Annotated in this window: 67 protein-coding genes and 1 pseudogene (2 of these 68 running past the window's edge); 12 read left to right on the forward strand and 56 right to left on the reverse strand. The window is 64.0% G+C overall.

Annotated features, from left to right (window positions below; genetic code table 11):
* A protein-coding gene (locus HHL26_RS04405; protein ID WP_082748455.1) for a CAP domain-containing protein crosses the window boundary here: on the forward strand, positions 1-519 show its 3' portion. Its footprint begins 15 nt before the window's first position; only the last 519 of its 534 coding nucleotides appear in the window; the start codon falls outside the window, past its left edge; the stop codon is at positions 517-519.
* Positions 520-573: 54 nt separating this feature from the next.
* Here the strand turns inward: HHL26_RS04405 and rdgB are convergent, their stop codons facing one another.
* Both rdgB and rph read right to left on the reverse strand, forming a co-directional pair.
* The gene (rdgB, locus tag HHL26_RS04410) at positions 574-1,203 is read right to left on the reverse strand and encodes an RdgB/HAM1 family non-canonical purine NTP pyrophosphatase (protein WP_066555186.1); all 630 of its coding nucleotides are present in this window, start codon (positions 1,201-1,203) and stop codon (positions 574-576) included.
* Position 1,204: 1 nt separating this feature from the next.
* Complete coding sequence (gene rph / locus HHL26_RS04415) at positions 1,205-1,921, reverse strand: ribonuclease PH (RefSeq protein WP_066555187.1); 717 nt, start codon at positions 1,919-1,921, stop codon at positions 1,205-1,207.
* Between the two features lie 97 nt (positions 1,922-2,018).
* Between rph and HHL26_RS04420 the strand changes: the two genes are divergently transcribed.
* From HHL26_RS04420 to HHL26_RS04440, 5 genes and pseudogenes are all read left to right on the forward strand, one after another.
* On the forward strand, positions 2,019-2,534 hold the full coding sequence (locus tag HHL26_RS04420; RefSeq protein WP_066555188.1) for a DUF6438 domain-containing protein: 516 nt from the start codon (positions 2,019-2,021) through the stop codon (positions 2,532-2,534).
* 43 nt (positions 2,535-2,577) lie between these two features.
* Complete coding sequence (gene hrcA, locus HHL26_RS04425; RefSeq protein WP_066555190.1) at positions 2,578-3,621, forward strand: heat-inducible transcriptional repressor HrcA; 1,044 nt, start codon at positions 2,578-2,580, stop codon at positions 3,619-3,621.
* Entirely contained in the window at positions 3,618-4,172 is a 555-nt protein-coding gene (gene grpE, locus HHL26_RS04430) for a nucleotide exchange factor GrpE (RefSeq protein ID WP_066555193.1), read from the forward strand. Before hrcA ends, grpE begins: the two co-directional genes overlap by 4 nt.
* Positions 4,173-4,391: 219 nt before the next feature.
* Positions 4,392-5,015: a PadR family transcriptional regulator gene (locus tag HHL26_RS04435; RefSeq protein WP_066555195.1), complete on the forward strand. Its 624-nt coding sequence runs from the start codon at positions 4,392-4,394 to the stop codon at positions 5,013-5,015.
* 3 nt (positions 5,016-5,018) lie between these two features.
* Positions 5,019-5,297: pseudogene (locus HHL26_RS04440) on the forward strand (DUF2218 domain-containing protein).
* 191 nt (positions 5,298-5,488) lie between these two features.
* Here the strand turns inward: HHL26_RS04440 and ruvC are convergent.
* From ruvC to HHL26_RS04465, 5 genes are all read right to left on the reverse strand, one after another.
* Positions 5,489-5,980 carry a crossover junction endodeoxyribonuclease RuvC gene (gene ruvC, locus HHL26_RS04445; protein WP_066555197.1) on the reverse strand — a complete coding sequence of 164 codons (492 nt, stop codon included), beginning with the start codon at positions 5,978-5,980 and terminating at the stop codon, positions 5,489-5,491.
* Between the two features lie 184 nt (positions 5,981-6,164).
* A complete protein-coding gene (locus HHL26_RS04450) occupies positions 6,165-6,908 on the reverse strand; it encodes a YebC/PmpR family DNA-binding transcriptional regulator (RefSeq protein ID WP_066555199.1) in 744 nt (247 codons plus the stop codon).
* Positions 6,909-6,975: 67 nt separating this feature from the next.
* The gene (locus tag HHL26_RS04455) at positions 6,976-7,311 is read right to left on the reverse strand and encodes a heavy metal-binding domain-containing protein (protein ID WP_197672766.1); all 336 of its coding nucleotides are present in this window, start codon (positions 7,309-7,311) and stop codon (positions 6,976-6,978) included.
* Positions 7,312-7,337: 26 nt separating this feature from the next.
* A complete protein-coding gene (locus HHL26_RS04460) occupies positions 7,338-7,580 on the reverse strand; it encodes a DUF2312 domain-containing protein (RefSeq protein WP_066555202.1) in 243 nt (80 codons plus the stop codon).
* Positions 7,581-7,619: 39 nt separating this feature from the next.
* A complete protein-coding gene (locus tag HHL26_RS04465) occupies positions 7,620-7,919 on the reverse strand; it encodes a DUF1244 domain-containing protein (RefSeq protein WP_066555205.1) in 300 nt (99 codons plus the stop codon).
* Positions 7,920-8,023: 104 nt separating this feature from the next.
* Here HHL26_RS04465 and pyk point away from each other — a divergent pair, with 104 nt between their 5' ends.
* Entirely contained in the window at positions 8,024-9,481 is a 1,458-nt protein-coding gene (gene pyk, locus HHL26_RS04470; protein ID WP_082748457.1) for a pyruvate kinase, read from the forward strand.
* Between the two features lie 78 nt (positions 9,482-9,559).
* Here the strand turns inward: pyk and HHL26_RS04475 are convergent, their stop codons facing one another.
* A complete protein-coding gene (locus tag HHL26_RS04475; protein WP_066555210.1) occupies positions 9,560-10,192 on the reverse strand; it encodes an HAD family phosphatase in 633 nt (210 codons plus the stop codon).
* A gap of 8 nt (positions 10,193-10,200) precedes the next feature.
* Positions 10,201-10,326: a type B 50S ribosomal protein L36 gene (ykgO, locus tag HHL26_RS04480; RefSeq protein WP_004210176.1), complete on the reverse strand. Its 126-nt coding sequence runs from the start codon at positions 10,324-10,326 to the stop codon at positions 10,201-10,203.
* A 198-nt stretch (positions 10,327-10,524) separates the two neighbouring features.
* Here ykgO and HHL26_RS04485 point away from each other — a divergent pair, with 198 nt between their 5' ends.
* Both HHL26_RS04485 and HHL26_RS04490 read left to right on the forward strand, forming a co-directional pair.
* A complete protein-coding gene (locus HHL26_RS04485; RefSeq protein WP_066561445.1) occupies positions 10,525-11,124 on the forward strand; it encodes a DUF4136 domain-containing protein in 600 nt (199 codons plus the stop codon).
* Positions 11,121-12,251, forward strand: coding sequence for a M14-type cytosolic carboxypeptidase (locus HHL26_RS04490; RefSeq protein ID WP_066555213.1), 1,131 nt, complete (start codon positions 11,121-11,123; stop codon positions 12,249-12,251). The genes HHL26_RS04485 and HHL26_RS04490 overlap by 4 nt, the downstream gene beginning before the upstream one ends.
* A 41-nt stretch (positions 12,252-12,292) precedes the next feature.
* Here HHL26_RS04490 and HHL26_RS04495 read toward each other — a convergent pair whose 3' ends face one another.
* From HHL26_RS04495 to HHL26_RS04540, 10 genes are all read right to left on the reverse strand, one after another.
* Entirely contained in the window at positions 12,293-12,910 is a 618-nt protein-coding gene (locus tag HHL26_RS04495; RefSeq protein WP_066555217.1) for a MarC family protein, read from the reverse strand.
* Positions 12,907-13,581: a hypothetical protein gene (locus HHL26_RS04500; RefSeq protein ID WP_066555219.1), complete on the reverse strand. Its 675-nt coding sequence runs from the start codon at positions 13,579-13,581 to the stop codon at positions 12,907-12,909. Before HHL26_RS04500 ends, HHL26_RS04495 begins: the two co-directional genes overlap by 4 nt.
* Positions 13,578-14,471, reverse strand: a complete 894-nt coding sequence (folD, locus tag HHL26_RS04505; protein WP_066555220.1) for a bifunctional methylenetetrahydrofolate dehydrogenase/methenyltetrahydrofolate cyclohydrolase FolD — start codon at positions 14,469-14,471, stop codon at positions 13,578-13,580. Before folD ends, HHL26_RS04500 begins: the two co-directional genes overlap by 4 nt.
* Entirely contained in the window at positions 14,468-14,797 is a 330-nt protein-coding gene (locus tag HHL26_RS04510; protein ID WP_066555221.1) for a DUF167 family protein, read from the reverse strand. Before HHL26_RS04510 ends, folD begins: the two co-directional genes overlap by 4 nt.
* Complete coding sequence (locus HHL26_RS04515; protein ID WP_007688568.1) at positions 14,794-15,084, reverse strand: YggT family protein; 291 nt, start codon at positions 15,082-15,084, stop codon at positions 14,794-14,796. The genes HHL26_RS04510 and HHL26_RS04515 overlap by 4 nt, the downstream gene beginning before the upstream one ends.
* A 279-nt stretch (positions 15,085-15,363) precedes the next feature.
* Positions 15,364-16,281 (reverse strand): acetylglutamate kinase, encoded by a 918-nt coding sequence (gene argB, locus HHL26_RS04520; RefSeq protein WP_066555223.1) that lies wholly within the window; start codon positions 16,279-16,281, stop codon positions 15,364-15,366.
* Between the two features lie 25 nt (positions 16,282-16,306).
* A complete protein-coding gene (locus HHL26_RS04525; protein ID WP_066555230.1) occupies positions 16,307-16,978 on the reverse strand; it encodes a queuosine precursor transporter in 672 nt (223 codons plus the stop codon).
* 90 nt (positions 16,979-17,068) lie between these two features.
* Entirely contained in the window at positions 17,069-17,788 is a 720-nt protein-coding gene (locus HHL26_RS04530; RefSeq protein WP_066555232.1) for a dienelactone hydrolase family protein, read from the reverse strand.
* A 137-nt stretch (positions 17,789-17,925) separates the two neighbouring features.
* Positions 17,926-18,942: a 50S ribosomal protein L11 methyltransferase gene (locus HHL26_RS04535; RefSeq protein ID WP_066555235.1), complete on the reverse strand. Its 1,017-nt coding sequence runs from the start codon at positions 18,940-18,942 to the stop codon at positions 17,926-17,928.
* A 126-nt stretch (positions 18,943-19,068) separates the two neighbouring features.
* The gene (locus tag HHL26_RS04540) at positions 19,069-20,400 is read right to left on the reverse strand and encodes a methyl-accepting chemotaxis protein (RefSeq protein ID WP_176392446.1); all 1,332 of its coding nucleotides are present in this window, start codon (positions 20,398-20,400) and stop codon (positions 19,069-19,071) included.
* 285 nt (positions 20,401-20,685) lie between these two features.
* On the opposite strand from HHL26_RS04540, the gene sdhC reads away from it, so the two are divergent.
* Genes sdhC through sdhA form a run of 3 tightly spaced genes read left to right on the forward strand, consistent with a single transcriptional unit; the run spans position 20,686 to position 23,272 of the window.
* Positions 20,686-21,081, forward strand: coding sequence for a succinate dehydrogenase, cytochrome b556 subunit (gene sdhC, locus HHL26_RS04545; RefSeq protein ID WP_066555236.1), 396 nt, complete (start codon positions 20,686-20,688; stop codon positions 21,079-21,081).
* Positions 21,081-21,470: a succinate dehydrogenase, hydrophobic membrane anchor protein gene (sdhD, locus tag HHL26_RS04550; protein ID WP_066555238.1), complete on the forward strand. Its 390-nt coding sequence runs from the start codon at positions 21,081-21,083 to the stop codon at positions 21,468-21,470. The genes sdhC and sdhD overlap by 1 nt, the downstream gene beginning before the upstream one ends.
* Positions 21,470-23,272, forward strand: a complete 1,803-nt coding sequence (gene sdhA / locus HHL26_RS04555) for a succinate dehydrogenase flavoprotein subunit (RefSeq protein WP_066555241.1) — start codon at positions 21,470-21,472, stop codon at positions 23,270-23,272. The genes sdhD and sdhA overlap by 1 nt, the downstream gene beginning before the upstream one ends.
* A gap of 284 nt (positions 23,273-23,556) precedes the next feature.
* Here sdhA and HHL26_RS04560 read toward each other — a convergent pair whose 3' ends face one another.
* From HHL26_RS04560 to HHL26_RS04740, 37 genes are all read right to left on the reverse strand, one after another.
* Positions 23,557-23,766: a hypothetical protein gene (locus HHL26_RS04560; RefSeq protein WP_169575894.1), complete on the reverse strand. Its 210-nt coding sequence runs from the start codon at positions 23,764-23,766 to the stop codon at positions 23,557-23,559.
* On the reverse strand, positions 23,763-24,581 hold the full coding sequence (locus HHL26_RS04565; RefSeq protein ID WP_169575895.1) for a DNA adenine methylase: 819 nt from the start codon (positions 24,579-24,581) through the stop codon (positions 23,763-23,765). Before HHL26_RS04565 ends, HHL26_RS04560 begins: the two co-directional genes overlap by 4 nt.
* A gap of 146 nt (positions 24,582-24,727) precedes the next feature.
* Positions 24,728-25,480 (reverse strand): hypothetical protein, encoded by a 753-nt coding sequence (locus HHL26_RS04570; RefSeq protein WP_169575896.1) that lies wholly within the window; start codon positions 25,478-25,480, stop codon positions 24,728-24,730.
* Positions 25,477-25,839, reverse strand: coding sequence for a hypothetical protein (locus HHL26_RS04575; RefSeq protein ID WP_169575897.1), 363 nt, complete (start codon positions 25,837-25,839; stop codon positions 25,477-25,479). The genes HHL26_RS04570 and HHL26_RS04575 overlap by 4 nt, the downstream gene beginning before the upstream one ends.
* Positions 25,836-26,126, reverse strand: coding sequence for a hypothetical protein (locus HHL26_RS04580; RefSeq protein ID WP_169575898.1), 291 nt, complete (start codon positions 26,124-26,126; stop codon positions 25,836-25,838). Before HHL26_RS04580 ends, HHL26_RS04575 begins: the two co-directional genes overlap by 4 nt.
* A 41-nt stretch (positions 26,127-26,167) precedes the next feature.
* Entirely contained in the window at positions 26,168-26,701 is a 534-nt protein-coding gene (locus tag HHL26_RS04585; RefSeq protein ID WP_169575899.1) for a DUF4376 domain-containing protein, read from the reverse strand.
* Positions 26,702-26,704: 3 nt separating this feature from the next.
* Complete coding sequence (locus tag HHL26_RS04590) at positions 26,705-30,733, reverse strand: hypothetical protein (protein ID WP_169575900.1); 4,029 nt, start codon at positions 30,731-30,733, stop codon at positions 26,705-26,707.
* Positions 30,730-34,176 carry a hypothetical protein gene (locus HHL26_RS04595; protein WP_169575901.1) on the reverse strand — a complete coding sequence of 1,149 codons (3,447 nt, stop codon included), beginning with the start codon at positions 34,174-34,176 and terminating at the stop codon, positions 30,730-30,732. The genes HHL26_RS04590 and HHL26_RS04595 overlap by 4 nt, the downstream gene beginning before the upstream one ends.
* 7 nt (positions 34,177-34,183) lie before the next feature.
* Positions 34,184-34,495, reverse strand: a complete 312-nt coding sequence (locus HHL26_RS04600) for a DUF1799 domain-containing protein (RefSeq protein ID WP_169575902.1) — start codon at positions 34,493-34,495, stop codon at positions 34,184-34,186.
* A 41-nt stretch (positions 34,496-34,536) separates the two neighbouring features.
* The gene (locus tag HHL26_RS04605; protein WP_169575903.1) at positions 34,537-34,866 is read right to left on the reverse strand and encodes a hypothetical protein; all 330 of its coding nucleotides are present in this window, start codon (positions 34,864-34,866) and stop codon (positions 34,537-34,539) included.
* Positions 34,867-35,000: 134 nt separating this feature from the next.
* Positions 35,001-35,945, reverse strand: a complete 945-nt coding sequence (locus HHL26_RS04610) for a hypothetical protein (protein ID WP_169575904.1) — start codon at positions 35,943-35,945, stop codon at positions 35,001-35,003.
* Complete coding sequence (locus HHL26_RS04615; protein WP_169575905.1) at positions 35,946-36,170, reverse strand: hypothetical protein; 225 nt, start codon at positions 36,168-36,170, stop codon at positions 35,946-35,948.
* Positions 36,171-36,172: 2 nt separating this feature from the next.
* A complete protein-coding gene (locus HHL26_RS04620) occupies positions 36,173-36,616 on the reverse strand; it encodes a hypothetical protein (RefSeq protein WP_169575906.1) in 444 nt (147 codons plus the stop codon).
* Positions 36,616-37,044 carry a DUF1320 domain-containing protein gene (locus tag HHL26_RS04625; protein WP_169575907.1) on the reverse strand — a complete coding sequence of 143 codons (429 nt, stop codon included), beginning with the start codon at positions 37,042-37,044 and terminating at the stop codon, positions 36,616-36,618. The genes HHL26_RS04620 and HHL26_RS04625 overlap by 1 nt, the downstream gene beginning before the upstream one ends.
* Positions 37,044-37,463: a hypothetical protein gene (locus tag HHL26_RS04630; protein ID WP_169575908.1), complete on the reverse strand. Its 420-nt coding sequence runs from the start codon at positions 37,461-37,463 to the stop codon at positions 37,044-37,046. The genes HHL26_RS04625 and HHL26_RS04630 overlap by 1 nt, the downstream gene beginning before the upstream one ends.
* Positions 37,451-38,344 (reverse strand): Mu-like prophage major head subunit gpT family protein, encoded by an 894-nt coding sequence (locus HHL26_RS04635; protein ID WP_169575909.1) that lies wholly within the window; start codon positions 38,342-38,344, stop codon positions 37,451-37,453. The genes HHL26_RS04630 and HHL26_RS04635 overlap by 13 nt, the downstream gene beginning before the upstream one ends.
* 13 nt (positions 38,345-38,357) lie before the next feature.
* Positions 38,358-38,765, reverse strand: a complete 408-nt coding sequence (locus tag HHL26_RS04640; RefSeq protein WP_169575910.1) for a hypothetical protein — start codon at positions 38,763-38,765, stop codon at positions 38,358-38,360.
* A complete protein-coding gene (locus HHL26_RS04645; RefSeq protein WP_206377338.1) occupies positions 38,765-39,832 on the reverse strand; it encodes a phage protease in 1,068 nt (355 codons plus the stop codon). Before HHL26_RS04645 ends, HHL26_RS04640 begins: the two co-directional genes overlap by 1 nt.
* Positions 39,833-39,968: 136 nt before the next feature.
* Positions 39,969-40,481 (reverse strand): phage virion morphogenesis protein, encoded by a 513-nt coding sequence (locus tag HHL26_RS04650; RefSeq protein ID WP_169575911.1) that lies wholly within the window; start codon positions 40,479-40,481, stop codon positions 39,969-39,971.
* A 65-nt stretch (positions 40,482-40,546) separates the two neighbouring features.
* Entirely contained in the window at positions 40,547-41,827 is a 1,281-nt protein-coding gene (locus HHL26_RS04655; protein WP_169575912.1) for a phage minor head protein, read from the reverse strand.
* Complete coding sequence (locus tag HHL26_RS04660; RefSeq protein WP_169575913.1) at positions 41,820-43,391, reverse strand: DUF935 domain-containing protein; 1,572 nt, start codon at positions 43,389-43,391, stop codon at positions 41,820-41,822. The genes HHL26_RS04655 and HHL26_RS04660 overlap by 8 nt, the downstream gene beginning before the upstream one ends.
* Before the next feature lie 133 nt (positions 43,392-43,524).
* The gene (locus tag HHL26_RS04665; RefSeq protein ID WP_240962337.1) at positions 43,525-45,213 is read right to left on the reverse strand and encodes a hypothetical protein; all 1,689 of its coding nucleotides are present in this window, start codon (positions 45,211-45,213) and stop codon (positions 43,525-43,527) included.
* Positions 45,203-45,346: a hypothetical protein gene (locus HHL26_RS04670; RefSeq protein ID WP_169575915.1), complete on the reverse strand. Its 144-nt coding sequence runs from the start codon at positions 45,344-45,346 to the stop codon at positions 45,203-45,205. The genes HHL26_RS04665 and HHL26_RS04670 overlap by 11 nt, the downstream gene beginning before the upstream one ends.
* Positions 45,343-45,927 carry a DUF3486 family protein gene (locus tag HHL26_RS04675; protein WP_169575916.1) on the reverse strand — a complete coding sequence of 195 codons (585 nt, stop codon included), beginning with the start codon at positions 45,925-45,927 and terminating at the stop codon, positions 45,343-45,345. The genes HHL26_RS04670 and HHL26_RS04675 overlap by 4 nt, the downstream gene beginning before the upstream one ends.
* Positions 45,924-46,196: a hypothetical protein gene (locus HHL26_RS04680; RefSeq protein WP_169575917.1), complete on the reverse strand. Its 273-nt coding sequence runs from the start codon at positions 46,194-46,196 to the stop codon at positions 45,924-45,926. The genes HHL26_RS04675 and HHL26_RS04680 overlap by 4 nt, the downstream gene beginning before the upstream one ends.
* Positions 46,189-46,485: a hypothetical protein gene (locus HHL26_RS04685; RefSeq protein WP_169575918.1), complete on the reverse strand. Its 297-nt coding sequence runs from the start codon at positions 46,483-46,485 to the stop codon at positions 46,189-46,191. Before HHL26_RS04685 ends, HHL26_RS04680 begins: the two co-directional genes overlap by 8 nt.
* The gene (locus tag HHL26_RS04690; protein WP_169575919.1) at positions 46,482-46,799 is read right to left on the reverse strand and encodes a DUF2730 family protein; all 318 of its coding nucleotides are present in this window, start codon (positions 46,797-46,799) and stop codon (positions 46,482-46,484) included. Before HHL26_RS04690 ends, HHL26_RS04685 begins: the two co-directional genes overlap by 4 nt.
* A gap of 47 nt (positions 46,800-46,846) precedes the next feature.
* Positions 46,847-47,467, reverse strand: coding sequence for a hypothetical protein (locus tag HHL26_RS04695; protein WP_169575920.1), 621 nt, complete (start codon positions 47,465-47,467; stop codon positions 46,847-46,849).
* The gene (locus tag HHL26_RS04700) at positions 47,464-48,012 is read right to left on the reverse strand and encodes a lysozyme (RefSeq protein ID WP_169575921.1); all 549 of its coding nucleotides are present in this window, start codon (positions 48,010-48,012) and stop codon (positions 47,464-47,466) included. Before HHL26_RS04700 ends, HHL26_RS04695 begins: the two co-directional genes overlap by 4 nt.
* Positions 48,013-48,127: 115 nt before the next feature.
* A complete protein-coding gene (locus HHL26_RS04705; protein ID WP_206377339.1) occupies positions 48,128-48,514 on the reverse strand; it encodes a hypothetical protein in 387 nt (128 codons plus the stop codon).
* Positions 48,515-48,533: 19 nt separating this feature from the next.
* Positions 48,534-48,677: a hypothetical protein gene (locus tag HHL26_RS04710; protein ID WP_169575922.1), complete on the reverse strand. Its 144-nt coding sequence runs from the start codon at positions 48,675-48,677 to the stop codon at positions 48,534-48,536.
* On the reverse strand, positions 48,674-49,402 hold the full coding sequence (locus HHL26_RS04715; protein WP_169575923.1) for a regulatory protein GemA: 729 nt from the start codon (positions 49,400-49,402) through the stop codon (positions 48,674-48,676). Before HHL26_RS04715 ends, HHL26_RS04710 begins: the two co-directional genes overlap by 4 nt.
* A 2-nt stretch (positions 49,403-49,404) precedes the next feature.
* Positions 49,405-49,719, reverse strand: coding sequence for a helix-turn-helix domain-containing protein (locus HHL26_RS04720; protein ID WP_169575924.1), 315 nt, complete (start codon positions 49,717-49,719; stop codon positions 49,405-49,407).
* A complete protein-coding gene (locus tag HHL26_RS04725; protein WP_169575925.1) occupies positions 49,716-49,877 on the reverse strand; it encodes a hypothetical protein in 162 nt (53 codons plus the stop codon). The genes HHL26_RS04720 and HHL26_RS04725 overlap by 4 nt, the downstream gene beginning before the upstream one ends.
* Positions 49,874-50,230 (reverse strand): helix-turn-helix domain-containing protein, encoded by a 357-nt coding sequence (locus tag HHL26_RS04730; protein WP_169575926.1) that lies wholly within the window; start codon positions 50,228-50,230, stop codon positions 49,874-49,876. Before HHL26_RS04730 ends, HHL26_RS04725 begins: the two co-directional genes overlap by 4 nt.
* Positions 50,194-51,174, reverse strand: coding sequence for an AAA family ATPase (locus HHL26_RS04735; protein WP_169575927.1), 981 nt, complete (start codon positions 51,172-51,174; stop codon positions 50,194-50,196). Before HHL26_RS04735 ends, HHL26_RS04730 begins: the two co-directional genes overlap by 37 nt.
* A 95-nt stretch (positions 51,175-51,269) precedes the next feature.
* On the reverse strand, positions 51,270-52,397 hold the 3' portion of the coding sequence (locus HHL26_RS04740) for a transposase domain-containing protein (protein ID WP_169575928.1). Its footprint extends 846 nt past the window's final position; 1,128 of the gene's 1,974 nt are visible here — the last part of the coding sequence; its start codon lies beyond the right edge, outside the window — the gene reads right to left on this strand; its stop codon occupies positions 51,270-51,272.

Here is a 52,397-nt window from a genome sequence, read left to right on the forward strand (position 1 = left end):
TACGGCATGGAGGAAGCGGATCGCGATGACGGCCTGATGCGCGAAGTGATCCTGGGCATGCATAATGAGGAACGCGAATCGCTAGGGCTTTCGCCATTGGCGTGGGACAGCGCCTTGGCGGCGGATGCGGCGCGTTATGCGCGGCAGATGGCGCAGACCAATATCTTCCGCCATTCCGCCCGTGCCAGCCGCGCCATTCCCAGCGGCGAAAATCTCTGGATGGGATCGCGCGGCCTCTATGATTATGAGGTGATGGTCGGCTCGTTCCTGGATGAGAAGCGCTATTTCCGGCGCAGCGGGACTTTGCCTGATCTCAGCACCACCGGCCGATGGGAAGATGTCGGCCATTATACCCAGATCATCTGGCGCGGCACGCGCAAGGTGGGCTGCGCGTTGGGCGAAGGGCAGAGCTACGACTATCTCGTCTGCCGCTATTTTCCCGCCGGGAATGTCTTTGGGCGGAACCCGCTGGACCGGGATGACGGCGCGCCGTCGCAATATGCCAGTGGGGGACGTTGATCGAGGGACAGCCTGTTCCTGCGCAGGCGTACGGCTCGGCTAAAGAGGCGCTCGTCAGAAAACCGTCGCCACCAATTGCGCGAAGGCATCGGCTCGGTGGCTCATGCCGTGCTTCTTCTCCGGCTCCATTTCTCCGAAGCTGATGCTGTGACCATGCGGCTGGAAGATCGGATCATAGCCGAAACCCTTGTCCCCGCGCGGCGGCCAGGTGATGGTGCCGTCGACGCGACCTTCGAACACCTCCACATGCCCGTCGGGCCAGGCCAGCGCCAGAGCGCAGATGAAGTGGGCGCCATGTCCCGCATCCGGTCCCTGAGCCTGGATATTGTCCCAGACGAGCTGCATGGCGAGGCTGAAATCCTTCGTCTCGCCAGCCCAGCGGGCGGAGAAGATGCCCGGATCGCCGTTTAGCGCCTCGACGCACAGGCCGCTGTCGTCCGCCAGGGCGGGCAGGCCGGAGAGGTCCGCCGCCTGCATCGCCTTCAGCTCCGCATTGGCGACGAAGGTCGTGCCGGTCTCGTCGGGTTCGGGCAGGTCCAGCGCGGCGGCGGAGACCGTCTCTATGCCATAGGGCGCCAGCAGCTCGCCAATTTCGCGCACCTTGCCGGGATTGTGGCTGGCGATCACCAGCTTGCCCGGCCCCAGCTTGCGGATCGCCTGTTCCTGTCCGAACTCGTCGCTCATCTTATCGTCCCGTAGCCTTGTCCTGCGCCGCGAAGATCTGCGCGCAGCCGATGCGGGCGAGGCGCAGCAGGCGCAGCAGCTCTTCCTCATCATAGGTAGCGCCTTCCGCGGTCGCCTGCACCTCGGCAAATTTGCCGTCGCCGGTCAGGATCAGATTGGCGTCGGCCTCGGCATTGCTGTCCTCGACATAATCGAGGTCGAGAACCGGCGTGCCTTTGTAGATGCCACAGCTTATCGCCGCGACCTTCTGCACGATGGGGTCTTCGGTGAGGGCGCCCGAAGCGAGCAGCTTGTCGATGGCGATGCGCAGCGCGACCCAGCTTCCCGAAATGGCGGCGGTGCGGGTGCCGCCATCGGCCTGGATCACGTCGCAGTCGACGACGATCTGGCGCTCGCCCAACTTGGCCAGGTCGACCACGGCGCGCAGCGAGCGGCCGATCAGCCGCTGGATTTCCTGGGTGCGGCCGGACTGCTTGCCCTTGGCGGCTTCGCGGCTGCCGCGCGTGTGGGTGGCGCGGGGCAGCATGCCATATTCCGCCGTGACCCAGCCCGAACCCTTGCCACGCAGGAAGGGCGGCACCTTTTCCTCGATAGAGGCGGTGCAGAGAACGCGGGTATCACCGAAGCTGACGAGGCAGCTACCTTCGGCATGGATGGTGAAGCCGGGCTCCATGGTGATTTCGCGCATCTGGTCGGGCGCGCGGCCGGAAGGACGCATAAATTTTCTTCTCCGAAGCGTTGTGTTGGTGCGGCTTAGCGGCAGGTGTGCAGTCTTGCCAGTGGCGATCGAGTCGAAAGATGGTAGAGAGTGGGGCATGGGGACGAAAGCGATAGTTATGTTGGCGGCCACCGCACTGCTGGGCGGTTGCGCGACGGAACAGACCGAACTGGAAAAGCCGACAAAGGTTGGCGACACCATTCGTTTTTCCGCCGGTCCCTGTTTTGGAGCTTGCCCCAGCTACACCCTGCGCGTGACGCCGGACGGGTCGGGCCTGATCGAGCCGGAGCGCTTCACCGCCGTGCCGGGGCCAACGCGCTTTACCGTGACGCCAGTGCAATATCGCCGCTTCCGCGCCGCGCTGGCGCAGTTCCGGCCCGCGTCCGGCACCGTCAAGCGAATCACGCATGGGGAAAATTGCACTCGCTTCGCGACCGACATGCCCGGCTATGTCATCGAATGGACCCATGGCGAGGCGCAGCCCACGCGGCTGGAATTCCAGTCGGGCTGCATGGACGCAAGCTATGGCAAGTTGCGGGCGACGATCGCATCCATCCCCCGGATGCTGGATATCGCCGCGATGGTGAAGCCAACCCCCGCCAAGGGCAAATGAGCGTGGGCTTGAGCGCCGCCCGCTGCTTGCCTAGATAAGCGTCATGGCGGTCACCCCGATCACCGAGCTTAACGAGCGCGCGCGCGACGTTTTCCGTCTGGTGGTCGAGAGCTATCTCGGCACCGGGCTGCCGGTCGGCTCGCGTACGATCAGCAAGATCGCGTCGCTCAGCCTGTCGCCTGCGTCCATCCGCAATGTGATGCAGGATCTGGAGGAGCTCGGCCTGCTCGCCGCGCCGCATACTTCGGCGGGGCGGATGCCGACCGAAACTGGCCTCAGGCTTTTCGTCGACGGCATGATGCAAGCGGCGGAGCCATCCGTTGAGGAACGGCGCGCGATCGAGGCGGGCATTTCCGAGGGTGGACCGATCGAGGAGGCGCTGTCGGCGGCGACTGCTGCGCTGTCCGGCCTGTCCGCCTGCGCCGGGATCGTGATGGTGCCCAAGCGCGAGCCGGTGCTGCGGCAATTCGGCTTCGTGCCGTTGAACGAGCGGCAGGCGTTGGCGGTCTTGGTGGGGCAGGACGGGTCGATCGAGAATCGCGTGGTCGACCTGCCGCTGGGCATCACACCGATGATGCTCAATGAAGCGGCCAACTTCATGTCGGCGCGCTTTGGCGGGCTGACGCTGGCGCAAGCGGGGGAGGCTTTGCAGCGCGAGCTGGAGCATGAACGCCATGCGCTCCAGGGCGCGGCGCGGGAGCTGGTGGAGCGCGGCATCGCGATCTGGTCGCAGGATGCCGATGAGCGTCCCGTATTGATCGTGCGCGGCCAGGCGCATCTGCTGGATGACGGAACCGCCGCCGATCTGGAGCGGGTGCGGCAATTGCTTGAACAGCTGGAGGGCAAGCAGGAAATTTCGCGGCTGCTGGAAAGCGCGCTGGCGGGCAGCGCGACCAAAATCTTCATCGGATCGGAAAACAAGCTCTTTTCCCTTTCGGGTTCTTCGGTCATAGCCGCGCCTTACCGGGGCGGTGACGGCCGGGTGGTCGGCGTGGTCGGCGTAATCGGCCCCACGCGCTTGAACTATGCGCGGGTGATCCCCATGGTGGACTTTACCGCACAGACGCTGTCGAGATTGATGAGATGAGCGAAGACAAACAGAATATCGAGAATACCGAAGTCGTGGATGAACTGCCCGAGGATGCGGCGCCTGCTGGCGACGCGGCGGCGGAGCGGATCGCCGCGCTAGAGAATGAACTCGCGACCGCCAGGCAGGACGTGCTCTACGCCCATGCCGAAACGCAGAATGTGCGGCGGCGGCTGGAAAAGGAACTGGCCGACGCGCGCGCCTATGCCGCGACGGCCTTTGCCCGCGACATGCTGTCGGTGGCGGACAATCTGGCGCGCGCGCTCCAGACGATCCCCGCCGACCTGCGTGAGGATGAGAAGTTCAAGGGGCTGGTGGTCGGTCTGGAAGCCACCGGGCGCGAGTTGGAGGCCGTTTTCGGCCGCAACGGTATTGAAAAGCTGGTGTCGGTCGGTCAGCCGCTCGACCCCAACAAGCATCAGGCGATGATGGAAGTGCCCTCCGCCGATGCCGAACCGGGCACGGTGCTGGTGGAAATGCAGGCGGGCTACACGATCAAGGATCGGCTGCTGCGCCCGGCGCTGGTCAGCGTGGCGAAGAAGCCCGACTGATCTCAGGCTCCTTGCGAGATAAAAGGCCCGCCGAACCAATGTTCGGCGGGCTTTTTTGTTTGCCGGCGCGTGGCTCTGCTACCCGCTCCTGCCTTCGCAGGAGCCCGCGAGTTTTCCGGCAGGCGTCTCTTCGATATAAAAAGATATATCGTAAATCTTGACGTTCGCTATTTTTAAGATATATCTCAAACCATCATAAATCAGTTTGAAGGTTCACATATGCATTTTCATCATTCTCACCACGGCGGACGTCGCGGCTTTGGCTATGGCCGTTTTGCCAGTCCGGAAGGCTTCGATCGCGGCGGCTTCGGCGGTCGTTTCGGGGACGGACCGTTTGGAGGTGGCCGGGGCGGACATTTTGGTGGCGGTCGGGGCGGTGGCCGCCGTCGTCTGTTCGGCAATGACGCGCTCAAGCTCATTCTGCTCAAGCTCATCACGGACAATCCGCGCCATGGCTATGACCTGATCCGCGAGATTGAAGCGCTGTCGGGGGAGGTTTACGTGCCGAGTCCCGGCGTCGTTTATCCGACCCTGACCTTGCTGGCGGACATGGGTCTGATCGCTGAACAGCCGGGCGAAAGCAGCCGCAAGCTGTTCGCGATTACCGAAGCGGGCACCGCCTATCTGGCCGATCATGACGAAGGCGTGAAGCTGGTAATGGATCGTCTGGGTTCGCTTGCTCAAAAGGCGGAACGCACGGATGGCGCGCCGATCCGGCGGGCGATGCACAATCTGGGCATGGCGGTCCGGGCGCGGCTCGAAAAGGAAGGGGCCGACGCTCAGACCATGTTCGACGTCGCGTCGCTGATCGACGAGGCCGCCAGCAAGATCGAAAGGCTGTAACCCATGGTGTTGACCGCTCATGTTCCGACCGCCAGCGCCAGCCGCTCTCTTCAGCAGCTATGCAAGCATTGAGGCCACAAGTTCGAAACCGAATTTGATGCGCAGCAGGGCGTGATCGCCTTTCCCATGGGGTCGATCCGGATGGCGGCGGGGGCGGAAGCGCTCACCGTCACCATCGAACCGCAGGAGGGCGCTGATGTCGAGCGCTTCAAGCAGGTGGTGGCGGACCATCTGGACCGCTTTGCCTTTCGGGAGGCGCCGTTGACTTTCGATTGGCAGTAATGGGTGGAGAGCGGACGGTAGGCTTAGCGCTTTTTCTTGAAGCGCATCGTGCTCCTGCGAAGGCAGGAGCCCAGTTCCTACGGTGCGATGATCCACAAGCGGCGGAACTGGGTTCCTGCCTTCGCAGGAACACGGATACGATCAATGTCTTGGAATGGCCACTTCCTGATACCTATTGCGAAGGCGCCGCCTTACTTGCGCGGAATCCGACGCGCGCTCGCCAGATGATGGGCGTGTGTAATGGCAACCGCCAAAGCATCCGATGCATCCGGCCCCGCGACTTTCGCGCCGGGGAGAAGGCGGGACACCATGGCGTGGACTTGCTCCTTGGAAGCATTGCCGACGCCGACGACTGATTTCTTGACCAGCCGGGCGGCATATTCGCCCACTTCCATGCCGGATCGCGAGGCTGCGAGCAGCACGACGCCGCGCGCCTGCCCCAATTTCAGCGTGGATTGCGGATTCACGTTGACGAACACTTCCTCGACCGCGGCGCCATTGGGCTGATGTTCGAGGATCAGGTCCGTCAGCGCCAGATCCAGCACCAGCAGGCGCGATGCCAGCGCCATCTCCGAATCGGTCTTGATCTGTCCATTGGCGATATGGGTGAGGCGATTGCCGTCCGCGGCGATCAGTCCCCAGCCGGTGGTGCCGAGACCGGGGTCGAGGCCAAGGATGATCATGATCTTTTCCTCGCCGCTTCAAGGGAGAGGATAGGGGCGCTTAGCAGCTTGCCGCCTAGCGAAACTTGGAGAGGGGCGATGCAACGATCGAATGCAGCGCTCCCGCCTCTCCCAACTTCGCCCAGGCGGCAGAACCGCCAAGGCTGCGTAACCCTCTCCCTCGCGGGGAGAGGGACGCGCATCGTCAACCCAGCTTCTCCATGACCTCGTCCGAAACCTCATAATTGCCCCAGACGGTCTGGACGTCGTCATCTTCTTCCAGCGTGTCGACCAGCTTCATCAGCGTCGCGGCGTTGCTTTCGTCGACTTCGACGGTGGTCTGCGGTCTCCAGGCGAGCTTGGCGCCTTCAGCCGGACCGAGCTTGCCTTCCAGCGCCTTGGCGACTTCATGTAGCGCGTCCATGGCGGTCCAGATTTCATGCTCGTCTTCGTTCGAGGACACGTCTTCCGCGCCCGCTTCCAGAGCAGCTTCGAAGATCGCGTCGGCATCCCCCGCGCTCGCCGGATAGGTGATGAGGCCCATGCGGTCGAAACCGTGGCTCACCGCGCCCGACGCGCCCAGATTGCCGCCATTCTTGGAGAAGGCGGTACGTACATTGGTCGCGGTGCGATTGCGATTGTCGGTCAGCGCTTCCACGATGATCGCGACGCCGCCGGGGCCATAGCCCTCATAGCGGATTTCCTCGTAATTCTCCGTGTCGCCGCCGATCGCCTTGTCGATGGCGCGCTGGATATTGTCCTTGGGCATGGACTGCGCCTTGGCGGCGTTGATCGCCAGGCGAAGGCGCGGGTTCATGTCCGGGTCGGGCATGCCCATTTTCGCCGCCACGGTGATTTCGCGGCTCAATTTGGAGAACATCGAGGAGCGCTTCTTATCCTGCGCGCCCTTGCGATGCATGATGTTCTTGAATTTGCTATGGCCGGCCACGGCCTGCTCCTAAACTTGTCTGTGATCCGAAGCGCGCTCTCTAGCGGGCGCGCCCGGCAAGCGCAACTCAGACAAGGATCGCGGTGCCTGAGGCCGTCACCATCAGCATCGATCCGCTTGAACCCACCGTCTCATAATCGAGATCGACGCCGACCACCGCATTGGCTCCCAGCGTTGCCGCACGAGTGCGCATTTCGCTGATGGCCTGTTCGCGGGCGCGCTGGAGCACATCCTCATAGGCGCCCGAGCGCCCGCCGACGATGTCGCGCACGCTGGCGAACAGGTCGCGAAAGAGGTTGGCGCCCACGATCACCTCGCCGGTGACGATGCCGAGATATTCCTTCGCGGGCCGGCCCTCCAGAGAAGGGGTGGTGCTGACGATGATCTCGGAATTTCCAGGCATCGGGACGCTCTCCTTGGTTTGTGGGGTTATTCCAGCCCAAGCGCCGTTTTGTATGTATCCAGCAGCGCTTCGGCTTCCATCCGGGCGTTGCGCTCCATCTTGCGCAGGCGCACGATCGACCGCATCGTCTTCACGTCATAGCCATTGGCCTTGGCCTCCAGATAGACGTCCTTGATGTCGTCCGCGATGCCCTTCTTTTCCTCTTCCAGACGCTCGATGCGCTCTATGAAAAGGCGTAGCTGTTCGGCGGCGACATTGCCATCGCTCATGAGAATCTCCAGTCAGTGTGAATCGGTCGGGACACGCTCCTAATGGCTGTCGGCGTTCTTCGCCACACTCTCCTGCATGCGGGCGATCTGTTCCGGCGTCGTTTCGCTCTGATAGCGGGCCTTCCATTCGCCAAAGGGCATGCCGTGGACGATCTCCCGCGCTTCATCCTTGCCGAGAGTGCCGTCGGCCTCGGCAATCCAGTCGGCCAGACAATTGCGGCAGAAACCCGCCGCGCCCATCAGGTCGATATTCTGAACGTCGGTGCGGTGCTGCAAATGCGCCACCAGCCGTCGGAAGGCGGTTGCGGCAACCGCGTCGCTGAGTATGTTGTCGCTCACGGCGAACCCTTTCGCTGATCTACATCATCCTGTCGTGCAGCACGGATAATCGAAAACCGCGCCCTGGCAACCCAGAGGCGACCATGACGGTCAGGAGTTTGAGAATGACAAGATTACCGCCCCGTTCGCGCAAGGTCCGCATCCTCGCGACCCTTGGGCCCGCGAGCGACAGCCCGGAGATGATCCGGGCGCTGTTCGTGGCCGGGGCAGACGCTTTCCGCATCAATATGAGCCACGGGGCGCATGAGGATCATGCCGCGCGCATCGCGGCGATCCGGTCGCTGGAGAAGGAATTCGGCCGCCCGACGACGATCCTGGGCGACCTGCAGGGACCAAAGCTGCGTGTGGGCACCTTCGAGCGTGGACTGGCGGTGCTGGAAACCGGCGCTGCCTTCGTCCTCGATAGCGATCCGGCGCCGGGCGATGCCAGCCGCGTGAACCTGCCGCATCCGGAGATTTATGCCGCGCTGGTGCCGGAAACCCGGCTGCTGCTGGACGACGGCAAGATGGTGCTGCGGGTCAAGAAGGTGGCGGAGGATCGCATCGACACGGTAGTCGAGGTCGGCGGCACGCTGTCCAACCGCAAGGGCGTCAATGTGCCGGACGTGGTGGTGCCGGTGCCGGCGCTGACGGAGAAGGACCGGCGCGACCTCAGCTTCGCGGTGGAGCAGGGATGCGACTGGATCGCCTTGAGTTTCGTGCAGCGGCCCGAGGATCTGGCCGAGGCGCGCAAGCTGATGGGCGGCCATGGCGCGCTGATGGCGAAGATCGAGAAGCCCTCCGCCGTGCAGCGGCTGGAGGAGATCATCGAGCTGGCCGATGGCGTGATGGTGGCGCGTGGCGATCTGGGCGTGGAGCTGCCGCCCCAGGCTGTGCCGCCGCTCCAGAAGCAGATCGTGGCGCTGGCCCGGCGCATGGGGCGGCCTGTCGTGGTGGCGACGCAGATGCTCGAATCGATGATCAAGGCGCCGACGCCGACCCGCGCCGAAGTGTCGGACGTGGCGACGGCCGTCTATGACGGGGCGGACGCGATCATGTTGTCGGCGGAGACGGCGGCGGGCGACTGGCCGGTCGAGGCGGTGACGATGATGGACAGCATCGCCCATAGCGTGGAGCGCGATCCGGGCTATTTCGGGCGCCTGCACTATACGGAGACCAAGCCCGATCCGACGACCGCCGACGCACTGGCGGAGGGCGCGAGCAGCATCGTGTCGGTGGTCGGGGCAAGCGCGATCACCTGCTTCACCTCCTCGGGCAGCACCGTGCGCCGCGTGGCGCGCGAGCGGCCGATGACGCCGATCCTGGCGCTGACGCCGCGGGCGGACACGGCGCGCAAGCTGGGGCTGACCTGGGGCGTGCATGCGGTGCGGACCAAGGATATCGGCACGTTCGAAGAAATGGTCGGCAAGGCCCGGCGCATGGCGCTGCGGCATGACATGGTCGGGAAGGGCGGCAAGATCGTCGTGCTGGCGGGGGTGCCCTTCGGGACGCCGGGGTCGACCAATGTGTTGCACGTCGCGGCGATTCGGGGGGATGAGCTCAGAGGGCGGGACGAGAGCTGATTGGGGACGGGGTGGATGGAGGTGCCCCGGTCTTCATCCGTCATGTTGAACAAGTTCAGCATGACGGGTGGTGGTTGGCTATCCTTGCGCGCTGAATGGGGCGTCGATCAGGCCCAGCGCGGCGAGTTCGTCCCGCAATGTGGCTGCATCGCGAAACAGGTGCCCGCGCATTCCCTCTGCCTCCGCCGCTATCACATTTTCTTCCCGGTCGTCGATGAACAGCGCTTGTGCCGCGTGCAGGCCGAATCGCTCAAGCGCTAGCCGGTAGATGGCGGGATCGGGCTTCACCACCTTTTCCACGCCAGAGACGACGATGTCGCGGAAGGGCGCAAATAGTGCGGCTTCGCGGGCATGGAAGGGCGGCCAGAATTCATCGCTGAAATTGGTGATCCCGAAGAGCGGGATGCCGCAGTCGTCCAGTTCACGGACGATTTCCTGCATGCCCGCGATCGCTGGCCCCACGCTGTCGATGAACTGCTCGCCCCAGAGGCGAATCAGGTCGGCGCGCTCTGGATGACGGGCGATCAGTTCGGCGCTGGTTTCCGCGAAAGGGCGGCCCCGATCATGCTGCAAATGCCAGTCCAGCGTCACCACATCGTTGAGAAACGCGTCGAGCGCCTGATCGTCGTCGATCAGGCGCTCATATAGAACCCTGGGGTTCCAATGGTAGAGGACATTGCCGACGTCGAAGATGACGGCGGCTATCCCCACCCCGCTAATCAGCCCTGGCGGGCCTTGAAGCGGCGGTTGGTCTTGTTGATGACATAGGTGCGGCCGCGACGGCGGATCACGCGGTTATCCCGGTGACGGCCCTTGAGCGACTTGAGCGAATTGCGGATCTTCATGGAACCAGCCTTTGAATGAATCTTGCGTGATCGAAAAATCGAAGCGCAGCCCCTATGGGCGAGGCAGCCGAAAGTCAAGGGTAACTACCGCAATTCGCCGCCGTTCATCCCCCATGCAGCAAAGCCATGGCTTCAACGCTTTTAGGGGATTGGCGGCGCGGTGTCGTGTAGAGGATGATATCCTTCGGAGTTCAAGCCATGTTGAAAAAGATCGCCTTTCCTTCCCTGTTGGCCCTTTCCCTGAGCGCCTGCGCCACGGCCATTCCGGCGGTGGAGGTGACGCGATTCCATATCGACAATCCGGCGCGCAGCGGGACGGTCGCCATTGAGGAAATGGCGGGCAATCCCGATGTCGGCCTTGAATTCCGCACCTATGCCGCCGCCGTGGACCAGGAATTGCAGCGGGTGGGCTTCACCCCCGCCAGGGAAGGGGCGAAGAGCGACTATGTCGCGCTGGTGGGCTTCCGCCGAATCTTCCGCGAACCCAGCAGCTATGGCGCCAATGGCAAGCCGGTGAGCGTCGGCGTGGGTGGGGCCGTGGGCAGCGGCGGCTATTCGGGGCTTGGCCTGGGCATCGGCATCAATCTGTCGGGCAAGCCCAAGGGGCAGGTGATCACGGAATTGCAGGTGCAGATCCGCCGCCGGGCCGATTCGACCACCATCTGGGAAGGCCGCGCGCAGACCGAGGCGCGTGAAGGAACGCCCGCCTCTCAACCCGGTCTGGCGGCGCAGAAGCTCGCGGCGGCGCTTATCGGGGGCTATCCGGGAGAATCGGGCCGGACTATAACCGTCAAATGAGCATCTCCATCACCAGCGCTTTCGACAGCGGCAATATTCGCGTTATTTCCCTTGATGATAGCCCGGCAGGCGTTCGCGCCGAGCTGGAGATCGTCAAGGACCGGCAGAGCGACTTCTACCAATGGTTCCACTTCCGCGTGGCTGGCGTGGCCGGGCGGGAAGTCGAGCTGGCGATCACCAATTGCGGCGCGTCGGCCTATCCCGATGGCTGGCCCGGCTACAAGGCGCGGCTCAGCGAGGATCGGGAGAACTGGCTGCTGGTGGACACCAGCTATGCCGATGGGACGCTGACGATTCGCCTGTCGCCGGATGTCAATGCGGTCTGGCTCGCCTATTTCGCGCCCTATTCGATGGAGCGGCACCATGATCTGGTCGCCTGGGCTGCGTCCCAGCCGGGGGTGGAGCATCGGGAACTGGGGCTGACGCTCGACAAGCAGCCGCTCGACCTGCTGGTGGTGGGCGAGGGGCCGAAGAAGGTCTGGCTCTATGCCCGGCAGCATCCGGGCGAGAGCATGGCCGAATGGTGGATGGAAGGCGCGCTGGAGCGGCTCTGTGATGAGGAGGATGCCGTGGCGCGGCTGCTGCGGAAAAAGGCGACCTTCTACATCGTGCCGAACATGAATCCCGATGGCAGCCGTCGCGGGCATTTGCGGACCAATGCGGCGGGGATCAACCTCAACCGCGAATGGCATGAGCCATCAATGGAGAAGAGTCCCGAGGTTTTCCTCGTGCGGGGGGCGATGGACGAGGTCGGGGTGGACTTTGCCATGGACGTGCATGGCGATGAGGCGATCGCGGCCGTGTTCCTGGCCGGGTTCGAGGGGATTCCCTCGATCACCGAGCGACAGTTGACCCTATATCGCCGTTACCGCGATACGCTCGCTGCCCGGACGCCTGATTTTCAGACGAAGAAGGGCTATCCTTCCGCGCCGGAGGGCAAGGCGAACCTGTCCATGTCCACCAACCAGTTGGCCGAGCGCTTCGGCGCGGTGGCGATGACGCTGGAAATGCCGTTCAAGGATAATGACGACCTGCCCGATGCGGACTTCGGCTGGTCGCCGGCGCGGTCGATCCAGCTCGCCAAGGATTGTCTGGGTGTGCTGGTGGAGATGATCGGAGAGATCTGACCCGACAGGATTTTTCCAGGACGGAAAGAGGCAAACTTCCCCTAAAAACTTGCCTTCAGCCCGTCGATCACGAACTGCGCGGCCAGCGCCGCCAGCAATACGCCGAGCAGCCGGGTGATCACCGCCTCGATCTTGGCGCCCAGCAGCGCCATGATCGGCCCGGCCGCCAGCAGCGATCCCAGCATCAGCATCAACGTCACGACCACCGCGCCGATCACGACCAGCCGTTCGCTGATCCCCTCAGCGCGCGACATCAGCAGCATGACCGTGGCGATCGATCCCGGCCCGGCGATCATCGGCATCGCCATGGGAAAGACCGACACATCTTCGACTTCCGGCGTTTCCGCGATCTTCTGCGCCCGGTCCTCACGCCGCTGGGTGCGCTTTTCAAACACCATGTCCATGGCGATAATGAACAGCATGATCCCGCCCGCAATGCGGAAGCTGTCCAGCTCGATCCCCAGCACGCCGAGCAACTGCTTGCCCCAGAGCGCGAACAGCAGGAGGATCGCCGCCGCGATGCCTACGGCGCGAATCGCCATGCCGCGCCGCTGAGCCATGGTCGCGCCGGTGGTGAGGCTGGCATAGATCGGCGCGCAGCCCGGTGGATCGATCACCACGAACAGCGTGACGAAGGCGGAGATGAACAGCTCCGTCATCCGCCCGCCGCCACCTTGTCGTCGATCACGGTTTCATAATCCGCGCCGTTCCACATGCGCACGGTCACGCGGCGGCTGCCGTCCGTCGCGACGTCGGCGCTCCAGGTCAGGCTGTCGTCGCCGGACATCGGCGGCGTCTCGCCCTTGTCCGGCTTGCCGCCTGGCGGCGGGCCGACGGGCCGGGAACCCTCCCCGTCGCGGCTCCGCTTGCAGGTAGCGACCTTGCCAGTCAGGAATTCCGGCGCTTCACGGGCAATGGCGAGCGTGTCGCCATGGTCCATGATCCACTTCCATTCGCCTTTCTTGTCGCGCCGCCAGATGGTGGTGAAATAGCCGACCGACCCGTCCGGCCTTTTCCAGTTGCCGGTGCTGGCGGCCAGATTGCCGTCGCAGGACACGATGATGGTCGAAGCTGTCCAGCTTACCGAGGCAGGCGGATCGGCGCGGCCCTTGAGCCACTGCTTCGCCAGTACCCGTTGCGGCGTGAACATCACCGCCTCGTCCGCCGCCGTCTCGCGGAAGGCGGTCCATTGCCCCTTCTGCTGCGCCAGCCGGTTGAAGGCGAGTTCGGCGGCAAAGACGGAGCTGGGATCAGGCTGATAGCGCATCGGCGGGCGCGCGCCCGTCAAGGCCAAAAAGGTTAGGGCAAGAAACGCACAGCGCGCCTTCACACCCCCTCCGGCTTCGCCAGACCTGCCCGCGCATGCGCCGCCACCAGCGTATTGCGCAGCAGCACCGCGATGGTCATCGGCCCGACGCCGCCGGGAACCGGGGTGATGGCGCGGACATGGGCAAGCGCCTCGGCAGTGGCGACGTCGCCGACGATCCGGCTTTTGCCGTCCTCCGTATCGGTGACGCGGTTGATGCCGACGTCGATCACGGTCGCGCCGGGCTTGATCCACTCGCCCTTGACCATCTCGGCCCGGCCCACCGCCGCCACCACGATGTCGGCGCGATGCACGACCGAGGCGAGATCGCGGGTCCGGCTGTGCGCGATGGTGACGGTGCAATTTTCCGCCAGCAGCAATTGCGCCATCGGCTTGCCCACGATGTTCGAGCGCCCCACGACCACTGCTTCCAGACCCGACAGATCGCCCAGTTCATCCTTCAGCAGCATGATGCAGCCCAGCGGCGTGCAGGGCACCAGCGCCTCCTGCCCCGTCGCCAGCCGACCCGAATTGACGACATGGAAGCCGTCCACATCCTTGGCCGGATTGACCGTCCCGATCACCGAGGCTTCGTTGATATGGGCAGGCAGCGGCAACTGGACCAGAATGCCGTCCACCCGCTCGTCCGCATTCAGTTCCTCGACCAGATCGAGCAACTCTTCCTCACCGATGGAGGCGGGGAGCTTGAACTCCATGCTCTCCATGCCGACGGCGACGGTCATCTTGCCCTTGTTGCGGACATAGACCGAACTCGCCGGGTCCTCGCCCACCAGCACCACCGCCAGTCCCGGTTTTCTCCCGGTTTTCGCGATAAAGGCCGCCACCCCGTCCGCGACCTTGCCGCGGAGCGTCTCTGCGAACGCCTTGCCGTCGATGATCTTGCCGATGGTCATGATGCTTCAACCTGTTCCTTGATGATGGCGGAAAGTCTTGCGAACGACAACAGCTCACCGCCCCCCTTGATCCGCAGCCGCTTTAGCCGGTTGGTGTCACCCGATTCCAGCGAAATCGCGCTGCGCGGCCAATCCAGCCGCTTCGCCAGCAGAGCGATCAGCGCCGCATTGGCCTTGCCCTTTTCCGGCACGGCGCGAACGCGGGCACCCAGCCACTGCGCACCCTTTTCATCCGTCCAGACGCCGCCGATCTCCTCCTTCGTTGCCCCCGGCGTCAACCGGATGGAAAGGACGAGATCGCCGCCGTTCTGGCTCCAGACCGTCACACCAACCCGAAAAGCGGCGGCAATATGGCCTGGCGGATGATGAGAATGCCCAGCAGCACGACCATCGGGGACAGGTCGAGCGCGCCCAGATCGGGCAGCACCCGGCGGATCGGATTGTAGATCGGCGCCGTCATCCGATCCAGCGCGACCATCACCGTGCGCACGAAGTCATTGGAAAGATTGACGACATTGAAGGCGATCAGCCAACTCATAATGGCCTGAATGATGATGATCCACCACAGCACATCGAGCAGGATGACGATGATCTGATAGAGGGCGTAGGCCATGCGATCTCCGAATTGATGGGAATTCGCTCTAGCCGACGGGATGCCCGCGCCACAAGCGCCGAACCGGATTATTCCACCAAATGCAGGGCTTGTTCGGCCAAGAGCATGGATTTCACCAAGCCGCCATTATACCGCCATGCCATGGACTTTCGCGACGCCACCCTGGATGACGCCCCGGACTGGTGGTCGAGAATACGCAAAAGCTTGGCCCCGATGGCCGAACCCAGCCGGAGCAGCGCTATCATTGGGCTGATCCGGCGGTGCTGATCAAAAAGCCGATTACCGGCGCACTAAAGTCCCCGCACCGCGATCGGTGAAGATTTCCAGCAGCATCGCATGCGGCACCCGCCCGTCCAGGATGACGGCGGCGTCCACCCCGCCCTCAACCGCGCGCACGCAGGTTTCCAGCTTCGGGATCATGCCGCCGCTGATCGTGCCGTCGGCCTCCAGCCCCTCGATCGCCTTGGGATCGAGATCGGTCAGCAACTGCCCCTGCTTGTCCAGCACCCCCGCCACATCGGTCAGCAGGAAGAAGCGCGACGCGCCCAGTTCCGCCGCGATCGCGCCCGCCATGGTGTCGGCATTGACGTTGTAAGTATGCCCATCAGCGCCGATGCCCACCGGCGCGACGACGGGGATGATGCCGTCCCGCGACAGCGTGTCGAGGATGCTGCGGTCGACCTTCACCGGATCGCCGACGAAACCCAGGTCGACATTGCGCTCTATGCCCGAATTAGGGTCCGCTTCGCGCTTGCCCAACACCTTTTCGCAGAGGACCAGGCCGCCATCCTTGCCCGAAATGCCAACCGCCCGGCCGCCGGCGCCGGCAATCCAGCCGACGATTTCCTTGTTGATGGAACCGGCCAGCACCATTTCGGCAATCTGCGCGGTTTCCTTGTCAGTGACGCGCAGCCCGCCGACGAACTGCGATTCCACGCCCAGCTTCTTGAGCATCGCGCCGATCTGCGGCCCGCCGCCATGAACGACGACGACATTGATGCCGACCGCCTTCATCAACACGACGTCTTCGGCAAAATCGCGCGCCGCCTCGGGATCGCCCATGGCATGGCCGCCATATTTGACGACGAAGGTCTTGCCCGCATATCGCTGCATATAGGGCAGTGCCTCGACGAGGGTTTCGGCCTTGGCGAGGAGCGCCGGATCGGGGGCGTGCTTGCTGTTCATGCGCGGGCGCATAGGGCCAATGGCGCGCTATCGCAAGTTAGCGATCCAATCGCCGTCCCAAAGCGACCAGCGCATAGATGACCGGAGGCACCAAAATGGCCGATAGAGCAACCTTCGCCAGCATCTGCCCCAGCAGCAGTTCCCCGATCGGAAAGACGCCGTAAAAGGCGATGGAAACGAAGAGAAGCGTGTCCGCGATCTGGGAGAGGATGCTCGCCACCGCCGCGCGCAGCCAGAGCAGGCGGCTGTCCTTCCGCCCCTTGAGCGCCGCGAAGAGCGTGACATTCAGAGTTTGCGAAATGCCATAAGCGATGATCCCGCCCAGCCAGATGCGCGGTGTGCCGCCCATCATCAGCGCAAAGGCGTCGCGCCGGGCCGGGTCCATGTCGCCCGCCGCCGGGACGGACAGCACGACGATCGAGAGCAATATGGAAGCGATCAGCGGCAGGAACCCCACCTGCACCAGCCGGTTTGCGACCGCCCGGCCATGCAGTTCCGCGACGGCGCTGGAGATCGTCACCAACAGCAGGAAAGCGAAGATTCCGGCCTCCACCGCCAGTGGTCCCAGACCGAACCACGGCCCTATGGCGGAAAGCGGCCCCAGCGTGACCTGCTTGTTCCCCAGCACGCCCGCAATGCAGACCATGCCGCCATAGAAGATCGAAAAGACGAAGAGCGAACGCGCAATCGGCGTGGGAGGGGAAGCCATTGCAGGCACTTACCGGCATTTCATCGGAGTGGGAAGGGATAGGAGCTAACCGGTTTTGGCTATTCCGTTCCCTTACCCTTAGCTACCGGTTCATCCAAAGAGATCGCCCAGGAAATCGGCCATCGAGCGAAAGCTGCGGTGGTCGGCGTCCGGTTGATAGGCCAGGCTCCTTTCCGGCATGTTTGCGTCATGGTCCGTAAAGGCGTGGCCGGTGTGCCCATAGGCGTGAATCTGCCAGTCGCAGCCCGCTTCGGTCAGTTCTTTCGCCAGAGCGACGGTGGCTTCCGGTGGCGCGATCGGGTCGTCCCAGCCGTGGCAGATCAGCAGCCTGGAAGTGATCTTCGCGTTCGGGAAGGGGGGCGCTTCATAGACGCCGTGGAAGCTGACGCCGCCCGCTATGTCCGCGCCGGAGCGGGCGAGGTCCAGCACGCATTTGCCGCCAAAGCAGAAGCCGATCGCGGCGGTGCGGGTTTCGTCGGCTTCGTCGAGGGATTTCAGCAGGGCATGGGCGGCGTTGACGCGATCACGCAGCAGGGTGCGGTCGGCGTTCAGTTCGGCCATGTAGCGGCCCATGTCGGGATCGGCGCGGGTGGTGCGCTTGCCCTGGCCGAAGACATCCGTGACGAGGACAGTATATCCCAGCGCCGCGACCTTTTCGGCATAGGCGAAATCGGCTTCCTTGGTGCCCAGGACATTGGGGAAGAGCAGGATGCCGGGGCGCGGGGCGCTCGCGCTGTCATCGAACACCACCATGCTCTCGAACTGGCCGCCGGGACCTTCATGCACGGTGACGCGGCGGGTGATGGTCATGGGGTGGTTCCTTGTTTTGGGGATGGGGCAGGATGCGACATTAGGATGTCGTGAAGGATCGGCAAGGGGGGAGGGTTTCGGCCACAGGTGGATATTGATGACGGAAAAGAATGGCCGCTATCCACCCCTCCTAAATGTCAAAGGCTACCAAATCCCGGTGCTTCGCCACGGGCGTTGCTGTCGATGCGGGTCGGGCGTTTCCAGCCGATCCGGGGGCGTTTGCGCAGGCGCAGCGTCGGCCAGTCGCCCCTGTCGGTGCGTTCGGCCAAGCGCATGCCCTGGGCCCGATAGGCGGCCAGAACTGCATCGGCCTGTTCCTTGAGCAAGCCTGCCAGGATGATAGTGCCGCCTTCCTCCACCAGCGCGCAGAGCGATGGGGCGAGTTCGATCAGCGGGCCGGCCAGGATATTGGCGATCAGCAGGTCATAGGGCGCGCGCGTGGCGATGGCCGGGTGATCCACCCCCGCCGCCGTATAAAGAGCAAGCTGTCCCTGGCCCCTCCCGGTCGCGATGCCGTTGGCGGCGGCGTTTGCCGCGCTGATCTCTACGGCGACCGGATCGATGTCCGATGCCGTGGCATAAGCCCGTGGCCAAAGGTGCAGCGCGGCGAAGGCAAGCAGGCCGGTGCCGGTGCCGACGTCCGCGACATTGCCGAACCGCATGCCGACGCGGCGCATCCGGTCGAGCATGATCAGGCAACCCGCCGTGGTTTCATGCTGGCCGGTGCCGAAGGCGCGGCTTGCCTCGATCAGGAAATTGACATGGCCTGACGCTTCCGGGTCGCCGGGAAGGTTGCGGACGTGGAAGCGGCCTGCGGTGACGGGTTCCAGACCCTGCTGGCTCAACGTCACCCAATCTTCGTCGGGGAGCTGTTCGACCTGTGGCTTGGTGCCGGCGGCGCTGGGGACCAGGGATCGGAGCAGCTTGATCGCGGCGGGGCTGGGCTGGCCTTCGAAATAGGCGTCGAGGCGCCATTTGTCTTCATTGTCCGGTTCCGCCTCGCTGGTCATCAGCACGGGCGGGCGATCCATCAGGGCGAAGGCGGCGATGTCGCCGTCCAGCGCCTCAGCCTCGGCGCGGGTGCAGGGGAAGGTGACTTTCCAGCTTTGCGCCTTGGCTTCGCTGGGCGCGGAAGGGGTGGCAACATCGTTCATGCCGCCGCCTTTAGACCTTTGGAGGAAAGAGGGGAAGCGGAGTAGATGGCGGACATCATTTCCGTCATCCCAGCTTTCGCCGGGATGACCATATTATCAACGTCCCCTATTGGCCCCAACCGGCCGTCAGGCCACTTGGCGGCCAAAGTCGGAAGAGGCGGCGCGCAGGCTGGAGAGCTTGCCTTCCACGCTCATGAAGCCGCGTTCGAGCTGGTCGATTTCCGACGCGACCACTTCGGTATCCTGGCGGATCGCGCTGATGGTCGAGGACATGGAGTCGGCGGCCAGCGCGGTTTCGTCCACCGCCGCGGTGATCATCGTGACCGTCTGGGCCTGCGCGTCCATGGCGTGGCGAATGCGTTCGGCGCTGGCCTGAACCTCGCCCACCGTGTTGCGGATGCGTTCGTTGGTTTCGACCGACTGACGGGTCGAGGCCTGGATGTCAGCGATCTTGCCCGCGATCTCGTCCGTGGCGCGGGCGGTCTGGTTGGCGAGGCTCTTTACCTCCTGCGCGACCACCGCGAAGCCGCGCCCGGCATCGCCAGCCCGGGCCGCCTCGATCGTGGCGTTGAGCGCGAGCAAATTGGTCTGGCCCGCAATGTCGCGGATCAGGCCCAGGATCGATTCGATCGATTTCGCATGGTCGGACAGGGTCGTGGACATGGCGACGGCATCGCCCGACTGGCGGGCGGCGCGCTGGGCGACGTCGGCGGCGCTCTCAACCTCGGTCCGGGCATCCTCGATGGCGCGGATCAACCCCGCCGAGGTGCGGGCGGCTTCGCGCATGGCCAGGGCGGATTGTTCGGCGGCGGCGGCGACTTCCGACGCCTTGCCCAGCATGCCGCGCGTGGCGGCGGAGGCATCCTTCGCCTGTTCGCGCAGCGATTCGCCCAGTTGCGAGGCGCCGTCTATCTCCCCCACGATCCGCTGTTCGAACATCGTGCCGAAACGCTGGCGCTCGTTGCGCTGGGCTTCGGCTTCGTCGCCGGCGATGACGTTCGCCATCAGCCCGGCATCGACCATGCTGACCTGCATCATGATATGGACCAGCCGGCGGCGTTCCGCTTCCTCCTCCGTACGCTGCCAGATAAGGTCGATCAGCTTTTCATTGGCGGCGGCCACGGGCATCAGCACCGCGCGCAAAGGAGCGCCTTGCTTGCGGGCGTGACGGACGCAGGCAATCGAGGAAATCGCCCATTCGCCCGCTTCATAATAGCCAAGCTTCTGGCGCACATATTCATGCGCCTCCGTCTCTATCTTGGCGAGCGTGGCCGGGCTGAGCTTTGCTTTGAGGTTCGTCTGCTCGACATAGCTGTCGTAGAAGGTGCGCGCCGCCACCGTCACGTTTTCGCCCACCAGATCGCGAACCTGGCGCAATCCCTGCGCCAGTTCTCCATGCGGATCGACCTCCCTCATCATCGCAAGGATGGTGCTTTTGGGCGTGGCGGCTGAAGTCATGTGCGGCAGAACCCCAAATTAGTCTCGTTGTAGCGTCGGGAGATAGCGCCATTTGGTTAATCACTTCTTAGGGCCGACCGACATTCGGCGCCAAAGGCTTGTTCAACGGCGATTACGTGCGCTTTGGGCGACGAAAAAGCCGTATTTCCGGCTTGTGATCATCGGAATGCGGAGTGGCCCGGATCGCGATCGACTGGTCGCTGGGTCAGGGCGGCTTGCCCTCTTGGCGGTTCGCTCCTAAGGGGACGGGACTCGAGGGACAAACATCAGGGACGTAGGGAAGATATGGCGCGAACCACGAGCCGGCCGCTCTCGCCGCATTTGACGATCTGGAAATGGGGGCCAGCCATGGCCGTCTCCATCATGCACCGCGTGACCGGCAACGGTCTGGCGACGGCGGGGGCATTGGGTCTGGTCTGGTGGCTGATGGCCGCCGCTTCAGGGCCGGAAGCCTATGCGACCTTCGTGAAATGCGCGACTTCGCCTATCGGCTATCTGGTGATGGCGGGGCTGAGCTGGTTCTTCTTCCAGCATCTCTTTTCGGGGCTGCGCCACTTCGTGCTCGACATGGGCGCGGGCTATGAGCTGAAGAACAACAAGATGTGGTCGCTGCTGACCTTTGTCCTGTCGACGCTCGCCACCCTGGCCTTCTGGGCCGCCATCTGCACGGGGAAATTCTGATGGGTACCGGAACCGGAATCGGCCGCGTTCGGGGTCTTGGCTCGGCCAGGCACGGCGCGCATCACTGGCTGGCGCAGCGTTATACCGCCATCGGCAACCTGCTGCTGGTGCTGTGGCTGCTGTTCAGCCTGATCGCCCTGCCGGGCCTCGATTATCAGAGCGTCACTGGCTGGATCGCCCATCCGCTGGTCGCCGTGCCGCTGATGCTGATGATCGTCAGCATCTTCATGCACCTGCGCCTCGGCATGCAGGTGATGCTGGAGGACTATGTCCATGACAAGGGTCTGGCCTTCTTCTCCATGCTGGTGCTGAACTTCTATGCCTTTGGCGGCGCGGCCGCGGGCGTCTTCGCGATCGCCAAGATCGCCTTCACGGGGATCGTCAAATAATGAGCGAAGCCTACAAGATCATCGACCACACCTACGACACGGTCGTCGTCGGTGCTGGCGGCTCCGGCCTGCGCGCCACCATGGGCAGCGCCGAGGCGGGCCTGAAGACCGCCTGCATCACCAAGCTGTTCCCCACCCGCTCGCACACCGTTGCGGCGCAGGGCGGCATCGCGGCTTCGCTGGGCAACAATTCGCCCGACCACTGGACCTGGCACATGTACGACACCGTCAAGGGGTCGGACTGGCTGGGCGATCAGGACGCGATCGAATATATGGTGCGCGAAGCGCCGGCGGCCGTGATCGAGCTGGAACATGCCGGCGTGCCGTTCAGCCGCAACGAGAATGGGACGATCTACCAGCGTCCCTTCGGCGGCCACATGCAGAATATGGGCGCTGGCCCGCCGGTGCAGCGCACCTGCGCCGCCGCCGACCGTACCGGCCACGCCATGCTGCATGCTCTGTATCAGCAGAGCCTGAAATATGACGCCGATTTCTACATCGAATATTTCGCCATCGACCTCATCATGGAAAATGGCGAGTGCCGGGGCGTGATCGCCATCTGCATGGAAGATGGCTCGATCCACCGCTTCCGCAGCAAGGCGGTCGTGCTGGCGACCGGTGGCTATGGCCGTGCTTACTTTTCCGCCACCTCGGCGCATAGCTGCACCGGCGACGGCGGCGGCATGGTGCTGCGCGCGGGGCTGCCGCTTCAGGATCTGGAGTTCGTGCAGTTCCACCCGACCGGCATTTACGGCGCGGGCGTGCTGATTACCGAGGGCGCGCGCGGCGAGGGCGGATACCTCACCAACTCCGAGGGTGAACGCTTCATGGAGCGTTATGCTCCATCGGCGAAAGACTTGGCGTCGCGTGACGTCGTGTCGCGCTCGATGGCGATGGAAATGCGCGAAGGGCGCGGCGTGGGTCCGAACAAGGATCACATCTTCCTGCACCTCGATCATATCGATCCCAAGGTGCTGGCGGAGCGTCTGCCGGGCATCACCGAAAGCGGCAAGATTTTCGCGGGCGTCGACCTGACCCGCCAGCCGCTTCCCGTGACGCCGACCGTCCACTACAATATGGGCGGCATCCCCTGTAACTATCATGGGCAGGTGGTGACCAAGGTCGGCGACGATCCGGAAGTCGTGGTCCCGGGCCTCTACGCGGTCGGCGAAGCGGCCTGCGTGTCGGTCCACGGCGCCAACCGCCTGGGTTCCAATTCGCTGATCGACCTTGTCGTGTTCGGTCGTGCTACGGGTCTGCACCTCAAGGAAACGATCAAGCCGAACGGTTCGCATCGTCCTTTGCCGAGCGACGCCGCCGATCTGGCGCTGTCGCGTTTGGATCATTATCGCAACGCCAAGGGCGGCTCGCCAACGGCGAAGATCCGTCTCGAAATGCAGCATACCATGCAGAGGCATGCCGCCGTGTTCCGCGACAGCGCGCTGTTGGCCGAAGGCGTCACCAAGATGGCTGAGGTCAATCAGAGCATGCAGGATGTCGGCGTGTCCGATCGCTCGCTGATCTGGAACACCGACCTGATCGAGACGCTGGAACTGGACAACCTCATGTCCCAGGCAGTCTGCACTATGGTGAGCGCGGAAAACCGCAAGGAATCGCGCGGTGCTCATGCGCATGAGGACTTTCCCAACCGCGACGACGGCGAATGGATGAAGCACACCGTAAGCTGGTTCGAGGGCTGGGGCGGCAAGGGCGGCAAGGTGACGCTCGATTACCGTCCGGTGCACGATTACACGCTCACGGACGAAGCGGAATATATCAAGCCCAAGGCCCGCGTTTACTGAGACGCGCTGCCAGCAAGACAAGAAGAGGGCGGGCCGCAAGGTTCCGCCCTTTTTCTTTGGAACGGAGGCGGGATCGTCTTCCGCTTGCCGAGCCACAGGCGGAGTTTGTGGTAGCGGGGGTGGTTCAACGTCATGTCCGGAACCGACCATTTCACGCCGAAGTTCACAGTGTACGCGCGCGTGCCTGCGCGCGCGTATGCGGGGTGACGCGATATGTCGGACGTTTCAAAGAGGTGAAGCGCGACAAAAGCTTTCATAGTGCGAGACAAGAGTTTCTGTAGCACTCAATCCCGACGGAGGATGCCCCAGCTCGCCCCCGCGTCGAAGGCCATCACCCCTCCATCCGCGAGGGTAATGGTGATCAAACCCTTGACCACCTCACCGCTGATCGAATGGATGCTGTAGCTTTGGCCATTCAGCAGAACGTCGATGGCTTTACCGTCCTTCAGCGTGGCCTCAGCATAGTTCAGCATCCAAGCGATCGACTTTTTCATACGTCCTCCGAGTTTGGCCCTCTGATAACCAGCTCGCGAGCCGCCGTCACCTTGCCGCTTACTCGATAGTTCAGCTCCACCGGCTCGATCGACGCCCAGGCGAATATCTCCCGCACTTCTGGCACATCATTGATCGACAGGATGAAGCGCCCCTTAGCGATCCGTAAGAGGCCGCTCAGACGCTCGAAATCATCCTCTGAGAAGACGCTGCGACCATAGTCGTCCGTGCAACCCCAATATGGCGGGTCGAGATAGAACAGGGTGTGCGGGCGGTCGTAGCGCGGGATTAGGCGATCATAGGACAGCCGCTCGATCGTGACCGATGCCAGCCTCTCATGAACATCCTCCAGCATCGGTACCAGCTTGGTCAGGTCGAACCTCGCCGGGCCGGTGGTGCTAGTCCCGAACGTCCGCCCCATCACCTTCCCGCCAAACGAGAGGCGCTGGATGAAAAGGAAGCGCGCCGCCCGCTCCAGTTCGGTCAGGGTTTCCGGCTCGACCTTCACCAGCCGCTCGAAATCCGCCCGGCTGGTGATCTGCCATTTCAACACGTCGAGCAGCTGCTGATAGTGCCGCTGGAGCAGGCGGAAGAGGTTGGTCACATCCGCCGAAATGTCGTTGATCACCTCGGCCTTCGGCCGCCGATCGCGGCGAAAGAAGATGCCGCCCATCCCCACGAACGGTTCCACGTAGCAATCATGGGGCGTCGCGGCGATCACCGGCACCAGCCGGGAAGAGAGCGCACGCTTGCCCCCGATATAGCCCGCGAGCGTCCGCACAGGCGCCACAGGCGAGAGCGTTTCCAATTCCTTCATCTTTGCACCCCAAAAGCCCGGCCGCCGGGGTGCCCGGTGGCGGGGATCAACTGCGCCTGATCAGCGCTGAGATGCAGGAGCGTAGCCTGCGGTTAAGGGGTGTTAGCGCACCCCTTGCCCCCCGTCAGATCGGCGGGTTGCGAATCCTATGCCCAGTCGATCACCATGCCCGCGTGCTTATATTCGCGGGCATTGGCTCTCTCGAATGGCTGAAGGCGGTCAAAGACGCCGTAGTGAATGGCGTCGTTCATCCCGCTGGTGAGATCATTATCCTCGACAAGGACGACCGGCCTGCGAATCCCGCGATCCTTCTCGATCGACCAGAGGCGGTTTCGCTCCGTTTCGCTGAGATCGATGAATGAGAAGGCGAACTGGGATTTGACGACACCGTCACCGATCCCGAAGCCGCCACCCGGCAAATCCTGTCTGGCGCCGACATCAACTGCGGTACGGCCGTTGCCGAATTCGCGATGCTTCTCGAAGGCCAGCCCCACCACCAGCGCGCCGACGTAAAGTGGCGACGCGCCCGCCTGGGCCAAAGTGAGGCGAAAATAGCGGGCAGTCACTGGATCAGCGATGCGAGCAAAGACATGGTGGCGCGGACCTTCGCTGTCAGCCGCCCGCATCGGGCCGGATGCTTTGATGACGGTCAGGCCGGTGCCAAGCCCGGTGCCCGACGCGATCGTCCAGGCCGCCGCCGCTGCTGCGTTCGTGTAGCCCAGATAGAAACTATCGACCGTAACCGCCGCGCCCATGTCGATGTCCATGGTCAGCGAGGCCGTGGACGGCGCGATCCATGCTTCGTTTGGGTCTTCCGTCCTGAGATTGTCCGCACCCGATCCGGCGACCGTGGGAGTCGCCGCGATCGGCAGCGGTTTGACGATCAGCACGCCGCTCATGCCAGTTTCCTCAATACGGTCAGGTTTGTCAGTTCCACGCCATCCTGCTCCTTGGCGCCCAGAACAAAGACGGTGGCCCCAGTCGCATAGCCCGCCCTCTGCGCGACGAGCGTGACGGGCCGCGCAAACAGATCGATGCGCAGCCCCTGCACTTGGAGGACTTCGACCACCATCGGCACGCCGAAAAGGTCGAGCTGGCGAGAGGCTTCCTCTTCCGCGTCTGCCTTCTCCGCCAGCGCCGAAACGCTTTCACCCGCCGCCGCCAGCTCGCCCCAGGCATCTTCCAGCGCGGACGAGCTGATGACGGCATTCAAACATGCCGAACGAAGCCAAGCCCCGAAATCGGCATCGACATTCATTCCGGCTCACCCACCAGCGCCGACACGCGGGCCAGTTCCTGGTCGATAATGCCGGGCACGGCACGAATGACGGTGATGACATTGCTGATCTGCACATGCGCCAGATCGCCCGCTGGCAGTTGGGCAAGGAGCGGCTCCAGTTCGTCCGCCAGCGCGGCGGTGGAGGGCTGCTGCAAGAGCGCGTGAGCGGCCTGCAACGGCGCGACGGTGGAGGCGGCGATCTGCCGGTCCAATTGGGCGCGCTGGGCCTGCAATTCGGTCAGCGATGGGGAAGTCAATTCGGACACATTCATTCTCCTCTTACGTGAAACCATCGGGCCTCTCCCGGCTAGATCGCGGGCCACCCGCGAAAGACATCGACCGCCAGCACGCCCAGGGCGGTGTTGGCCGCATCCAGGCTGGCCCGCAGACCCCGCGCAAATTCGTGAATGCCGTCGAGATAGGCCATGGCCTGCCCGCTCAGTTTCAGCACCTCGGTCGGCGTCAGCTCCACGACCGAATTATCGCGCATCGTGAAGTGCATCGGACCAGCAATGCCCTCATGATTGAGCCACATCGCGGCCCCAGCCTTCATATGAAGGTTGAGGATCGCGTTGGCGTCAGAGTCCACCACGCCCCAATCGGTGAGCGCACCGCGAACCAGCATTTGCGAGCGGATGATCTTCGTCCACTCCCAGAGGCTATCGCGGAGCAGACCGGGCGCGATCTGATCGAGCGGCGTGACGTTCGCCGCGTCCTCGGCCGAGATGATGACAACGCCGCGATCGGGCGCGAGCTGCTGGAGACGCGCGATGCCGTCAGGGCCGGAACCGCGCATCAGCTCCTCTCCAGTGGCAGGCTTATAGATGATGAAATATTCCATGGCTTACCTCTTTGCTTCGATGAACGCCAAGCTGCGGCGGGTGACGTTGCGGGCCGATCGCGGGTAAATCTGGACATCATAGGTCACGGTCCCGCTGCCTGGGCTGTCCATGATCGTGTAGGTCCAGGCCCGATTGCCCCCAGCGGAGTCGAAGGCCCGGATTTGATCCTGGATGAAAATTTGGGTGCCGTTGCGCAGAACCCGCATATCGACGTTGGTGGCGCCGCCCGCCGTATCGTTCGCAATCAGGCAGGATGCCGCGATCAGAACCGAGAAATTGCTTGCTGAGAAGGACAGCGACGCAATGGATGTCCAGGCGTTTGCCGCGCAGGAGATCGAGCCATCGGCATACGTCCCGACCGGGACGGTCGCCGCGTTGGCCGCGAGCTTGGCGGTCGATACGGCCAAATCCGCCAGCTTCACGCCGTTGATCGTGCCATCGGTGACCAGATTGCCGCTGATCGCCACGTTGCCAACGATATCGACGCCCGCCCCACCATTATCGGCCCAGACGGTCAGCTGGGCGCGCGATCCCGGCGTGGCGGCATTGACCTGCCAATAGGCGCGCGTCTTGTCGTAGGCGTCGGTCGCGGCGGCGGCGGTGAGGGTAAGTTGCGCCTCACTGGAGAATGGGGTGGCGATGGACCCTTTCTCCGCCTTGACCTGGCGAACGCCTGCATAGGTCAACCCGGTCGCGCCCTCAACCACAACGCGGACAAGGGCCTCTACCGCAGTAGCTGGCGCGATCGCCGTAACCTTTACTTGCTGTCGCGTGAGCCCTGTATCGCTGAAGTCGAAGCTGGGCGATTTTGGATTTTGCCCACTATCAAGAACCGTGGCGCCGCCGCTGTCAAAAAAGAGCATGTCGACATAGATCACCCCGCCGGTGGCGAAGAAAACCAAGTCCGCTGTCACCGTGAACGGGTTGCTGGGCCAGACTTGGAACTTACTGCCGGTGAGAGCGAAGGTGCCGCTCGCGCCTCCAGTCGCGTCCCGATAAACCTGCGGCCCCCAACCGTTCTTCCTCCACGACCAGCCGGAACCGCTCCAGCCAGACAGCCCGTTCTCGAACCCGCCATTCGGGCACAGGTTCGGATTGCCCGCCGTTACCTGCTGGGTAAGGCTGGCGATGGCGTCGTTGGCCGTGGCGATGGCGATGGCGTTGGTCGATATGCTGGACTGCATCCCCGACTCGGCGGTGATGTCCTCGACCATCATCGGCGTGAGGTGGACTAGCCCGTTCGGAGACGCGCCGGTCGTGTTAAACTCAAAAACTGGGGTCCAATAGGCTTTCCAATTCGCGTCAACCACGAATTCATACTGATACTTCTTCCAGCCCGTGCCGATGTTCGACCCCGGCTGGGAGATAATGACGGCAGCCCCAAGGCCAACAGCAGTCCCGTCCCACGCTCCAGTAGAGCTGGACACAATCCATATCATGGTGGAATTGATGTTCGTGGCATAAGAGAAGCACCAGCCCGTCACCCGGTATCTGCGGCCAATCTCGCTACGGCTTCTCCACTTGTTGAAGAATATCCGGCTATATTGCGGGCCTGTGTTGGCTGGCGTTTGGGTGATGTATGGGCTGGGCCAGTCGGCGCTTCCTGGCCCGCCGATGGACATTGTGGGATCGAGCCAATAGGCGTCACGATCCACCGGCGCCAGACTAAACGGCCAAGTCTTGTTGATCGTCGCCTGAGCCTGATCGCGGTATGACGCGGCAAGTGTCGCGCTGTTTGCTGCTGCTGCTGCCTGCGTGCTGGCGGTAGTCGCGCTGCCTGATGCAGCTGTCGCGCTGGTCGCCGCATTGCCCGCCTGTGTCGCTGCGGAAGTCGCGCTGTTCTGTGCAGCGGTAGCGCTCGACCCGGCATTGCTGGAACTGGTCGCCGCACTCGATGCCGACCCTGCTGCCGCCGTCGCGCTGTTCGATGCGTCGCCCGCCTTCGTCGTCGCGGTGTTGGCGCTGGTGCTGGCGCTGGTGGCTGAATTGGCAGCCTCGGTCGCCTTGGTCGAGGCGGTCGATGCCGACCCTGCCGCCGCACTCGCTGATCCAGCCGACGCCCCAGCCGAGTTAGCTGCGTTGGTCGCACTGGTCGATGCCGCCGACGCCGACCCGGCCGCATTGGTGGCGCTGGTCGAGGCTTGCCCGGCGCTCGTGCTGGCCTCTCCCGCCTTGGTGCTTGCGGTCGTGGCGCTGGTCTGCGCCGCGCTGGCGGACTGGGCCGCTTCGGTGGCCTTCGTGCTGGCGGTGGATGCCGAAGTGCTTGCGGCGCCCGCGCTGTTGCCCGCCGCCGTGGCCGAATTGGCGGCGTTGGTGGCGCTGGTCGAGGCCGCCGATGCTGACCCGGCCGCATTGGTCGCGCTGGTCGAAGCCTGCCCGGCGCTGGTGCTGGCGGCCGTCGCGGAGTTTCCAGCGGCGGTGGCGCTATTGGCCGCGTTGGTCGCCTGCGTCTGGGCCGTCGATGCGGAACCCGCAGCATTGGTTGCGCTCGCGCTCGCCTGCGTTGCGCTGGTGGAGGCGTTCGATGCTGCTGTCTGGGCATCGGTCTTTGCGGCGACGGCCTGATCCCGAACGGTGCCCGCGTCGTCCAGGATGACCTGAGCCGCATCGCGAGCTTCGTCCGCGTCCGAAGCAGCCTGCACGGCGTTGGCGGCGGCGGCGTCAGCGTTATCGCGCGCAAGGGCGGCGGCATCGGCACTGGCAGCGGCGCTGGCCGTGCTGCCATAGGTGTCGATCAGTTCCTGAATATCAGCCTTCGCGGCTTCGATATCCATGCGGTGCTGCTCGATTTCGGCGGCCTGCTCTGCCGTCGCACCGTTGGTCGCGCCCGCTTCTGCTGGCTTCAGGCTCTCGGCGGAGGTGCCATCCGCATAGACGACATCGTCGGCCTGAAGCACGATCGAGATTTCCCCGTCGCCATGCAGCCGCTCATTTTTCTTGTAGCCGACCTGTCGGCTGTAAACCGGCTGGATCGTCCGTTCACGGCTGATGAAAGTCGCCTGCAACACTTCGACGGGATCAGCGAATGTCCAGGAGCGCAGTTCGATTTCGCCCGTCGCGGTCACCGACCAGATCATGGTGACGCGCTGGAGCAGCCGGTCGAGGGCGGCCGCAGTCGTCTCGCTGTTATCGCCGATATGCAGGCCCGCCGCGCCCGGCCGCAGCGAAATCGCTTCCGCAAGATTGGCGATCGACGGTCCAACGGCTGCGGACAGGAGCTGCGCGGCGATGCCGGGCGCCGTCTCCGCATAGCCTGCGGCCTCGCCATATAGATCGGCCGTCAATGGACCGGAGGGTTGGGTCCACCATTTGGCGCAGGCAATGGACGGCGCAAACACACCACCGCCCCGGACTGGCTCGGCGGCCTGTAGCGCGGCCAGGGTGGCAGCAATGCTGCCCTGCCAGCCAAGGATGCCCAGCGGCCCTGCGCGCCCCTTGTCGCGCAATGCGGAGACGCCCTGGATTGGAAAGGCAGGATCACCGAACTCATAGATGTTGTTGGCCTTGTCGAGGATGCGGCCCTCGACATTCCACACCCGGCCGAAGCTGCGGCGCTTCACGCGGCCGACCGCTGCATCGCCGCCCTCAATGCCGCCAGTGCCCGCGAAAGTCGCAGTGACGAACGGCTTGTCCAGGCGGTTGCTGAGGTCGGCGCTGGTGATGACCAGCTTGCCGTCGCTGATCGTTGCCTCGGCAATCGTTCCGCTCAGCCGCCGTGTGGTAACGCCATTTTTGATCCGGTCGATCTCAATGGCCGCGTCCCGCCAGTAGAGGGCGGCAAGATCGTCCAGGCGGTTGGGGTTGGCGGGTTGCCAACCGATGGCGCTGGCCTGCGACACCGATCGCGCAGCCCAGCCGCCATCGTCAAAGCTGATTGATTGTTCGAAGCGCGGATCTGCAATGATCCCCGCCCGGTAATGATTGCCGTCATAATGGGGAGCGCCATTGTTGCCGCCCGCCAGAAAGATAGCGACGGCCGCGCCGGTCGCGGCCGTGCGCGGCCATGCCCGGATACGGATGACCGTGCTCATGCGGTGCGGCTCACCAGCGAAGTATTGAGGGCGGCCGCCAGCGCAGCATTCGTGCCACCCGCCGCCGTCAGCGCCGCCGCGATCTTGGCGAGCAGATCGTTGGAGACGGCCGTCTGATCGGAGATGGTGGACAGCGTGGTGTTCGTCTGTGCAGCCGCGTCCGCCGCCGCCTGGATGCGATCGGTCTCGATCTGAAGGATATTTTCACTCGCGTTGATGACGCTATCGCGGTCGGAGGCATATTCGCTCCCGGCTGTGCCATAGGCATCGCGCGACAGTTCGACCAGCTGCCGCGAAAGGGTGGCGAGCTTGTCCGCCGCCCCGTCCTCGCCCGCTTCGGCCGCAGTCTTGGCTTTCGCGATTTCGGCAAGCAACGCCTGCCGCTGGTCTGCCAGCGAGCCTTCGTAAAGGTCGCCATATTTCAGATCGTTCAACAGCGTCTGGATCGAACCTATACGCTCCGTGAGCAGCTGGTCGACCAGCTTGGCGCGATCTTCCGCGTTCTTCTTTTCGATCGCGACCACATCGAAACCATATTCGGTCGCAATGCGCAGCCGTTCCTTGGCCTGCGTTTCCAGTGCCTGGAATTGGTTTTGCAGCTCGGCGCCGATGCCGCCCAGCAGCGTCTCCACTTCCTTCACCTTCAGCGCTTCGGCGAGCGCGTCGTTGATGTCGTCAGAGGATTTGATCGCCTTCTGAACGGCCGCCGAAAGGCCAGTTATGGCTCCCTGGGAAACCGCAAGTTGGATGGCATAGGCGATGGCGCTCGACTGATCGTCGTTGAAATCGGTGGCGCCCTTGCTGACCTTGAGCGAGCCGGAACCGGCGCGGACTCGCCAGTCGCCGTCGCGCTGACCGATGGTGACATTGAACGACCCAACGCCACCGCCGAGAGTTTCTGCGATCTGCGAAAGCCCGTCCTGGACCGAACCGGCGGCGGCCGACGCGCTCTTCTTATAGGTCGATGAATTGCCGCTCAGCACCGCGTCGCCGGTGACGCTGGTGATGTTAGCCGCGCCTGTCTTCGTCTTCTTGAACAGGCCGCCGACGACCGACCCTAGAACACCGCCGACGATCGACCCGATCGGCCCGCCGATCGCGCCACCGATCGCCCCACCTAGTGCGCCGACCGTACTGCTGCCCTTGATGCCGAGAAGGCCGGTGACGAGATTGCCCGCCGTTGCCCCGACCTGCCCGTTGGCAACGACCGTGCCCAGCGTCTTCCCCAGCGAGGAACTGAACAAGCCCCGGTCGCCGAAGATGTCGCTGAAGACATCTTTCATGCCCTTCTTCAGGTCGCCAAAGACCTGCTCATAACCCTGCCTGAAGCCGCCTTTCAGCTCTTTGAGAGGGTCGATCTTCGCCGCCGTGACTTCAATCGCCGCGTTGGGATCGAAGGCTTTGCCATCATCGCCCACGATCCATCCGGCGGGCACGGCCGAGCCGTTCGCAGCGCCCTTCATGGTGGCGATCGCGGTCGCGGCGGCCTTGCCGAGATTGATGATCTCCCCGGATGCCGCATCGACGGCTTTCGCCATCTTGTCCCCGGCATCGCTGACCTTGTCCGCGCCGGTGACCTGATCCTCCAGATCGCGGAAGATGCCGCCAAACAGCTTCTCGACCGCGACATCGGAAAACAGCCGATCGACCACGTCCAGGCTGCGCTTGAAGAAATCGCCGAACGCCTTCGGGCCATCCTTGCGCAGGCTCTCCAGCGTGAGCCGGACATTCTCGCGCATATCAGCGACGCCAGTCAGGAATGCCTGCTGGATGGCCTGCTGTGCCTTCATCTCGCGCGTCTGCTCGCGCATCAACTCCAGATTGCCGTAGAGCTGCCGCACCTGATCGCCGGTGACGCCGCGCTTCGCCAGTTCGGTGGCAAGCTGCGACTCGCTCTCCACGCCCAGCTTGTCCATGAGCGAATAGGTGACTTGCAGCGCGGACGCTTCGGCCTCACGGCCCTGCACCTGAAGCGCGCCCAGCGCGATCTGGCGTTGCTGGTCGTCCAGCATCTCGCGGATCGGCCGTTGCAGGCTCTCCTGGATCAGCGGCTTTACCGCCTGCGCCTGGGCGATCAGCGTCTCGAAATTCTTGGGCTTACGCTTTTCGAGATCGGCAATGATGTCGTCCAGCTTGCCGGTCGCCTGGCGCGCCTGGTCAATGTCGCGGGGCGCCGCATTGAACTGATCGTTGAGGCGCGCGATCGCGTCCTCGGCCCGCTCGCCGAACTGGGCAAGCCGTTCTGCCTCGCGGGCAGCCTTGGCCGCGCTGTTGTCCTTCTTCGGCTTCTTGTCCCGTTCCTTCAGCGCATCTTCCCGACGCTGAAGGTCGGACATTTGCCGCTTGAAGTCGGCTTCGCTCAGATAGTCGAGGCTCGCTCCATCAGCCAACGGCACGTCGCCGGTGCTGCTGTTGAGGGTGAACTGGCGACGCTCGCGCAGCCGCGCACGCGCCCGCTCGATCTCGCCGCGTGCCCGCGCGTCAGCGCTGGCGCTTTCGACGGCGCTGCGTTCTTCGAAGCCGACTTGGGCGTCAGTGTAAACCTTCTGCCATTTGCCCAGCTCGTCCTTCAGATCGCTCCGCTGCTGTTGCAGCGTCGTGATCTGACCGCGCTCCCAAACGCCAATGGAGGAAAGACCGGGGACGTTTTTCCACCAAGCACCAGCGGACTGCGTCTTTTGGGCGATCTGCGCATCAAGCGTCGCGATCTGACCGGTCAGATCGGCCGCAGTCTGCTTTGCGATTGCGCGGCTGTTGTCGATCAACAGGGCCTGCGTGTTAATCAGGCCTCGCGTCGCCTGTTCCGCCTGTGACACCGCGTCCGTGTAGGTGGCGATGGAGCCTTGAGCAGCCTGTAAGCTGCTGCTGAAATCGAACGTGGATTTCGCCGCCTCCTGGCTGGCGTCGTCAACCTTGCTCAGCGAACTCCACAGGGCAGCGCCGAGCGCGATCGCGATGTTGAGCGCGATTCCCCAAGGCCCGCCGATGAACGTGGCGAACTTGCCGAGCTTGCTGTTCGTGTCCTCGCTGGCCTGCGCGATCAGGCCGATCGCGCCCGCCAACTGGCCCGACTGCTGGGCGAATATCGTGCTGAGCCGCGATCCGCTGGCATAGCTGGCGGCCACGTCCTGAATTTGGAAGCCGAGCTGCTGATAGCCTGCCCGCTGAAGGCCGATATTGGTGTTGAGCTTGCCTGCGGCCTCAGCTGCCTTCTCCTGCTCGTGCCTCTGCGCGGCCGATTGCTGCGAGAGGTCGCTGAGTTGGAAGGCGGCGGCGCGGGCGGTGGTCGCGACCCCGCCGATCGCCTTGTCCAGCTGCTGGGCGGCCGGGGCGGTAGTCTTCGCGCTGCTGCCCAGCTGATCGATACCGCCGCGAAGCGTATCGACCGCCGCCTTGGCAACGCTGCTGTCGCCGGTGATGACAAGGGAGGTTTTGAGCGTCATCAGCCAATCACCCGCGAGAGTTGTTCATCGCGGCCGCTGCGGCGCGTTCCATGATTTGAAGCCCCATCCATTGCGACGGGGAGAGAGACATGGCGGCGCGGTCCAGCCCGGCGCTGACGCCCGCATAGTCCAGCCCCTGCCAATGCACGCGGCCACTGATGAGCGGGATGGTTCGCCACTGGCTGGACACCGCAAGAAACGCATTCGCGATCGGCATGTTTTCCGGCCATATCGGGAATCCCGGCTCTTTCCTGTCCAGCTTTTCGATCAGCTCGGCAGGGAGGCCGAACCTGTCCGCGTCTCCCTGTGCCTCGCTCAAATCCTTGGGGCCGCCCGACGCCCAGTGCCGGGCGGCGTCTTTCAGTTTCCCGACTTCGCGCCCGTCACCGCCTCGAAATAGGTCCGCGCCAACGCGCTGCGGACATAGGGGCGGCGCAGCAGCTCATCGCGCAGATCGTCATTGTAGGAGAGCGGCTCCTTGTCGCGGTCGACCAGCTCGCTCATGCTGACGATGGCGCGGCGCAGGAAGACCGCCGAGCTTTCGCCGTCGCTGAGGTCATACTGGCCCATCTCATCGGTCGGGATGACGCGGAACGTGGCCTTGAAGGTCTCTTCCTTGTGGCCGCCGTCGACGGGAACCTTGACCTTGACGGCGTGAGTGAACTGCGGGTCGAGATCGACAATGAACATGGGGACTCCTCATTGGGTGGGGGTAGTTGGTCGGGCCGCGCGTCACGGTCGGCCCGTATGGTCATTGGGCTGTTGCGGGCGCCGAACCGGACCTCAGCCGCCCCGCCGTCAAAGCCCCTCGGTATTCCTGCGGATCAGGTCAGCGTGATCTTCCACTGGTCGTCCCCATCGGTGGGGAGCGGCGAGAAGGTCAGCGGCCATTCTTCGACACCCTGATTTTCGGTGCCGCCCGCGAAGCGAGCCTGTGCAGCTGCGCCCGCTTCAATCTTGACGCGATCGCCCGCCACGGTGCCGTGTTCGAGATTGATCAGCTGGCGCGGTTTGGGCGTCAGCGCCTTCGACACCGGATTGTAGGTGGTCATCGGGACCGCCTCGACCTGACAGGTCAGGCGCTCGTTCTTGTCCACGATGACGATGCGCTCCAGGCCGACCAACATGCGCGCCTGCACATCGCAGGCGAGGTCGAGGCTGAAATTGCGCATGACAAACGAAGTGCCGCCGATCGTGAAGACAGGTGTGTTCGCCTTGCTGGCGACCTGAGGTTCCCTGAAGGCGCTCAGGTCGACCGTGGGACGCGTCTGGACGCTGGGCACGGTGAAGAGGCCGGTCATGGTCACGCGGCAAACCGGGATACCCAGTGCGTTGAGCGTGATCTGGGCCGTGCTGCGCCCGCCAAGCAGGACATAGCGGTTCGGCCCGATGTAGAAATGCGCTGCGACGCTTTCCTGCCCTTCGGAGATCGGGGAATATTCGACCGAGACGCCTGCCTCGACGACTTCCGCAACACCGCAGCTGCGCAGCATCGGCCCCCAGGCGGGAGCCTCGCCCAGCGTGCCGCTGCCAACCAGTTCGAACGAACCGGAAAGCGTGCAATAGAGGCCGACAGGCAGGTCCTCTTGGGCGCCCTGATAGGGCCGCTCCAGATTGCGGCTTACGTCCTGGCCTTCCATCGGCTGGAACTGCACATCGGTCAGCAGCATGGCGTTGGCGGCGCCGGTCGGCGTAGGGTCGACGCCGTAGGTCGTTTCCGGCTTCACCAGAATGATCTTGCTGCGCCACTTGATAGGTTCGAGGGCCAATTACGCCTCCCTGCGCTGGAGTTTGCCGTCGATGCGGACGAAGGTTCCGCCGGTCAGCGGGCGCTCAATGCCGTTGGCGTCGGTAGCCACGATCGGTTGGGGAGCCCCAGGCGTGTCTTCCGATACGCGGTGCAAAATTACCCGCGTATCGTCGGAGGCATCCGATGCCGGACTGACCGGCGTTTCGCCCGACTGGGCGGGAGTTTCAGAAGTCTTTCGAACCACGTTCAAATCCTCACTTGGTCATCGACGGAAAAGTCGAGCTGGTAGACAAGCGCCCCGGCCGACATGCTGATCAGCTCGCCCCGCGAGAGGGTAAAGACGCCGATCGTCTCGCTGCCATTCCAACCGGAGGTCGGCGCCCAGCCGACAATCCGATCAATCACGGCATTGCGCAGCGGGGTCAGGGCGTCCGCGCTCTTGGCGCCGGTGGCGTCGCCCGCGCTCCGCAGGATCAGCACCACGCCCAGCATTTCAGCGATCGACTGGCGGTAAATGCCGGTCGCCGCGTCGGCCCGGCCGCCCCGCAGCCCCAAGGGGAGAATGAAGGCGGCAGGCGTCACCTGTGGCAGGCGGTTTTGGGCGATCAGCTCGCTGAGACTCGCGGCGGGCTGGATGCGGCGTTCGAGCGCCGCGATGTCAGCCAGCCGCGCTTTGACGGCCTCGAACATCAGATGAAACCGGTCATGCTTTCCGGGGAGAGCGGGCGTTCACGATCAATGAACTGGACCCCGCTCGCCCCGGACGACGCTGGTTCCACCCCCGCAGCGTCTAACTTGACCTTCCCATCCGAAATGTCCCGCAGCATCCGCAGCGCGTCCTGATAGTCGGCCTTGATCTTCTCATCAGGCGCATAGACGTGCAGCTTGTAGATCGCGATCGACAGCGCGAGATCGGTGACCTGTTCGGGCACCGGATCGAGCGGCAGGCGGTAGCGATTCCCCAGATAGCCATTGATGACGGCATCGGTGTTCACCAGCTCCTGGTCGACAACCGAGGTGTCGATCTCGCCGGCGGCCACTTCCGCCCGGTCGGTGAGCTGGATCAGGACCCGCTCACCGAACCGCTTGGTCAGCATCTGGAGGGATGCGTAGGACATCAGTCGCCTTCTTCTTCGTCCGCTGGGGCCAAGGGCACCACGGACCAGGACAGTTCGGGATCGCCGTCGATCGAGCGCAGTTCATCCTCGCCGAGGTTGATCAGCGGAATGACCACGGCTTCCGGCCCGAAGGCGCGACCGACGCGGCGGCGACCCTTGCGGGGACCGACGACGCGCAGGCCCGCCGTTTCGGCCCGATCGGAACCGCTGCTCAGCGCCTCGATCAGAGCGTCGATCGAGACATGAACCGGGACCGCCGGAGGGGCGGTTTCTGCGACCCGTGCCGGGGTCTCCAGCACCTCGTTGACCTGGGCGGCCGTGTTTTCGACCACCGGCGGCTTGTCGGCTGCGGGAGGGGTCGGCGTAACCGCCCCAGCCGCCACCTTCTTCGTCGCGCCCGCCATGGTCAGGCGAGCCACGGGCAGACGAGCAGTTCGGCCGTTCCCGCCCAGGGGTTGCTTTCGCCGCCATTGACCAGCTGCGACTGGAGCAGCTTTCGGCCGGCGCCTTCGTTCGACGCCCCAACCACCAGGAGATTAGGACTGATGCCGAGCGGTCGGCCATGATCGCCCTTCATGCCGGTCAGCGCGGCACGGCCGGTTTCATAATGGGCGGCGTCCAGCGTCTGCTTCGATCCCCAGGCGAACTGCCAGAAGCCGAAACCGACATTGGCGCGGGCGTCGGCGCCATATTTGAACTCGTTGAGGTCAAAGACGTTGTCGTCCGTGTCCTTGTCGCGAGCGACGAATTTGAAGTCCTTGCGCTTCTGGAGAATGACCGGCTTGATCGCGCGGCTGACGTCCAGGAGGAACCAGGGCGCACCGGCGCCGCCATCGGTGTTGGCGACGGAAGTGATCGCACCGGCCGCGTCCAGGACGGGATGATCGGTGTCGAAATAATTCTGGCCGTCATAGCAGGGCGTGGTGAAACCGTCCTTCAGAAGCGCCCAGACCAGCAGGTCCCAGAACGCGCCAGTGGATTGGCCCATTTCCTCGAACAGCGGCGAATAGACGCCGATATTGTCGGTTTCGATGTCGTCGCGGTCGACGCCAATCGTCAGTTCCCACGGCTTTTCGCGGATCGCATAGTCGCCCTGGGAAAGGTTCTGGACGACGCGGCCGCCGATCCATTCGCGGACATTGGGCACCTTGCCCAGCCATCCGTATTTCTGCTCCTTGGTGCTGGAGGGCACCACGGTCGTCACGCGCTGGAAGAGCGGCTTGGACTGACCCAGACCCTTGGCGAAGGCCGTGCTGAAACCAGTGCGAACGGCCGCCAGATTTTCGGCGTTGATGATCATTCTAAGAGGCTCCTCAGAGGGTTTCGACCCAGACGCCCTGGGCGTCCACGTCGCGGATGGTGCCCGCCACCGACCGGGTGTTCGTGCCGTTCGTCTTGGCGACCGTCTGATCGTCCACGATGTAGGCAGGATCGCCGATCTCGGCGCGGGTGATGGCGTCGGTCGAGGCGCTGTTGGCCCAACGGAAGATGCCCTGGCGAACCTTCACATTCTCCGCGCCGTCCGCCCCGGCATTGGCGACATTCTCTTCGGCGCGGCCACGAACGATCAGGCCGGTTGCCGTCGAACCGGGAACGGCCCGGCCGCTGGCGTCGAGGCAGACGAGCGCTCCGGCGAAGATGGTGGTGGCACCCTTGACGGGGTGGCTTTCCACGCCTGCGGTGCGCAGCGGCGTGTTACGGTCGGCAGTCAAAGCAGCCATTAGCGGGCCTCCTGCTGGCCCGCCGCAGCGAGCGATTTCTTATATTCCTCCGGGTCGAGGCCCATGAGGGAGATGACGGCGTGATCGGCGTCGGTCAGATCGCCGGGCTTGGCCTCGACGCCAGGCGTCGTGGTCAGCGTGGCCGCGCCCTTCAGGATCGGCATCGCATTGATCTGCTTTTCCGTCCGGCCGGGGTTCTCCATGTGCATGGAGATGTAGTCGTCGCGCAGCGGCTTCACGCCGACGCGGCCCGCCGCGATCGCGGCATCCACGAAGCTGGTAGCCGCCGTGCGCTTACCGTCGCTCTGCAAAGTGTTCAGCTGATTGGTGACCGAGGCCAGCTCCGACTGGAGAGCGGTGATGCGCGCATCGGACCCGTCGCCAGCGCGCAGCTGCTGGACACCGGCCAGAACAGCGGCGGCGTCCGCCCCTGTCGTCAAGCCAAGCGCGGACGCGATCGGCGCCAGCGCGGACTGGAGAGCGACATCGGCACCCGCGCCGTCCTTCGCGTCCAGTTTGGCCTTCAGCGCTGCCTGAATGGCAGCGTCGTCGGCCGTGCTGTCGAGGCCCAACGCCTCGATCAGCCATGCACGAAAATCCATGCTTTCCTCCTGATGAAGGGCCGTAAGACCCTGAAAATTGGGCTTGTTGGTGAGACTGGCGCGCAGCACGGCGTCGATCGTGCCGTCCTTGCGGTGCAGGATGACCGGCGAGACGCCGCGATATTCCTTGGCCTCGATCTTCTGGCGGCCGGTGTCGGTCCATTCGACACGGCCCCAGACGCCATCGCTCCGATGCTGAAGCTCGACAATCCAGCCGCGAGCCGGGGCCTCTTCGCCGCGCGGCGCCGCCAGATCGGTTGCGTGGTTTTCGTCCAGGACGAGCTTGTCGCCATTGCGCAGTGAACTGGACATCAGCGCCACGACATCAGCGACGCGATAGGGTCCCCGGCCGTCATTGGTGAAGATCGGCCCGGCTGGCAGCAGATGGATCCATTCCGGCGCGCTGGCGGCATCAGCCAAGGCGAGCGCGGAGCAGAGGGCAACAGAGGAGGACGGCTTCGTCATGCCGTTGTTCTGCCTGCTGGACGCATGGCAAAACATGCCCGTCAAGGCGGGCAATAGACCGGATTATCGGGGTTTTTGGCGCATTTGGCGCGCTGGCAACTTGCCACCAGCCGCGCCCGAAATCAAACGATCAGGATTATTGCGGCGCGTTGAAGCCCCGCTGATCGAACTCGGCCTCGAGATATTCATCGGCAATGTCGATGATGGCGGCTTCGTCGGCATCCGACAGGCCAAGCCAGACGCGGGCGGGTATATTGCCCCAGGGGATCGGACGGCCCCGGCCGTCTTTCCCGAATGCCCCCTTGCGCGCCCCGCCCTGCATGACGGCCGAATATTCGAGCGAGGAGCCGACTTCGACGCCGCTGGGCGATGCCAGAGAGGCGATCTCGTTGGACAGGCGCCGGGTGGGACCAATCAGCGGATCGGGGCGGGCGCCATCGCCCTTGGCGAGATAGTTGGCAAGGGTAACCGGGCTTTTGGGCGCCCATGCCGAACCGTCAGGCGCTACGCCCTTCTTGAACCGCTCTTTGGTGGCGTTGACGACATATTCGCCGATGCCTTGGTGAAGCGGGGTCATGTCGTCTAGGCGCGCGGCAGTCTCGCGCAGCGCGTCCCCAACAGCCGTATATTTGAACTCGACCTTGATCATCGCTATAACCCTTCATGGAAGCACGGGCATCGGCCTTCCGCGTTCATGCGCGGGACGCTCAGACGTTAGGCCGGGGACGCGCTTCCACTTCTCCCTTTCCGCACGAACATGGTCACCAGCGCGATCGTCCGCCTGCGCCGACGAATCGCAAAGGTCGCGACATAGGTTTCGCCGCCAATCCGCTTCACATAATTGACGAGCTGCTCCCCGCTGTTCGACACGCCCGCCGCCTCGATCGCGTCGGGATGGTCGATAATCTTCGGCAGCAACGCGAAATCGTCGGGCGTCACGGCGCGCTGACCGCGTGGGTTTTCGGTCTGATCAGATCCGTGCGCCTTGCGGACATGCTCGAGATCGTGGCCCGCAATGGAGAAATCGAATAGGTCCAGCGGCGCCTGGTCGTCCGTCGCCGCGTCCGCGATCGCGCGGGACTGCCGCTGCCCCAACAGCCCCAAAGTCCGCAGCGGTTCGATCGTGCCTTCGCTCTCGCCCCAGACGCGCCGGGCATAGCGGCGGGCATCGTCCGCAACGGATGGCAGCGCGCGGTAGCTTTCGGCGAGCGCGTCCCGCGCCGCTTCAGGCACGCTATCCATGAAGCCTTTGCCGATACGATAGTCCCAGTGGCGGATTTTCTCGGCAGCCGCCTGGACGACCGGCGCAACGCTTGCCCCCGGCGCATAATCCCAGTTCCGGCCTGCACCATTGGGCACGCCGGTTCGGGGATTGATGCGGTCCCAGCCTTCCGGCAGCTTTTTGTCGGGATCGCCGCCCAGGCGCCGCGCTGCCCGCTCGCTCCGCGCGCCGACGACATAGCAGCTGCACCCCCAATCGGACGGCGGATAGAAGATCATCCAAAAAGGATGGTCGGGCGGCAGGCAGAGGCCGTCAAAGTCCAGATGCTGAGGGCGGGGCTCCTTCGATCCGCCATGGCGATAGACCCAAAGCGGAAAATTGCCCTCCAGCAGCTGCGCGAAGCGGCCTGCCGAATAGCTGGTAGATGCGTTGGTCCGGTAGATCGTGCGCGTGCGCCATGCCCGGCCGCCCTTGGTGTCTTCGCCGGTCCAGCCGTGCCATCCGTTGCGCGCGACGATAGACCGGAAGTCCTTGCGGAATGCGTCCAGGCTCTTGCCTTCGCTGATCGACCGATCGACCGCGGCGGCAAGGTCGCTGAGCAGATCAGCCTTGGCCGCGCCTGCGACCATGAAGCCGGTGTCATGCTGGTCCCGCTCCAGATCGTCCCAGCGTTCGGTCGGGACCAGATTGCCGAGCTTCCCCCGAAAGAATGCGACCTGTTCGGTGAAGGGCCGCCGCAGGACACCGGCGGCAGCGCTAGGCTGATCAGGCATCCGCGCCGCCTTCCTCGACATCGAAGCGCCCGGCGGCTTGCGCGGCGGTCAGTCCGGCGCCGATCTTCGCCGCCAGTCGCGCGGCGTCCAGCTGGGGGAAGGCCGTGCGCAGCATCTCGGCAAATTCGCCCAGGTCATTTGCCGCAGCCAGCATCGCCTCAATCTGCTCCAGCCAATCCGCCATGTCGGGTCGGGCCTCATCCGCCAGACGATCGCCGATCGCGTCTGCCGGGATAACCGAAGCAGGGGGAGTGACTGCGGCCTGAAGCGACTGGAGCAGGCGCGAGCCGGGCTGGCCGATCGGCGCCGGGGATGCTGGCGCTCGGAGCAATTCAGCTTTCGCATCAGGATCGGAGAGGCCGAGCTTGTCGCGGATTTCGCTCGCCTGCACCCGCATCCCCATCGGGACCAGCTTTTCCAGTGCATCGACCAATCCCGTCACATCCTCTGCCTTGGGCCGGGCAATGCGGATGCGCGGATAGGCCTTCTGCGGCCCATATTCGAGATCGACCCATGTGCGGACCAGATCGCGGTTCAGCGTGGCGGAGAGAGCTTTGCAATCGGCGGTTTCGATATCCTCCTGCACAAGGCGATGCTCTTTCGCCACGGCATGACCGCCCGAAACGGCGTCGGTCGTTGTCGTCTGGCCCAGCACCGCCTTGGAGGTTTGGCGGTCCAGCCAGTCCGCCCGCTTCTCATAAAGCTCTGAGCCGGGTCCGACATTCTTCGACTCGATAAACTCGATCTCCATGCCTTCCGGCACGATCGCTGCCATATCACCCGCAATGTTCGCGACGGCGCGGAACAGCGTGGCCTTGTCCTCGTTGCTGGCTCCAGCACGGAATTTGCCGATGCGAACCGGCTGGCCGTAAGTCTGGGTGAAGATCGCCCAATCGCGCTGGGTGAATGCCTTGAACATCCAGCCCCACGCGGCAATGCGGGCGATACCCGATCGAACCGGCAGGCCCGACTTCGCCTTGACCTGATGCCGAATGAACTTGAACGGCGGCAGCGGCGAATCCTGCCCATTGCCATCCTCGCCACCGCGCAGCAGCGGCGTCCGCCCGTCGCAAGGGTCATAGGTGAACCAGCGCGGATCGCGCCATTCCAGCCGGGTCGGCTGAAACTGACCGGCGCTGGTGTCCCAGATGATTTCGGTGAAGCTGTCGCCTTTGCCGATCGCGTCGAGGATATCGAATGTCTCGTCTGCCAGTTCGTCGCGATCGATCCAGGCGCGGATCATGTCGGCGATCTCCACGTCGCGCTGATCGTCGCTCGCCGCATCGACCGTGACATCGATTTGCGCCACCGACCGCTTGCGAGTACCGAGGACGCCGACATAATGCGGGTCGCGTTCCTCGATCTGTTCGGCCAGTTCGAAATAGGAAAGCGGGTCGCCAAGGTCAGCCGAGCGCATGATCCGCGCCAGCTTGCGTGGGTTGAGGCCATCGGCCGGATAACCCGACATGGGCGAGCGGACACCGGCCAGCGTCGGCGCCGCCACGTCGCGGGTCAGGACTTCTTTGCGCAGCGGTTGCCCGCGATGATCGACCAGCACCGTCATGGACGCGGTCCCTTTCCAAACAAGAGCGATTTAAGAGGGTCTAAGAGGCCGCTGAGGGCCGTAAGTGGGTTTGGGACGCCCGGATGCGCCTGAAGCGCTCCCAAGGCGTTTCTGGGGCTTCTGAGCGCCCCGCTCATGACAGCCCCCGGAAACGGGTGCCAAGCGGCGGCCGCCACCAATCGCGGGGCGCTTCTTCGCCGTCCCAGTCGTCGGCCTCGGCGCCGTCCAGTTGGCGGGGCGCGGTCGCGACCGGCTGATAGCCATAGTCGATCGCGCCCTGGCGGGACGCATACCAAGCGATGATACCGGCGATCGCGCTGTCGCCGTGCCGATCGAGACCGTCCGCGCCCTTGTAGCGCATATCGTCGGGCACCTTGATGATGCCGTTGACGAACTGGAGCGCTTGGTGGTCGCGGATGATGTCATCGTCGGCCGCAACGATGATGGAGTTGTCGCCGAAGGCTTCAACATAGGCCGGGGAGTTGGCGCGATACCATTCCTGGCTGAGCTTGATCTCCGTGATCCGGGCGCCCCACTTCTGCCGCGAGACTTCCGCGAGATAGGCGCCGTTGCCGGTGGCGTCGAACGCGCCGTGGCCGAAGCGCGGCAGCGCCTCACCGACAAAGAACACGACATCGCGCTGAGTCTCGAACGGGACGTTGCGCAGCTCGATCACAAGGCGCCCCCGGCGGACGAGGTCCTGCGTCAGCTCGTTGACGATGAGCGAGGAGGCGTCGCCGCTGCGCGCAAAGTCCATACCGAAGTCGTGGCGGCGGCGCGGGTCGAGGCGATCCAGATGCGGGCGGAGTTGGCGCAGCAGGAACTCTTCTGTCAGCCCCTTGCGCATGGCCGGATCGGCTTCCTTGAAGCTGTCGGGCAGATGCCAGCGAACGACCGGAATGGAACGATCGGAGCAGCGCTCGATCACGACGCGCGGCAGGGCGGCCCCTTCCGCGTCGGCCGGGATGGCGTCCAGCTCCTGCTTCATCTGCGCCGTGCGGGCACCATAGGCGCCACGGATTTTCGCTTCCCATTCGCGCTCTGCCTCTTCCGACCAGGGCTTGCTTCGCGTCAGGCAGACGCGCTTGAACAGGCCATTGGTCACCGCCTTGGCAAAGGGGATGAAGTGCAGGCTGAAGGGCACCTTTCCGGCCTTCGCCTCGCGGATCAGCTCGTTGAACGGGTTGAGGACGCCGTTATGGGTGGAGATCACCCGTATGCGGCCGCCCCAGATCAGGAGGGCGTTGACCGCGTCCAGGACCGCGCGCACGTCCTTGTGAAAGGCCGCTTCGTCAATGACGACGACGCCCTGAAGGCCACGGATATTTTCTGGCCTGGAGGAAAGCGCCTCGACGCGATAGCCGGATGCGAAGGTGCAGCGGAACGCGCTGATGAAGCGCGAGCTGCCATCCTCCTGCTGATCCTCGAACATGAACTCTTCGACATCGACCAGCTCTTTCGCGACGACCTTGGCGAAGTGGGCGACATAGCCGATGAACTCGCGCCCCTTGTCCTTGGTGTCGCCGATGTAAAACACATTATCGCCACCGGCTGACCGGGCCGACGACGCGATGATCGTATCGTCCAGCGCCTCCGCATAGGTGATGCCGGTTCGGCGGCCCTTCTCGCCCAGCTTCAGGTCGGCGTCATCTTCCAGCCATTCCTTCTGGTGATCCATGAGGATGCCATCGGCCAGCGGATCATGATCTTCCGGCAGCTCAAACCCGCGCGGCAGATCGCCCGGCAGCTTGTCCGGGTTGCGCGTCATCACGACCGGCACCGGCGACGGCTGCGGCATCATCGGCGCGGGATTATCCGGCATCGTCGTCATCCTGGAAGAAGTCCGCGACGGCGCGATCGGCCTGCCTGATCCCCAGCCATGTAACGGCGGCCGTCAGCCCGACAGCGCCCAGGCCGACGCCGAGAATTTGGAGGAAGGAGATGAAATCGGTCATATCCGCAGCCCCAGCACTTCGCGGCGAATTTGCGCGGCGCGTTCGGCCGAGAGACCCGCTTCGGTCGCGACCTTCTCAGCCTTCTCAGCAGCCTGTTCGACCTTGGAGCGTGCCTGATCTTCCAGCCGTTTGCGATGCTCGTTGGAGGTCTTCTGCGCCGACACGACCGAGGTGAGCGCGCGGGACATTTCCATGACGCTCTTGCTGTCGGCCGTGCCTGCTTCGAGCAGCTCGTAAATGGCGACCTTCAGCATCTCGGCCACGGCGACCGTCACCTGATCCGCGCCATCGGTGCCAAGGTCGCCGACGATCTCGGAGGTGATATGGCGCACTTCATCCAGCTTGCGGAACTGGATGGCTTTGCGCACCGACCAGCGGCTGAACGCAGACTTGCTGACGCCTGCGATTCCCCGATCGGCCAGCCGCTTATTGAACTCGATGACGATGGCCGTCTGCGGCATCGATCGACCGCGCAGCTGCTCCAGCGCCCAAGCGATATCCTCATCTGCCTCCACCGGCAGCTGATCGATGGTGGACAGGCGCCCCCGGCCTTCGCGGCGATCGGTTTCCTCTGCGCTCATGCGCCCTCCGGTTTCTGCGTCGTGAGTTTGAGCTTCAGGGATTGGGTCAGCGAATAGCTGCCATCGACGCGGATGCGCAGATCGGCGCGCCAGCCGCCAGGGTAACGGGCGATGATGCGGCGCGGGCCGCCCTGCCGATCGAGATAGCCATAGACGATCTCCGGTTCGCCATCGGGCAGCATCACGCCCGCTTCCTTCAGCAGCGGAAGCGCCCTTGCGGGCACCAGCTGGACCTTGCGCAGGCCGCGCCGCTTGCGCTGCTTAGGCATCGTCGGAGGGACGCGACACGCCGTCGATGATCTCGCGGCGCTCGACATGGTTCCGGCCCAGCGAAGTGATCTGCGCGATCATGACCGTTCCGGCCTCGGTGATGCGCACGGCGTCCAGCTCGGCGAGCTTGCGCATCTGCGTCCGCACCCAATTGCGTGAGCGCTTGATCGCGAAGGCGTCGAGGACGTTCATCAGCGAGACTTCGTTCAACCGGCCATCGACCTGCGCAGCTAGTTCCTTCAGGATGACCAGACGGCCGTCCTCGGCGTTCTTTTCTTCCCAGTTCATGCTTTCTCTCGCAGATAGTCGTCGATGCGGTTGACGGTGCGGGCCACGGACGTGATCTCGCTTTCCTGCTTGCTGACCTTGCCGAGGACGCGCTCCACCTGGAGCGACACCGCCGACAAATCTTCCTTGGTCGGAAGGTGCCGGAAATCGGCTTCCAGTTTCAGGACGCGATTCTCCAGCTCGCCCTGACCCTCTTCAACCTTCTTGACCCGATCGGCCGCAGCCGACTGGCTTTTCGCGTGCCATGTCCAAAGCATGTTCGCGGCGCTGAGCATCAGCGCAAGGATCGCCGGAAAGGCTCCTCCAGAACTCACAAATTCCCCCGTTTGGTCAGGTGCTGAAAACATTTCTCACGGCCCTCTCAGCGCTGGCCGTTCACGTCGATCGCCGCCGCCCGCTTCCAGGCGTCGATCAGATGTTCGAGCGTTACGGTGTTGTCGGTGCCGATGCCGAGGTCGGCGACATCCACGATGGCCGTTTCACCGGGCCGCACAGTTCCGGCGGACAGGGTGGAAAGGCTGGACAGTGCCGCTGTTCCGCTACCACTGGCAGCGCTGCCTGCACTCGATCTTTGGCTGGCGTCCCGCAGCCTGCGAGCAAGCTCGGCGCGAGCAGCCACAACATCCGTCCGATAGTCATTCGTCACCTCCTGAAGATGGGCGTTCCATTCCCGCTGGACGCGGGCGTCGTTTTCGCGGTCCTTGTTTGCCGCTTCCCGACGCGCTTCCCGGATCAGCCCCACCAGCTTCAACATCTCGGCCTTCTGCGTTCGGAACGTCTGATACCAGCGCCCAGCCTGCGCCTTGCGAGACTGCGCTAGATCGCGGTTGCTGCTGGCCTGCCCATGGAACCAGATGCACAGCGCGATCAGGACGACGATCGCCAGTCGGCGAAGGTCCGCCAGAAGCCAGCGCGCGACCTCCACTAGCAGTTGTCCAGCAACGCCAAAGATGAGGCGAATTGCGGTGAGAAGCCCCTTCACGCCGCGACCTTGGGGGTCAGGGTGCGTTCGGGCGAAAGGTTGGTGAAACAGGCGCGCATTTCGTCATTGCGCCGATTGGCGAGGCCGGTGACGACAACGCCGCCCGCCTTGTTCCAGAGCGCGAACGCCTGACAGGCAGAGAACCAGTCACCGGCGTTGAACTGCTTGGCCATGGTCGAGCCGCACCAAGCGGTCACGCCGATATTGTAGGCGACGCTGATCGCGGCGCCGAGCTGATAGACCGTGTTCTGAAGGCTGGGCGCGCACTTCAGAACGCCCAGGCCATAGTCGCTTCGGATGGCCCTCCGCAGGAAGGCTTTGCACTCGCCCAGCGAATAGGTCCGCATCGCGACGCGGGTTTCGCCGGTGCAGACGGTCCACTTGCCGATCAAGTCCTTGTAGGGGACGGTTTTCGTGCCTTCCCATTTCTGGATCAGGCCCGTTGCAACGTCCGCCGCCGGATCGCTCACCACAACGCCGACCGGCGCAGCGACCAGTGCGGTCGCGACGATCGCCGCGATCGGTTTGTTGGTGGTTTCAGCCATGGGCTAGCGCTCCAGATCGGGCGCTCGCGGCGGAAGTTTGGGGAAGGTTTTGCGCTTGGGCCATGCCCAAGCAATGCGATCTTAGGCCCTGCGATTACATGCCCGCCAAGGCGGGCTAGAGGTCAAGAAGATCGTCTTGAAAGAGAGAGGGTTGGCGGTCGGACGCCTCACCCTTAACCGGAGCGTTTTGCATCCTCCGGAACAATTTGTCGACGCCGGTTTCGGTCAGGCCGAGTTTCGTGGCGATTTCGCCGTTGCTGCAACCAGCGGCGCGATAATGGCGCGCCCGCAGCTCGCGGGCAAGAGGGACGCGAATGACGGCAGGAGCCATGCGGCGCGACAATCGTGCGGCGGCGTCCTCGCCGATCGCCTGGGCGATCTCATGATCCGATGCGATCGCGCCGGGGACATAGAGACGGCGGCCACCAAAAGCGGAGGCGAGAGCGACAAACGCGCTCTCGCCTAGCAGGGCCAGCAGTTCATGTCCGAGCCGGTCGACCATCGCGGTGCGGTGGCCTCGCTTAGATCATCAGGCCGAGCAGCAGCCCGGCCAGAAAGGCGACAGGAAGGAGGCCGATTAGCAACCGGCGGCGGGCTGGCTCGGCGCTGCGCAGAAGCGGCTGCGACTCCCAGGCGAGGTGCATGTGCTGGGCGCGGCGGTTCATGGCCGAACCTCCTTGAACACGTCCCGCCCGCCATAGGTGCGCAGATGGCGGCCGAGCGCGTTGGACATATGCTCCAGTTCCTGCGTCGACCACAACGCGCTGTTGCCGTCGCTAATGCCGCAGAGACGGAACGCGGCCTGTCCCAGCGTCCAATCCTCACCAGCCAATCCGGCGCGCTTCAGCTTGGCGAGAATGGCGAAGCACAGGCGGACCTTCAGCGCGTGGACATAGTGCACCTTGGCCAGTCCCTTGATCGAATGATCCCAGCCATGGCGGTCGGCCATCGCCTTCAGCGCCTCGATCAACTTGTCGGCTTGGCTCTGGTTCGCCCATTGCAGCTTTTCGCTGCCGAGCTGGCGCTTGGCGAACATCTCCAGCGCCTTATCGCTTTTGATGGCGGCGGACGGGTTGATGTCGATCGCGCAGAGCAGCGCGAGCGAAATCCACATTGTGCGGGCCTTGCGCGCGACCGGATGATCGGCGCGCGGCGCGCCGCTGCTTTTGCGAGCCTTGGAGCTGAAACCCAGCCGCTCGAAATCGCTGACGACCAGGCGCAACTGGGGGACGGTGCAGCTCCCGGCGCTGGTGACACCGGCGACGCGCATCAGCACGCCCTGATAGGTGTCGCCGTCCAGGCCCAGTTGCTTCTTCGCCAGATGAACCTTGGCGAGCAGGATTTTGCGGGACTTGTCCTCATCAATGCGGACAGCGGCATTGGCAGGCATATTCAATCCTCCTGAAGATCGCGGAAATGGGTGAGAATGCGGTTGGTCATGCGGCGAAACGCCGGGTCGGTTTCGCGCATGACCTCGGCTTTGATGGCGGCATGGAGGATGGTCGAATGATCACGCTCCAGGAGCCGGCCGATATGGACGCTGCTCATCTGAGTAAGGCGCTGAGCGAGCCAGACGACAGCGGCGCGGGCGCGGAACAGCTTGTGCTTCCTGCACCGCCCCCGGATGTCCGACTTTGCAAGGCCGGTCTCATAAGCCACGCGCTCCACTAGAGCGGCGATCGTGACCCGCTGGACCAGGGCGATCATGGTGTCACCCCCAACGCAAAGCCGAACAGCAGGAAGAAGGCGGCGACGGTCAGCCCAAGGCCGATGCCCAGGCGCAAGGCCTGCACCTCGACCATCAGTTCGCCCGTCTCCAGATCGGTGAACAGCGCAGTCAGCGCCTTTTCCAGCACCCGGCTCATGTGTCACCGCCCAAGGCGCGCGCCCGTGCTGCAAGCTGCTCCAGATCATCGGCCAGTCGCTTGCTGCTGAACCGCATGTCTTGCAGCCGTCCGCTCAGCAGCGCGATCTCCGAGGCGATGCGTTCCATACTGTCGCCCGGCGCGATCTGGCCATGCTGTACCATCAACTCGGCCCGCCGCATGATATACATCGAGACCCGGCCGCGACGCTTCCAGGTCGACACTGCGCCTTTGGTTATCCGCAAAGAGTCGGCCAGCGCCGTGTCGGAACGGACGTGCATCATCGCCTTCAGGTGCGCGATCTCTGCCTCGACGCTCATGCCGCCACCGGATGGGTCGAGAGCTGCGACCATGCGCGTTCCAGGTGACGAAGCTCCAATTCGCTATTTTCTCCGCTCGCCAGCATCGCCGCCAGTTCCATGGCATAAGTGCAACTGCGAAGGCCGCCTGGTCGCGATCCGATCTTCTGAAGCATCGCCATCACATCGGCGTTCTCCACGCCCCAGGCGGCGGCGAGAGCGTCGACATCATCCCGCAGCGGAAGCGAGCGGATCATGCGCAGGCCGACGCGGCTGTAGAGTTGGGCGAACTCGGCCTTGCGGGCGCCGCCCTCCATCCGCGACACGACCTTCTCATTGCCGAGAAAGGCCACGCCAACGCCGGTCAGATCGAACCAGCCACGAACTTCCTCAATCTGGTCAACGTCGAGGTGCTGAGCGTCGTCCAGGATCAACAAGCCCTGCGTATCGCGCATCTTGCCCATGACATAGGCGGACATGCGAGCTGTGCCGGGCGGCGCGGTGAAGTCCCGCATCGCTTCCAGAACGCGGGTGCAGAGCGCCGAAATCGTCTTGGTCGATTTCAATATTTCGACATACCAGACGTTGCTGGCGCGCTCGGCATATTCCTTCGCCGCCGATGTCTTGCCGGTGCCGGGACCGCCCGCCCAAAGGGTCATGCGGCCGCGCTGCGCCCAGGACAGAAGATGCATCACTTCCTTGGCGGTGCGGGTCTCGAAGTAGCCGGGGATTTCCGGCGCTTCGTACTTCAGTTCCGCCTGCCGCGTCAGCGTCTGGCGATAGCGATAAATCTGCTTTGCGATCTCACCGTTACCGCCAGCCGCCGGGCCACCATTATATTTGCCGCTGGAGAACAGCGACAGGGTTGCGGCGGGGCGGCCGATCAGGCTGTGAAGCTGCGCCCAGCTCAGGCCACGGACCTGCTTATGCTCATTGAGCCAGTCCCGCTGGTCTTTGATGAAGTCCGGCGACTCCTCTATTTCGTTCACATTGTTCATGCTAACCATCCTTGTGCTGATGCGGGGCGATGACCTTCGCCTCGCGTTCGGTGGCCGTGGCGGGCGCCTTCGAACTCGATCGCCACGGCCCTTTCTCACTCGACCAGCCGCAGGCCGCTGACGGCGCTGGAAAACTGCTCGATGAAACTGTCCTGAGAAGCCGCTGGAAGGACTTCTGAAACTGCTTTGAGGGCTGCGTTGCCCCGGAACCGGGTGGGGCGCAGGACGGCAGGTTCGGGCATCTGCGTCTGCGCCACTTCCATCCGCATCCGATCGGACAGTTGCTCGGCCGACAGCAGCTCCTCCAGATCGCGGGCCTTGCGGACCTGCTTGCGCAGATCGCCGCGCAGCTTCGCCGTGCGCTTGGCCGCACCCATGTCGTCAAAGCGGGAAGCGTCCCAGCGCTCGGCGGTGCAGAGGAACTGGCCGCCCTGGTCGTAAACATGGACCGGCAGCGACAGGTCGTCGGGGTCGAACCGGACGGTCAGAAGCTGGCCTGCATGTCGGCTGAGATCGGCTGACCAATAGCGATTGTCCGCGATCGTGACGGCGCCGCTCTTGCGATCGGAACGGAGCTGCTCGCCGGTGAGCAGAGCGAGGCGCAGATGCTCTTCGGTGGCCTTGCCGATCGGCGAGGCGGCATAGCTCTCGGCGAACGTCTCGGCGAAGCTGCGACCGCGCGCAGTTTCGGTGCGGCGCCCGGCGCGCTCATTGTGGATGCGCATTCCCTGCTCGACAATTTCGAGGAACGCAGCGAGGGGCACGGCCTTCTCGCGGTAATTTTCTGGCTTGTTGTCGACATGGTTGCCCGACCATGCGCCCGCGCAGCGTGGGTCCTTGGCGATCATGTCAGCGACATCGCGCCATGCACGCTCGATCGGCTTCGACTGGCCCGAATAGGGCAGCGCCCAAGTGATCTTGATGCCGAGCGAGGGTAGCAGACCCAGCGGCTCTTCCTCGCGGACCTTGAACCGATAGCGGTTCTTGATGCCGCCGCTGATCCATTTGGAAGCGAAGGCGCGGCCGTTATCCATGAGGCAACGGTTGGGAATCCCGTGCCGCTTCAGCAGATCGGCGAAGGCCAGACGGGTGAGCAGCGCGCTTTCGGTATCTCCCACCCGCCACGCCAGCATCATCCGGCTGTAAACGTCCTGGATGCCGACAAGGATGGGCCGGGCGATGATCGGTTCGCCGCGCAGGTCCTTCCCGAAATTGACGAACAC

It is taken from the genome of Sphingobium sp. TB-6 (genome assembly GCF_012927365.1).
Taxonomy (GTDB): domain Bacteria; phylum Pseudomonadota; class Alphaproteobacteria; order Sphingomonadales; family Sphingomonadaceae; genus Sphingobium.

Excerpts from the sequence above, each read along its gene's own strand:
- rdgB (WP_066555186.1), bottom strand. The coding sequence starts at position 1,203 with ATGAGCGACGAGTTCGGACAGGAACAGGCGATCCGCAAGCTGGGGCCG.
- HHL26_RS04685 (WP_169575918.1), bottom strand. The coding sequence starts at position 46,485 with ATGAACTGGGAAGAAAAGAACGCCGAGGACGGCCGTCTGGTCATCCTG.
- HHL26_RS04540 (WP_176392446.1), bottom strand. The coding sequence starts at position 20,400 with ATGACTTCAGCCGCCACGCCCAAAAGCACCATCCTTGCGATGATGAGG.
- hrcA (WP_066555190.1), top strand. The coding sequence starts at position 2,578 with ATGGCGGTCACCCCGATCACCGAGCTTAACGAGCGCGCGCGCGACGTT.
- rph (WP_066555187.1), bottom strand. The coding sequence starts at position 1,921 with ATGCGTCCTTCCGGCCGCGCGCCCGACCAGATGCGCGAAATCACCATG.
- HHL26_RS04525 (WP_066555230.1), bottom strand. The coding sequence starts at position 16,978 with ATGGCTTCCCCTCCCACGCCGATTGCGCGTTCGCTCTTCGTCTTTTCG.
- HHL26_RS04735 (WP_169575927.1), bottom strand. The coding sequence starts at position 51,174 with ATGAACAATGTGAACGAAATAGAGGAGTCGCCGGACTTCATCAAAGAC.
- sdhC (WP_066555236.1), top strand. The coding sequence starts at position 20,686 with ATGGCGCGAACCACGAGCCGGCCGCTCTCGCCGCATTTGACGATCTGG.
- HHL26_RS04680 (WP_169575917.1), bottom strand. The coding sequence starts at position 46,196 with ATGCCTAAGCAGCGCAAGCGGCGCGGCCTGCGCAAGGTCCAGCTGGTG.
- HHL26_RS04460 (WP_066555202.1), bottom strand. The coding sequence starts at position 7,580 with ATGAGCGATGGCAATGTCGCCGCCGAACAGCTACGCCTTTTCATAGAG.
- HHL26_RS04725 (WP_169575925.1), bottom strand. The coding sequence starts at position 49,877 with ATGAGCCGGGTGCTGGAAAAGGCGCTGACTGCGCTGTTCACCGATCTG.
- HHL26_RS04605 (WP_169575903.1), bottom strand. The coding sequence starts at position 34,866 with ATGTTCATTGTCGATCTCGACCCGCAGTTCACTCACGCCGTCAAGGTC.
- sdhD (WP_066555238.1), top strand. The coding sequence starts at position 21,081 with ATGGGTACCGGAACCGGAATCGGCCGCGTTCGGGGTCTTGGCTCGGCC.
- folD (WP_066555220.1), bottom strand. The coding sequence starts at position 14,471 with ATGACCATCGGCAAGATCATCGACGGCAAGGCGTTCGCAGAGACGCTC.
- HHL26_RS04625 (WP_169575907.1), bottom strand. The coding sequence starts at position 37,044 with ATGTCCTACGCATCCCTCCAGATGCTGACCAAGCGGTTCGGTGAGCGG.
- HHL26_RS04730 (WP_169575926.1), bottom strand. The coding sequence starts at position 50,230 with ATGGTCGCAGCTCTCGACCCATCCGGTGGCGGCATGAGCGTCGAGGCA.
- HHL26_RS04675 (WP_169575916.1), bottom strand. The coding sequence starts at position 45,927 with ATGAGCGCAGAGGAAACCGATCGCCGCGAAGGCCGGGGGCGCCTGTCC.
- HHL26_RS04495 (WP_066555217.1), bottom strand. The coding sequence starts at position 12,910 with ATGACGGAGCTGTTCATCTCCGCCTTCGTCACGCTGTTCGTGGTGATC.
- HHL26_RS04655 (WP_169575912.1), bottom strand. The coding sequence starts at position 41,827 with ATGCCTGATCAGCCTAGCGCTGCCGCCGGTGTCCTGCGGCGGCCCTTC.
- HHL26_RS04640 (WP_169575910.1), bottom strand. The coding sequence starts at position 38,765 with ATGGCTGCTTTGACTGCCGACCGTAACACGCCGCTGCGCACCGCAGGC.
- ykgO (WP_004210176.1), bottom strand. The coding sequence starts at position 10,326 with ATGAAGATCCGCAATTCGCTCAAGTCGCTCAAGGGCCGTCACCGGGAT.
- HHL26_RS04420 (WP_066555188.1), top strand. The coding sequence starts at position 2,019 with ATGGGGACGAAAGCGATAGTTATGTTGGCGGCCACCGCACTGCTGGGC.
- argB (WP_066555223.1), bottom strand. The coding sequence starts at position 16,281 with ATGCGCCCGCGCATGAACAGCAAGCACGCCCCCGATCCGGCGCTCCTC.
- HHL26_RS04485 (WP_066561445.1), top strand. The coding sequence starts at position 10,525 with ATGTTGAAAAAGATCGCCTTTCCTTCCCTGTTGGCCCTTTCCCTGAGC.
- pyk (WP_082748457.1), top strand. The coding sequence starts at position 8,024 with ATGACAAGATTACCGCCCCGTTCGCGCAAGGTCCGCATCCTCGCGACC.
- HHL26_RS04620 (WP_169575906.1), bottom strand. The coding sequence starts at position 36,616 with ATGTTCGAGGCCGTCAAAGCGCGGCTGGCTGACATCGCGGCGCTCGAA.
- HHL26_RS04590 (WP_169575900.1), bottom strand. The coding sequence starts at position 30,733 with ATGAGCACGGTCATCCGTATCCGGGCATGGCCGCGCACGGCCGCGACC.
- HHL26_RS04535 (WP_066555235.1), bottom strand. The coding sequence starts at position 18,942 with ATGAACGATGTTGCCACCCCTTCCGCGCCCAGCGAAGCCAAGGCGCAA.
- HHL26_RS04700 (WP_169575921.1), bottom strand. The coding sequence starts at position 48,012 with ATGGCTGAAACCACCAACAAACCGATCGCGGCGATCGTCGCGACCGCA.
- HHL26_RS04665 (WP_240962337.1), bottom strand. The coding sequence starts at position 45,213 with ATGCCGGATAATCCCGCGCCGATGATGCCGCAGCCGTCGCCGGTGCCG.
- HHL26_RS04575 (WP_169575897.1), bottom strand. The coding sequence starts at position 25,839 with ATGAATGTCGATGCCGATTTCGGGGCTTGGCTTCGTTCGGCATGTTTG.
- sdhA (WP_066555241.1), top strand. The coding sequence starts at position 21,470 with ATGAGCGAAGCCTACAAGATCATCGACCACACCTACGACACGGTCGTC.
- HHL26_RS04570 (WP_169575896.1), bottom strand. The coding sequence starts at position 25,480 with ATGAGCGGCGTGCTGATCGTCAAACCGCTGCCGATCGCGGCGACTCCC.
- HHL26_RS04560 (WP_169575894.1), bottom strand. The coding sequence starts at position 23,766 with ATGAAAAAGTCGATCGCTTGGATGCTGAACTATGCTGAGGCCACGCTG.
- HHL26_RS04635 (WP_169575909.1), bottom strand. The coding sequence starts at position 38,344 with ATGATCATCAACGCCGAAAATCTGGCGGCCGTTCGCACTGGTTTCAGC.
- HHL26_RS04710 (WP_169575922.1), bottom strand. The coding sequence starts at position 48,677 with ATGAACCGCCGCGCCCAGCACATGCACCTCGCCTGGGAGTCGCAGCCG.
- HHL26_RS04595 (WP_169575901.1), bottom strand. The coding sequence starts at position 34,176 with ATGACGCTCAAAACCTCCCTTGTCATCACCGGCGACAGCAGCGTTGCC.
- HHL26_RS04455 (WP_197672766.1), bottom strand. The coding sequence starts at position 7,311 with ATGCCTGGAAATTCCGAGATCATCGTCAGCACCACCCCTTCTCTGGAG.
- HHL26_RS04530 (WP_066555232.1), bottom strand. The coding sequence starts at position 17,788 with ATGACCATCACCCGCCGCGTCACCGTGCATGAAGGTCCCGGCGGCCAG.
- HHL26_RS04585 (WP_169575899.1), bottom strand. The coding sequence starts at position 26,701 with ATGGAATATTTCATCATCTATAAGCCTGCCACTGGAGAGGAGCTGATG.
- HHL26_RS04645 (WP_206377338.1), bottom strand. The coding sequence starts at position 39,832 with ATGACGAAGCCGTCCTCCTCTGTTGCCCTCTGCTCCGCGCTCGCCTTG.
- HHL26_RS04670 (WP_169575915.1), bottom strand. The coding sequence starts at position 45,346 with ATGACCGATTTCATCTCCTTCCTCCAAATTCTCGGCGTCGGCCTGGGC.
- HHL26_RS04660 (WP_169575913.1), bottom strand. The coding sequence starts at position 43,391 with ATGACGGTGCTGGTCGATCATCGCGGGCAACCGCTGCGCAAAGAAGTC.
- HHL26_RS04515 (WP_007688568.1), bottom strand. The coding sequence starts at position 15,084 with ATGGCCTACGCCCTCTATCAGATCATCGTCATCCTGCTCGATGTGCTG.
- HHL26_RS04715 (WP_169575923.1), bottom strand. The coding sequence starts at position 49,402 with ATGCCTGCCAATGCCGCTGTCCGCATTGATGAGGACAAGTCCCGCAAA.
- HHL26_RS04435 (WP_066555195.1), top strand. The coding sequence starts at position 4,392 with ATGCATTTTCATCATTCTCACCACGGCGGACGTCGCGGCTTTGGCTAT.
- HHL26_RS04720 (WP_169575924.1), bottom strand. The coding sequence starts at position 49,719 with ATGATCGCCCTGGTCCAGCGGGTCACGATCGCCGCTCTAGTGGAGCGC.
- ruvC (WP_066555197.1), bottom strand. The coding sequence starts at position 5,980 with ATGATCATCCTTGGCCTCGACCCCGGTCTCGGCACCACCGGCTGGGGA.
- HHL26_RS04705 (WP_206377339.1), bottom strand. The coding sequence starts at position 48,514 with ATGGTCGACCGGCTCGGACATGAACTGCTGGCCCTGCTAGGCGAGAGC.
- HHL26_RS04565 (WP_169575895.1), bottom strand. The coding sequence starts at position 24,581 with ATGAAGGAATTGGAAACGCTCTCGCCTGTGGCGCCTGTGCGGACGCTC.
- HHL26_RS04490 (WP_066555213.1), top strand. The coding sequence starts at position 11,121 with ATGAGCATCTCCATCACCAGCGCTTTCGACAGCGGCAATATTCGCGTT.
- HHL26_RS04650 (WP_169575911.1), bottom strand. The coding sequence starts at position 40,481 with ATGATCAAGGTCGAGTTCAAATATACGGCTGTTGGGGACGCGCTGCGC.
- grpE (WP_066555193.1), top strand. The coding sequence starts at position 3,618 with ATGAGCGAAGACAAACAGAATATCGAGAATACCGAAGTCGTGGATGAA.